At 45.0% G+C, this 56,801-nt stretch carries 62 protein-coding genes and 2 pseudogenes (1 of these 64 running past the window's edge); 20 read left to right on the top strand and 44 right to left on the bottom strand.

All coding sequences use genetic code 11. From position 1 onward, the window contains the following. Nucleotides 1-267, bottom strand: partial view of a type II toxin-antitoxin system RelE/ParE family toxin gene (locus Q7V21_RS05430; protein ID WP_304916300.1) — the 5' portion only. It extends 18 nt beyond the left edge of the window; 267 of the gene's 285 nt are visible here — the first part of the coding sequence; the start codon lies at nt 265-267; its stop codon lies off the left edge, out of view. Beyond that, nucleotides 260-721 (bottom strand): hypothetical protein, encoded by a 462-nt coding sequence (locus Q7V21_RS05425; RefSeq protein WP_226069681.1) that lies wholly within the window; start codon nt 719-721, stop codon nt 260-262. The genes Q7V21_RS05430 and Q7V21_RS05425 overlap by 8 nt, the downstream gene beginning before the upstream one ends. A gap of 224 nt (nt 722-945) precedes the next feature. Here Q7V21_RS05425 and Q7V21_RS05420 point away from each other — a divergent pair, with 224 nt between their 5' ends. Continuing rightward, entirely contained in the window at nt 946-2,643 is a 1,698-nt protein-coding gene (locus tag Q7V21_RS05420; protein ID WP_304916299.1) for a DUF4942 domain-containing protein, read from the top strand. 298 nt (nt 2,644-2,941) lie between these two features. On the opposite strand, the gene Q7V21_RS05415 is transcribed toward Q7V21_RS05420, so the two are convergent. Beyond that, the gene (locus Q7V21_RS05415; RefSeq protein WP_226069704.1) at nt 2,942-3,082 is read right to left on the bottom strand and encodes a hypothetical protein; all 141 of its coding nucleotides are present in this window, start codon (nt 3,080-3,082) and stop codon (nt 2,942-2,944) included. A 261-nt stretch (nt 3,083-3,343) separates the two neighbouring features. Here Q7V21_RS05415 and Q7V21_RS05410 point away from each other — a divergent pair, with 261 nt between their 5' ends. Genes Q7V21_RS05410 through Q7V21_RS05390 form a run of 5 tightly spaced genes read left to right on the top strand, consistent with a single transcriptional unit; the run spans nt 3,344 to nt 6,002 of the window. Continuing rightward, nucleotides 3,344-3,586 carry a hypothetical protein gene (locus tag Q7V21_RS05410; protein WP_304916298.1) on the top strand — a complete coding sequence of 81 codons (243 nt, stop codon included), beginning with the start codon at nt 3,344-3,346 and terminating at the stop codon, nt 3,584-3,586. Then, nucleotides 3,583-3,870, top strand: coding sequence for a DUF6283 family protein (locus Q7V21_RS05405; protein WP_304916297.1), 288 nt, complete (start codon nt 3,583-3,585; stop codon nt 3,868-3,870). Before Q7V21_RS05410 ends, Q7V21_RS05405 begins: the two co-directional genes overlap by 4 nt. Nucleotides 3,871-3,921: 51 nt before the next feature. Continuing rightward, entirely contained in the window at nt 3,922-4,758 is an 837-nt protein-coding gene (locus Q7V21_RS05400) for an HDOD domain-containing protein (protein WP_304916296.1), read from the top strand. A gap of 46 nt (nt 4,759-4,804) precedes the next feature. After that, nucleotides 4,805-5,287, top strand: a complete 483-nt coding sequence (locus Q7V21_RS05395) for a hypothetical protein (RefSeq protein ID WP_304916295.1) — start codon at nt 4,805-4,807, stop codon at nt 5,285-5,287. A 13-nt stretch (nt 5,288-5,300) separates the two neighbouring features. Further along, nucleotides 5,301-6,002 carry a hypothetical protein gene (locus Q7V21_RS05390; RefSeq protein ID WP_304916294.1) on the top strand — a complete coding sequence of 234 codons (702 nt, stop codon included), beginning with the start codon at nt 5,301-5,303 and terminating at the stop codon, nt 6,000-6,002. An 803-nt stretch (nt 6,003-6,805) separates the two neighbouring features. Here Q7V21_RS05390 and Q7V21_RS05385 read toward each other — a convergent pair. The 3 genes from Q7V21_RS05385 to Q7V21_RS05375 all read right to left on the bottom strand — a co-directional run bounded on the left by Q7V21_RS05385 (nt 6,806) and on the right by Q7V21_RS05375 (nt 8,562). Next, entirely contained in the window at nt 6,806-7,099 is a 294-nt protein-coding gene (locus tag Q7V21_RS05385) for a hypothetical protein (RefSeq protein WP_304916293.1), read from the bottom strand. Next, a complete protein-coding gene (locus Q7V21_RS05380) occupies nt 7,099-7,416 on the bottom strand; it encodes a hypothetical protein (protein WP_226069716.1) in 318 nt (105 codons plus the stop codon). Before Q7V21_RS05380 ends, Q7V21_RS05385 begins: the two co-directional genes overlap by 1 nt. Nucleotides 7,417-7,494: 78 nt before the next feature. Beyond that, entirely contained in the window at nt 7,495-8,562 is a 1,068-nt protein-coding gene (locus Q7V21_RS05375) for a site-specific integrase (protein WP_304916292.1), read from the bottom strand. 1,281 nt (nt 8,563-9,843) lie between these two features. Here Q7V21_RS05375 and Q7V21_RS05370 point away from each other — a divergent pair. Both Q7V21_RS05370 and Q7V21_RS05365 read left to right on the top strand, forming a co-directional pair. Further along, nucleotides 9,844-10,845: a PRTRC system protein D gene (locus Q7V21_RS05370; protein WP_304916291.1), complete on the top strand. Its 1,002-nt coding sequence runs from the start codon at nt 9,844-9,846 to the stop codon at nt 10,843-10,845. A 35-nt stretch (nt 10,846-10,880) separates the two neighbouring features. Beyond that, nucleotides 10,881-11,099: a hypothetical protein gene (locus Q7V21_RS05365; RefSeq protein ID WP_304916290.1), complete on the top strand. Its 219-nt coding sequence runs from the start codon at nt 10,881-10,883 to the stop codon at nt 11,097-11,099. A gap of 176 nt (nt 11,100-11,275) precedes the next feature. On the opposite strand, the gene Q7V21_RS05360 is transcribed toward Q7V21_RS05365, so the two are convergent. The 3 genes from Q7V21_RS05360 to Q7V21_RS05350 form a co-directional block, all read right to left on the bottom strand. Next, nucleotides 11,276-11,464: a hypothetical protein gene (locus Q7V21_RS05360; protein ID WP_226069712.1), complete on the bottom strand. Its 189-nt coding sequence runs from the start codon at nt 11,462-11,464 to the stop codon at nt 11,276-11,278. Nucleotides 11,465-11,675: 211 nt separating this feature from the next. Then, on the bottom strand, nt 11,676-13,001 hold the full coding sequence (locus tag Q7V21_RS05355; RefSeq protein ID WP_304916289.1) for a TraI domain-containing protein: 1,326 nt from the start codon (nt 12,999-13,001) through the stop codon (nt 11,676-11,678). A gap of 60 nt (nt 13,002-13,061) precedes the next feature. After that, entirely contained in the window at nt 13,062-13,490 is a 429-nt protein-coding gene (locus Q7V21_RS05350) for a hypothetical protein (RefSeq protein ID WP_304916288.1), read from the bottom strand. Nucleotides 13,491-13,961: 471 nt separating this feature from the next. Here Q7V21_RS05350 and Q7V21_RS05345 point away from each other — a divergent pair, with 471 nt between their 5' ends. Then, nucleotides 13,962-14,504 (top strand): hypothetical protein, encoded by a 543-nt coding sequence (locus Q7V21_RS05345; protein ID WP_304916287.1) that lies wholly within the window; start codon nt 13,962-13,964, stop codon nt 14,502-14,504. Nucleotides 14,505-14,556: 52 nt separating this feature from the next. Here Q7V21_RS05345 and Q7V21_RS05340 read toward each other — a convergent pair whose 3' ends face one another. The 23 genes from Q7V21_RS05340 to Q7V21_RS05230 form a co-directional block, all read right to left on the bottom strand. Next, on the bottom strand, nt 14,557-16,161 hold the full coding sequence (locus tag Q7V21_RS05340; protein WP_304916286.1) for a conjugal transfer protein TraG N-terminal domain-containing protein: 1,605 nt from the start codon (nt 16,159-16,161) through the stop codon (nt 14,557-14,559). Nucleotides 16,162-16,167: 6 nt separating this feature from the next. Beyond that, nucleotides 16,168-16,530 (bottom strand): hypothetical protein, encoded by a 363-nt coding sequence (locus Q7V21_RS05335; RefSeq protein ID WP_304916285.1) that lies wholly within the window; start codon nt 16,528-16,530, stop codon nt 16,168-16,170. Beyond that, nucleotides 16,530-17,825, bottom strand: a complete 1,296-nt coding sequence (locus tag Q7V21_RS05330; RefSeq protein WP_304916284.1) for an integrating conjugative element protein — start codon at nt 17,823-17,825, stop codon at nt 16,530-16,532. Before Q7V21_RS05330 ends, Q7V21_RS05335 begins: the two co-directional genes overlap by 1 nt. 70 nt (nt 17,826-17,895) lie before the next feature. Beyond that, a complete protein-coding gene (locus Q7V21_RS05325) occupies nt 17,896-18,879 on the bottom strand; it encodes a TIGR03756 family integrating conjugative element protein (protein ID WP_304916283.1) in 984 nt (327 codons plus the stop codon). Then, nucleotides 18,876-19,298 (bottom strand): TIGR03757 family integrating conjugative element protein, encoded by a 423-nt coding sequence (locus tag Q7V21_RS05320; protein WP_304916282.1) that lies wholly within the window; start codon nt 19,296-19,298, stop codon nt 18,876-18,878. The genes Q7V21_RS05325 and Q7V21_RS05320 overlap by 4 nt, the downstream gene beginning before the upstream one ends. After that, entirely contained in the window at nt 19,291-22,017 is a 2,727-nt protein-coding gene (locus tag Q7V21_RS05315; RefSeq protein WP_304916281.1) for a conjugative transfer ATPase, read from the bottom strand. Before Q7V21_RS05315 ends, Q7V21_RS05320 begins: the two co-directional genes overlap by 8 nt. After that, nucleotides 22,017-22,418: a TIGR03751 family conjugal transfer lipoprotein gene (locus Q7V21_RS05310; RefSeq protein WP_226069856.1), complete on the bottom strand. Its 402-nt coding sequence runs from the start codon at nt 22,416-22,418 to the stop codon at nt 22,017-22,019. The genes Q7V21_RS05315 and Q7V21_RS05310 overlap by 1 nt, the downstream gene beginning before the upstream one ends. After that, nucleotides 22,375-23,703 (bottom strand): TIGR03752 family integrating conjugative element protein, encoded by a 1,329-nt coding sequence (locus Q7V21_RS05305; RefSeq protein WP_304916280.1) that lies wholly within the window; start codon nt 23,701-23,703, stop codon nt 22,375-22,377. The genes Q7V21_RS05310 and Q7V21_RS05305 overlap by 44 nt, the downstream gene beginning before the upstream one ends. Next, on the bottom strand, nt 23,703-24,482 hold the full coding sequence (locus Q7V21_RS05300) for a TIGR03749 family integrating conjugative element protein (RefSeq protein WP_304916279.1): 780 nt from the start codon (nt 24,480-24,482) through the stop codon (nt 23,703-23,705). The genes Q7V21_RS05305 and Q7V21_RS05300 overlap by 1 nt, the downstream gene beginning before the upstream one ends. Next, nucleotides 24,482-25,114, bottom strand: a complete 633-nt coding sequence (locus Q7V21_RS05295) for a PFL_4703 family integrating conjugative element protein (protein ID WP_304916278.1) — start codon at nt 25,112-25,114, stop codon at nt 24,482-24,484. The genes Q7V21_RS05300 and Q7V21_RS05295 overlap by 1 nt, the downstream gene beginning before the upstream one ends. After that, nucleotides 25,104-25,475 (bottom strand): TIGR03750 family conjugal transfer protein, encoded by a 372-nt coding sequence (locus Q7V21_RS05290; RefSeq protein WP_226069860.1) that lies wholly within the window; start codon nt 25,473-25,475, stop codon nt 25,104-25,106. The genes Q7V21_RS05295 and Q7V21_RS05290 overlap by 11 nt, the downstream gene beginning before the upstream one ends. Beyond that, on the bottom strand, nt 25,472-25,810 hold the full coding sequence (locus Q7V21_RS05285) for a TIGR03745 family integrating conjugative element membrane protein (RefSeq protein WP_304916277.1): 339 nt from the start codon (nt 25,808-25,810) through the stop codon (nt 25,472-25,474). The genes Q7V21_RS05290 and Q7V21_RS05285 overlap by 4 nt, the downstream gene beginning before the upstream one ends. Nucleotides 25,811-25,823: 13 nt before the next feature. After that, nucleotides 25,824-26,066 (bottom strand): TIGR03758 family integrating conjugative element protein, encoded by a 243-nt coding sequence (locus Q7V21_RS05280; RefSeq protein WP_304916276.1) that lies wholly within the window; start codon nt 26,064-26,066, stop codon nt 25,824-25,826. A gap of 3 nt (nt 26,067-26,069) precedes the next feature. Then, on the bottom strand, nt 26,070-26,360 hold the full coding sequence (locus Q7V21_RS05275) for an RAQPRD family integrative conjugative element protein (protein WP_304916275.1): 291 nt from the start codon (nt 26,358-26,360) through the stop codon (nt 26,070-26,072). Between the two features lie 99 nt (nt 26,361-26,459). After that, complete coding sequence (locus Q7V21_RS05270; RefSeq protein ID WP_304916274.1) at nt 26,460-27,158, bottom strand: TIGR03747 family integrating conjugative element membrane protein; 699 nt, start codon at nt 27,156-27,158, stop codon at nt 26,460-26,462. Beyond that, on the bottom strand, nt 27,159-29,216 hold the full coding sequence (gene traD, locus Q7V21_RS05265) for a type IV conjugative transfer system coupling protein TraD (RefSeq protein WP_304916273.1): 2,058 nt from the start codon (nt 29,214-29,216) through the stop codon (nt 27,159-27,161). Beyond that, nucleotides 29,213-29,695, bottom strand: coding sequence for an integrating conjugative element protein (locus Q7V21_RS05260; RefSeq protein ID WP_304916272.1), 483 nt, complete (start codon nt 29,693-29,695; stop codon nt 29,213-29,215). Before Q7V21_RS05260 ends, traD begins: the two co-directional genes overlap by 4 nt. Continuing rightward, nucleotides 29,692-30,306, bottom strand: coding sequence for a transglycosylase SLT domain-containing protein (locus Q7V21_RS05255; RefSeq protein ID WP_304916302.1), 615 nt, complete (start codon nt 30,304-30,306; stop codon nt 29,692-29,694). The genes Q7V21_RS05260 and Q7V21_RS05255 overlap by 4 nt, the downstream gene beginning before the upstream one ends. Next, a complete protein-coding gene (locus Q7V21_RS05250; RefSeq protein WP_304916271.1) occupies nt 30,197-30,673 on the bottom strand; it encodes a hypothetical protein in 477 nt (158 codons plus the stop codon). Before Q7V21_RS05250 ends, Q7V21_RS05255 begins: the two co-directional genes overlap by 110 nt. A 28-nt stretch (nt 30,674-30,701) precedes the next feature. After that, nucleotides 30,702-31,478, bottom strand: coding sequence for a TIGR03759 family integrating conjugative element protein (locus tag Q7V21_RS05245; RefSeq protein ID WP_304916270.1), 777 nt, complete (start codon nt 31,476-31,478; stop codon nt 30,702-30,704). After that, on the bottom strand, nt 31,462-32,346 hold the full coding sequence (locus tag Q7V21_RS05240) for a hypothetical protein (RefSeq protein ID WP_304916269.1): 885 nt from the start codon (nt 32,344-32,346) through the stop codon (nt 31,462-31,464). Before Q7V21_RS05240 ends, Q7V21_RS05245 begins: the two co-directional genes overlap by 17 nt. Next, nucleotides 32,346-32,777 (bottom strand): pili assembly chaperone, encoded by a 432-nt coding sequence (locus Q7V21_RS05235; RefSeq protein ID WP_304916268.1) that lies wholly within the window; start codon nt 32,775-32,777, stop codon nt 32,346-32,348. The genes Q7V21_RS05240 and Q7V21_RS05235 overlap by 1 nt, the downstream gene beginning before the upstream one ends. Before the next feature lie 161 nt (nt 32,778-32,938). Beyond that, the gene (locus tag Q7V21_RS05230) at nt 32,939-33,763 is read right to left on the bottom strand and encodes an STY4526/YPO1902 family pathogenicity island replication protein (RefSeq protein ID WP_304916267.1); all 825 of its coding nucleotides are present in this window, start codon (nt 33,761-33,763) and stop codon (nt 32,939-32,941) included. Between the two features lie 794 nt (nt 33,764-34,557). On the opposite strand from Q7V21_RS05230, the gene Q7V21_RS05225 reads away from it, so the two are divergent. The 3 genes from Q7V21_RS05225 to Q7V21_RS05215 all read left to right on the top strand — a co-directional run bounded on the left by Q7V21_RS05225 (nt 34,558) and on the right by Q7V21_RS05215 (nt 36,010). After that, nucleotides 34,558-35,253 carry a ParA family protein gene (locus Q7V21_RS05225; protein ID WP_304916266.1) on the top strand — a complete coding sequence of 232 codons (696 nt, stop codon included), beginning with the start codon at nt 34,558-34,560 and terminating at the stop codon, nt 35,251-35,253. Continuing rightward, on the top strand, nt 35,246-35,605 hold the full coding sequence (locus Q7V21_RS05220; protein ID WP_304916265.1) for a hypothetical protein: 360 nt from the start codon (nt 35,246-35,248) through the stop codon (nt 35,603-35,605). Before Q7V21_RS05225 ends, Q7V21_RS05220 begins: the two co-directional genes overlap by 8 nt. 156 nt (nt 35,606-35,761) lie before the next feature. Continuing rightward, on the top strand, nt 35,762-36,010 hold the full coding sequence (locus Q7V21_RS05215; RefSeq protein ID WP_304916264.1) for a hypothetical protein: 249 nt from the start codon (nt 35,762-35,764) through the stop codon (nt 36,008-36,010). On the opposite strand, the pseudogene Q7V21_RS17895 reads toward Q7V21_RS05215, so the two are convergent. From Q7V21_RS17895 to Q7V21_RS05200, 4 genes and pseudogenes are all read right to left on the bottom strand, one after another. Then, nucleotides 35,983-36,087: pseudogene (locus Q7V21_RS17895) on the bottom strand (IS3 family transposase); the annotation flags it as partial. The gene Q7V21_RS05215 and the pseudogene Q7V21_RS17895 sit on opposite strands and share 28 nt — an antisense overlap. Beyond that, nucleotides 36,086-37,237 (bottom strand): annotated as a pseudogene (locus tag Q7V21_RS05210) (ISL3-like element ISPpu12 family transposase); the annotation flags it as partial. The pseudogenes Q7V21_RS05210 and Q7V21_RS17895, both read right to left, overlap by 2 nt. A 21-nt stretch (nt 37,238-37,258) precedes the next feature. Then, on the bottom strand, nt 37,259-37,771 hold the full coding sequence (gene lspA / locus Q7V21_RS05205; RefSeq protein WP_004863699.1) for a signal peptidase II: 513 nt from the start codon (nt 37,769-37,771) through the stop codon (nt 37,259-37,261). Nucleotides 37,772-37,774: 3 nt separating this feature from the next. Continuing rightward, entirely contained in the window at nt 37,775-38,671 is an 897-nt protein-coding gene (locus Q7V21_RS05200) for a cation transporter (RefSeq protein WP_072676343.1), read from the bottom strand. Between the two features lie 95 nt (nt 38,672-38,766). Here Q7V21_RS05200 and cadR (Q7V21_RS05195) point away from each other — a divergent pair, with 95 nt between their 5' ends. The 7 genes from cadR (Q7V21_RS05195) (at nt 38,767) to Q7V21_RS05165 (ending at nt 47,153) form a co-directional block, all read left to right on the top strand. Then, nucleotides 38,767-39,174 carry a Cd(II)/Pb(II)-responsive transcriptional regulator gene (cadR, locus tag Q7V21_RS05195; protein ID WP_091702096.1) on the top strand — a complete coding sequence of 136 codons (408 nt, stop codon included), beginning with the start codon at nt 38,767-38,769 and terminating at the stop codon, nt 39,172-39,174. 262 nt (nt 39,175-39,436) lie between these two features. Further along, a complete protein-coding gene (locus tag Q7V21_RS05190) occupies nt 39,437-39,889 on the top strand; it encodes a plastocyanin/azurin family copper-binding protein (protein ID WP_304916263.1) in 453 nt (150 codons plus the stop codon). Nucleotides 39,890-40,200: 311 nt separating this feature from the next. Next, nucleotides 40,201-40,524: a hypothetical protein gene (locus tag Q7V21_RS05185; protein ID WP_304916262.1), complete on the top strand. Its 324-nt coding sequence runs from the start codon at nt 40,201-40,203 to the stop codon at nt 40,522-40,524. 64 nt (nt 40,525-40,588) lie between these two features. Further along, nucleotides 40,589-41,887 carry a TolC family protein gene (locus Q7V21_RS05180; RefSeq protein WP_304916261.1) on the top strand — a complete coding sequence of 433 codons (1,299 nt, stop codon included), beginning with the start codon at nt 40,589-40,591 and terminating at the stop codon, nt 41,885-41,887. Between the two features lie 5 nt (nt 41,888-41,892). Next, a complete protein-coding gene (locus tag Q7V21_RS05175) occupies nt 41,893-43,041 on the top strand; it encodes an efflux RND transporter periplasmic adaptor subunit (RefSeq protein WP_304916260.1) in 1,149 nt (382 codons plus the stop codon). A gap of 13 nt (nt 43,042-43,054) precedes the next feature. Then, nucleotides 43,055-46,168: an efflux RND transporter permease subunit gene (locus Q7V21_RS05170; protein WP_304916259.1), complete on the top strand. Its 3,114-nt coding sequence runs from the start codon at nt 43,055-43,057 to the stop codon at nt 46,166-46,168. Between the two features lie 97 nt (nt 46,169-46,265). Then, a complete protein-coding gene (locus Q7V21_RS05165) occupies nt 46,266-47,153 on the top strand; it encodes a cation diffusion facilitator family transporter (RefSeq protein ID WP_304916258.1) in 888 nt (295 codons plus the stop codon). Nucleotides 47,154-47,167: 14 nt separating this feature from the next. Here Q7V21_RS05165 and Q7V21_RS05160 read toward each other — a convergent pair whose 3' ends face one another. Both Q7V21_RS05160 and Q7V21_RS05155 read right to left on the bottom strand, forming a co-directional pair. Next, the gene (locus tag Q7V21_RS05160) at nt 47,168-48,001 is read right to left on the bottom strand and encodes a cation transporter (RefSeq protein ID WP_304916257.1); all 834 of its coding nucleotides are present in this window, start codon (nt 47,999-48,001) and stop codon (nt 47,168-47,170) included. A gap of 201 nt (nt 48,002-48,202) precedes the next feature. Next, nucleotides 48,203-48,817, bottom strand: coding sequence for an SHOCT domain-containing protein (locus Q7V21_RS05155; protein ID WP_304916256.1), 615 nt, complete (start codon nt 48,815-48,817; stop codon nt 48,203-48,205). A 158-nt stretch (nt 48,818-48,975) separates the two neighbouring features. On the opposite strand from Q7V21_RS05155, the gene cadR (Q7V21_RS05150) reads away from it, so the two are divergent. Then, the gene (gene cadR / locus Q7V21_RS05150) at nt 48,976-49,383 is read left to right on the top strand and encodes a Cd(II)/Pb(II)-responsive transcriptional regulator (RefSeq protein WP_304916255.1); all 408 of its coding nucleotides are present in this window, start codon (nt 48,976-48,978) and stop codon (nt 49,381-49,383) included. A gap of 720 nt (nt 49,384-50,103) precedes the next feature. Here the strand turns inward: cadR (Q7V21_RS05150) and Q7V21_RS05145 are convergent. From Q7V21_RS05145 to Q7V21_RS05120, 6 genes are all read right to left on the bottom strand, one after another. Beyond that, nucleotides 50,104-50,457 carry an antitoxin Xre/MbcA/ParS toxin-binding domain-containing protein gene (locus Q7V21_RS05145; protein WP_304916254.1) on the bottom strand — a complete coding sequence of 118 codons (354 nt, stop codon included), beginning with the start codon at nt 50,455-50,457 and terminating at the stop codon, nt 50,104-50,106. A 650-nt stretch (nt 50,458-51,107) separates the two neighbouring features. Beyond that, entirely contained in the window at nt 51,108-52,148 is a 1,041-nt protein-coding gene (locus Q7V21_RS05140; protein ID WP_304916253.1) for a site-specific integrase, read from the bottom strand. Between the two features lie 8 nt (nt 52,149-52,156). Further along, nucleotides 52,157-53,704 (bottom strand): hypothetical protein, encoded by a 1,548-nt coding sequence (locus Q7V21_RS05135; protein WP_304916252.1) that lies wholly within the window; start codon nt 53,702-53,704, stop codon nt 52,157-52,159. Nucleotides 53,705-53,713: 9 nt separating this feature from the next. Then, a complete protein-coding gene (locus tag Q7V21_RS05130; protein ID WP_304916251.1) occupies nt 53,714-54,673 on the bottom strand; it encodes an ATP-binding protein in 960 nt (319 codons plus the stop codon). 8 nt (nt 54,674-54,681) lie between these two features. After that, nucleotides 54,682-56,532, bottom strand: coding sequence for a DDE-type integrase/transposase/recombinase (locus Q7V21_RS05125; protein ID WP_014707134.1), 1,851 nt, complete (start codon nt 56,530-56,532; stop codon nt 54,682-54,684). A gap of 82 nt (nt 56,533-56,614) precedes the next feature. Continuing rightward, nucleotides 56,615-56,801, bottom strand: a 187-nt coding sequence (locus Q7V21_RS05120) for an IS3 family transposase (RefSeq protein ID WP_304916250.1), incomplete at its 5' end; no start/stop codon positions are given.

Raw genomic sequence — 56,801 nt, 5'->3', positions numbered from 1 at the left:
CTGAGAACCATGCAAAACTCTCAGGATATTAATATCGTCTTGTTTGGATTTCTGCTGATAAACCACGATATAAGGTGTACCTGTCACCACCAGCTCGCGAGTCCCTTTTACTCTACCTTCTCGTCCAATCTGTGGGTTGTCGGTCAACTTTAAGGTGGAAAACCAGATTTTATCGGCTGTTTCTATGGCCGCAATAGGATTATCCAAAGCGATGTAGTCTTCTATGGCCATCAAATCATCTTCAGCATGTCCTAACCATCTAATCATTCACAGCGTCCAGTCGAGACTTAGCTCTCTGTTTCATTCTTGTGCGAACGTCTTCTGCCTTAATCCATTTGGCATCCGGTGAATCAGCTTCGGCTAAGGCTGTATTAACCTGTTCACGAAACCATAAATCATGCTTTGCTGCTTCATGCGTTTGTCGCATTGCCTCGGCGCGATCGGGACGTTTGCGAGATGTTTTAACTCCGGCTGTATAGTCAGTTAAATCAGTTTCCAGCTTAGTAATTCCTAGCTTGGCAATGTACTCAATCAGCGTATCCATCTTAGACCAGGTTCTTACTTTGTTGCCAGGTGTTGTGGCGAGCACTCTACTTACTTGGCCATAATTCACCACCAATTCCCAGTGGTCGTTGTTAGGTACCGCTGTTGCCGAATGTACAAGCCCATCATCCACCAGCTGCTGCAGTGTTCTTTGGTTAATTGCCTGTAAGCTCATCATAGTCACCAATCAGAATTTAATTGTTTACAGTTTATTATTAACTGTTTAAACATTCAATTATTAATAACTCCCTTTATAGTTTGGCGAATACACAGCTAAAAGCTCAGTTCCAGAGGGATGTAGGTGTTTATGCAAAGAGTTGCGTGATCTGAACTCCATGAGAGAGTGGTTATGCGGGTCAGGAAATGTTTCTGACCCTCAGAATTACACTTTGAGGAGTCAAAATGATGCAACAAAATCTATCACTATCACACCAAGCAGCACCCAAGAGCACGGCCGCTATGGTGGCTCGTTTGAAACAGACAGATAGCGATTTTGAGTGGTATCCAACCACTACGGAAATCCTGAATATAATCAAAAACGATATCGATCACTTGATTGATGAGCGTTATCTGGAAAGCCAACCGTCTATTTTGGATTGTGGTGCTGGTGATGGACGTAGCTTGATGTATCTCACTGCTGGAAAAAAATACGCGATTGAGAAAGCAAAGCCCTTGATTTCTGCAATGGACCGGGAAATATTTGTCATTGGTGCTGATTTCCACCAGCAAGTCTTAATGGATAAGCGTCAAGAAATTATTTTCTCTAATCCACCGTATGAACAGTTTGAAAGCTGGTCTACCAAAATCATTCGTGAATCACGCTCAGCTATCATTTATCTCGTCATCCCCTCTCGATGGAAAGATAATGCGCCTATTAATGATGCTCTGTGTCTGCGAAATGCAGAAACTGAAGTCTTGGGTAGCTTTGACTTTTTGAATGCAGAGCGCAAAGCACGAGCAAAAGTAGATGTGATCCGAATCACAATGACTAAGCTTGCTCGCTTCAACCGCAACAGCGAGGCCGATACCGATCCATTTGATATCTGGTTTGCCGAGAATTTCAAAGTAGCCGCTCCTGGTAAGGCTAAAACCTCTGCTATGGAAACCAAAGAGGTTCGGCAGGATGAGATTAAAAATGAGTTAGTGCAAGGCCGAGATATTATTGATGTTTTAACGTCCTTGTATGACAGAGATTTAGCTAAGCTGATGTTGAATTACAAAGCCTTCGAGTCACTTGATGCAACACTGTTAGAAGAGCTGGGCGTGAGCTTTAGTGGTGTCCGAGAAGGACTTAAAACCAAAATTTCTGGACTCAAGAACCTCTACTGGAACGAGCTGTTTAACAATCTCAACAAAATTACTGACAAACTGACTCAAAAATCACGCGAAGCCATGCTCAGCAAGCTGACCTCTCGTACCGATGTCGATTTTAATTCAGATAATGTTTATGCCGTTGTCATTTGGGTAATCAAAAATGCCAATCACTATTTCGATCACCAGGTGATTGACCTTGTAGAGCGAATGGTCGAACAGGCAAATGTGCTCCTATACAAATCAAACGCCAAAACTTTCGGGCGGGATAGCTGGCGGTACTGCGCGAGGCCAGAAGGTCTGGATCGCTTCTCATTAGAAACTCGTGTCGTTTTGCAACGTGCTGGCGGCCTGGCAAATACCGAATGGGCTTATGACCGTGAGCGTTTTAATGGTCTGTCTGAGAGGGCTTATTACCTCATTATGGACATCCTCACCGTCGCAACCAATCTTGGATTTGATACCACTGATATGACCCGGCCTATGGATTTCCAATGGGTTTCTAATAAATCCTGTGACTTTGAGTATTACGATTATCGAACCGGTGAAAGAGGCATACTGATGAGCGTTAAGGCGTTTAAAAATCACAATACACACATCAAGTTTAATTCTAATTTTATGAGTCGATTGAATATTGAATTTGGTCGGCTGCAGGGCTGGCTCAAATCAGCTCAAGAGGCTGCGTCCGAGTTGGACATTCCAGTTGATCAAGCTGTACAGAGTTTTGATAGTAATCTTAAGTTAACCGGAAATAGTCTGGTGCAACTAGGATTTAGTCAGGCTGCATAATCGAATGGGGCTTCGGCCCCTTTCCTATATCTGATCCTCTGTCTGAAAATATGCATCAGCTTTTTGGTGAATGATGTCAAGTTAGCAAAGGCAACTTCAGGCGATACACCAATCTGCTCAATGAATTCAGCCTCTCTTGCTCGCTTCATGATTTCATACTGTCTTTTGAGTTTATTTACATCATTGTAGTGTTCTGACAATGTGGCTTCATCAATTTCGATTTGTTTCTGACATAAAAAAAGCCCCTACCAGAAGGTAGAGGCTTTACTAAATCCCAGTAGGAAGTAGTTCTTTGTGATTAGTGGCTATGATTGTTCTGGTCGTTTTCGCGTTTATTATCAACAACTATCGCAATCGCTCCCAAGAGGGCGCAGCCGATAACCAAGACACCTAAACCAATTAACAATTCTGGTCTAATAAGCTCAATATAAGCCATCATTTTATCCTCCCGTCACGCACATAGACACCCATTAAGACAATAAGCAGTCCGACTAATGTAGCAATTATACCACTAACAACAGTCAGGCCATCTTCAAAAAAAGATGACAGCTGCAGCACCAAGAGAAGACACATTCGTACCAACTTTGATGAGGGACTCTCCTACAACCTTTCTCACAGCCTCCCCTGCATACTTGCGCGATCACAAAGATGGGATAACCTTAAATCTGGTATTTAGTCATAGTGAGTTAGTGGAGGATGAATGAAAGAACTTAAAGAACAATTTACCTTTACACCCGCCAGCACGTCCCCTTTGGACACGGATAAATATGTGTTGATCAGTAACCCGTCTATCCTGATTCATGACTCTACTCGGTTCGGTGGTGGTTACGCTCCAGGTGTCGATAATGGTGATGGGACGTTTACCGCTTACTATGCTCGTGAAAGTCTCATTGAGGCTATGCAGAAGTGTATTGAAATTGATGCTGCTGGTGGTACAAAGTGAAGTTACCGTATGCAAAATCACCTTGCAGCCAGTGCCCGTTTCGCAAAGACACGCTGAAGGGTTGGTTAGGCCGAGAGCGCATGACAGAAATCACCGAAGCTCACTCATTTGTCTGTCATAAAAAGACTGACATGCAGTGTGCTGGACACATGCTTTTGAACCAGCAAAACAATACCTTTGTTGAGATGGCTGCTCGCTTTAGAATCGAACTTGAACTGCGTGGTCGAGAGCTGCTATTTAATAATGTGTCGGACTGTATCGAGCACCATGCAGACCGTAATTAGGGGTTAGCAGACAAACAGCCTAATATGGCAACAAATATATCGGGATACACTATGGCATTAACACCACAGATACTGGTCAACAAATCATTGAATCTGGTTTCTTCTACAGAAACGTATGCTCAGCTGGACGCACTGATATGCGATCCGGATAGCAGCATTGAAGACATGGCTGTAGTCATCAATACCGATCCGGCATTGGTGTCGCGTCTACTGAAAATCGTCAACAGTTCGTTCTACGGGCTTCCATCAAAAATCGACACCATCTCAAGAGCCATCACCATTGTCGGTGTTCGCGAACTAAGAGCACTTGTACTTGCAACAAGTGTTATCAATTCCTTTCGAGGGATTCCTTCCAGCCTGGTTAATATGGATAAGTTCTGGCGGCACAGCCTGGCCTGCGCAATTGCGGCCAGGCTCATTGCCGAAGAAACAAAACAGCCCGAACCAGAGCAATTCTTTATTGCTGGTTTGTTGCACAATATTGGCAGTTTGGTGCTCTATCAGTCATTACCTGAAATGGCTTTGGAGGCTATGCGAAGCGCGAGTGATAGCAGTGAGTCACTGTATGAAGCTGAAACCCGGATAATCGGATTTCATCATGGCGAGGTAGGTGCTGTGTTGATTGAAAACTGGGGATTACCCGACAAGTTGGCATGTGTTTCCCGTTATCTGCAGTATCCTTTGCATGCTCCGGATCACAAACAGCTCGTTGCTACAGTCTATGTTGCAAGTGCTCTCGTTGATAGCGTCCAACTTGGACTGGGCGTAGCTACAGTCGATGAGTCGGTATTAAACTTGATTAATATAGATGCCTCATTGCTTCCAGTCCTGCTTGAAAGAGTTAATGAACAACAAAATAGCGTGACTGACTTTCTCAGTGAAGGGTAAGTGTGCTCTGATATGGATGGTAAATCTGATGAAAAGGACTTTAACGATGAAGAAACCTTTTGGCACCGGAACGCTCTCACCTTCTGATTTAGCAGAAATTGCTTTTTGGGAGCAGCAAAAATGTGAGATGCCGAGGCTAAATTCACAGGTGATGGCTCTACATAATCAATATAGTTTACGTTGCCACTCAAATCCGGTTCTTCTTACAAAAAGTAATCCAGATTATTCTCACGAGCTACATAATTTAAGACTTTCACTGGTCCGGCTCATTAATACACCCCATCAAGCATTTGCACCATGGCAACTGGCAGGACAGTTTACTTGGCAGGTAGGTTTAAGAGCCACTGGCACCGATGCATTATCGTGGTTGAGAGAGGAAGGTGCAAAGTTCGATCCACAGTTAGCCGAAAAATTTTCCTGGATGTATGAGCGACGATATGAGTTCAATCCGTTCACAAATGAAGTGGTCCCAACGTCGGATGGCGATCCCGTGTATTGGGATTTTAGTGATGAGGATTCCGAGTATTAAATGGTGATATGCAATGTCTAAAAAAGACGACAAACATCTTGAGCTGATTAAAAAGCGAGGCTATTTTGACCGCTCGCCGGAGAGCTTAAAAAAATACCAAACTAAAATAACCAAGCTGGCCAATGCGCTTCGCAAAGACATTCTGGATGACAATGTGCGTGAGTTATTCAGCAAGACTGATTTACAGGCAATTGAGCAGGCCGTTGTCGCCCTCACCGGTTTTAAGAACACAGTTGCTCATGCCAGGGAGCATTCTGAGCGGGAACGTAAGCGTAAAGATGCAGTATACGAAGCCACAACAAAAGATGCCCTTCGTGCTTTAGATACTCAATACCCTAATGCCAGTAGCACGCCTATTACTAAACTGCGGTTTGTGTTCTCTGTGGAGTACATCACGGGAGCAGATCAATTCGCGTATTTTTGTAACGATATCAAACTTCGCCTCAGTAACAACACGCCATCCTCTATATCTGCCTTCCCCGAATGGATAGACAACAAATTTAATTCTGTGCGAGTCGAATATGCCAGGCTGCTGATCGCCCCTTTTGGTGAGCAGGTAGATCCGAAACGTGTTACCTATTATTTCGAGAAGCTGGATGCGGCTTTGTCCGACATAGACGAGAAAGCGGGACGGCTTCTCAATGATTCCGCATGGTATCTGGCAAAAGCTGCTGGTGGGTTGAGTGGCGATGACAGGGAAAAACTCGGAATTTGACTCAAGGCAACCTGCCCTGATGCGACAACTGATTTTTTCAAATCAGGTACACACATAATCATCTGGAACGTACATTATTTCGATAATGTTCCCGTTAGCTCGAATAATTGCCTTGAAATCTTTTTTACGGAATGGGAATGATCTTAATTTCTTTAGTGCTGTACTGAAGTGATATTTTTCATTGAAAAGAGCGGCGGCAGTGTCTTCATTTAATGAGTTTAAACAATGTATTTGGTAGACCCATTGAATATCTTCTGGCCAGCGTTTGAAAACACTTTTTGGTGGGAGTTTTTTACAGACTTCAAAGGGGTGGCCTTTGTTGTCTTAACCCAGCTCATCAACTATAAACTCAGCACAGCTGCGACAATCATAGTAGACCTTTGCCCTTTCTGGAGATAGCATCAAAGCATTGGACCCTTGCAAGTTGACCAAGATATAGTCATCACCCACGTAAGCCTCTCTGAGAAAGCCCATATCAAGCCGCTTTGTGTTTTTGTAACTAACCTCAACTCGTGCTGGAAAAACTATCCGGGAGTCAAGGTTGCTTTTCTTTTCAAGCAGAGTTTTCGATGGGGGGCGAATAGGTCTTTTCATATGCATTCAGGTCACTAATCTTTGTCTTTGTTGGACTTCCCTCAAAAAAGAGAGGGATCGAGTCAACGTGGTTTGGTGTAACCGCTAACGCGCCTGCGGCTTGTTGGATATAAAAAAACCATTAAGGAGGCCTTAACGGTTTTTTTATATCTTCAGTTGATTCGTTTCTGGTATGCCACTCGCGTTACGATCGCAATACGTTTACTACATTAATATGTGTGTGTAGATTGAGCGCCAATCCAGTTTTCAATCGACTGACCAGTGGTTTGGCAGGTGTAATCTGTTGGAACCAGTTCGATTGGTTTGTTGCATCTTTTGGCCGCTTCTTGGTACCGCTTTGAAATCTTAATTGCTTCATCCACCGTGCCTGGTGTTTCCAGCACAAAGTTGCCCAGGATAATGTGCACCTCGCCTGAATAAGAAGGTGAGAAATACAAAATAGTCTCGGTTGTGTTTGTCTGACCATTCATACTCAATGGTGATTGTGTAGCGGCTCGCATCATTACGCCTCTGGGTGAACTGAAGAATGTGAGAGGCTTGTCAGTCTTGGATGGACCATGAATAGACCTTGTTCGATTGTGATAACAGGCTTAATGATTTCAGCCTTCACCAACTCGGTTAGCTCTTTTCGGATTTCCTCTATGGAGCGTTTCGCATCTCGTGCCAACTCATCTGGCCGAGTGATGGCGAACCCGGTGTTTGGGTTCGCTCTATCACTGAGTCTATTTAAGACTTCAATGGTATTGGTGTTTAGCTTGTCAGCTTCACCGGTTGCTGAAATGAGAGGTAATGCAATATCCCAAGGGTTTTCGTAATTCATGGTCGTTTCCTTTGTGGCGTGAAGGTTAACAATTAAAAAAATAAGGGCAATCAATAACCGGATATTGGTCTGTGCCGGTTAGTCATGACTGCCAATATAGGCACTCGAAATGGATTCACGGCTATGGCCAAGATTTTCTGAAACCAACAGCCTGGCAATCCGCTCTTCTATCTTGTCGATGTCACGAGCGAGTTGTGGTACATCTTTGACGGCAGCAGGGTGACCGGTAGTACGTTCATACAATCGCTGTGCGTAACCATGTCTCAGTCCATGCGGTGTAATGCCCGTTTCCCGTGAAATTCCATTTCTTTTTGTGATTCGGTAGTAATGCTTCAACCAACCAGCCAACTCGAAACGTCTTGGCACCATGGAGTCATTATCATCGTGAGTGTAGCTAAGCAGCTCTTCAAGGTATTCGCGCTGCTCATCCGTTTCGACATGCACCAGTCGTGTGCGACCACCTTTGGTACCACGTCTGACATTGATATATTTTTTTTCAGCGTCATAGTCCAACCGCGGACGGAATAACATAGATTCTTTGGTTCGCAAACCAAATAGATGTGAGAGCTTCAGCTGTCTGCCAGTGTGTTTACAGTCAGCCGTAACTTTTTCAATCAAAGCGTTTACATCAAACTTGTCATCCCAGCTTTTATCTATCTTGGCCACATACTCACGCTTCATGGCCTCCGGGTTTTCAAACATATCTTTGTCCGACATGAATTCCATCACGCCCTGTTTGCCCATCCACCCCAAAAAGGTTCTCAGAATAGATACTTTTTGGACTACAGAGGCGGGCTTCAGGTCTTCTCTGGATTCCCAGAAACGTGTCAGTGCTTTAACGTGCTTTTGACGGATTTGTGTTGGCAACGTGATCCGATAGCCCAAATTATGTAGGTCATGCGCCATCGCCCGGCATTCTATAAACCGAGTAGATTTGGTTTTTTCGCTGACCGGCTTATCCCGTTTGGCATGTTTTCTATTGTGTTTGTAAAGCACTTGCTCCACGTTATAGAGAAAGATGGTTCTCACCGTCCAAGGTTTACCGTGTCTATTGAATCTGCCTCGCATCTCCGGTGCAGCGAATACAAACTCCCCCTCCGTTACGGTCAACGGCGGTGTATAGGGTTTATGTAATTGTGTACCCATTTTTTTATCTCCAGTTTTAATCAATTTTCATAAGCAGCTTTCCTCTCTAATTCACTCATTCAAATCATCAGTAGTTATCAATCAATCACCATACGATAGGGAACTCTCATCAGGTGCAGTTCTGAGCTGCGGCTGAATCTTAAACGTGAGGTTGCCTCTTTCATGGAAGGTTTTGTTCAGACCCGACATGACGCTGCTATCACTGCAAAGCATTGGTAGATGTTCGACCTACCCCTTTACAGAACTTTTAACGATAGTCAGCCACCCAGTTCATCTCTGTCACAGATTTACAAGGCGTCCGGTTAGTTTTGATACACACAAAAATACGAACGTGATTGAATTTGTTCCCAGTGCTCCCCGCCAGCAGGAGGCCCGATCACGGTAGTTCCGCCCTAGTAAAACGCTGCTCCGACAACAGACTGTGTTTACATCAGGTTTTAGGAAAATCTTTTTGTGGTTTCGTATGGATTACAGTCGAACCGTGGTCCGCCGTACTTCGATTGATACGTGCCTCCGTAGAGACAGTGAACTACATGGACGATGACCGCCGTGGCAGTCCGGTTGATACCGTGTCCTGGATGATTTTCAGACGCAGAAATCCGTCAACATGCATTTTCAGCATATTTACAGCTCTTTTGTCTTTTCTTTGAGTGGGCAACGTTGCGTGAACGTAGCCTAGAGAGAGCCATTTTTTGTGCAGTTGGCTTGCTGCTCTCTTCAGACCCGGAGGGGCCCGTTTGAAGATTGAGCATATTTTCAGATCAAAGCCCCCCTGTTTGTCAAATTTTTTTGATCCAGTTTTTTCTCATAGTGTGGAATCAGTTTAGCTGATTTTTTCCAATGTCTTGTTTTGACTACAGAAATTGGGTCGGTTTTGCCCCTCAGTCTCCAGCGCGTTTTTTTCCAAAGCAACTTAGGTGCGTTTTTGAGAAAACTGACAGAATTTTGTGATTGAAGTGGCTCAGGTGTCACAGACGTGTCGTGCATGACACCTTTTCACTTGGGAACAGGTCTAACTCTCCGTATTGGAGGATGGATTTGATGATTATGTGTCACAGACGTGTCATGCGTGACACATTCGGCTTGATTTTCCTCATGCGCCCGGTGTAAGCTATTTTCCATCGTCATTTCTGACGCTCCCGCGCACAACTTCCACGGAAGTGTGCATCAAAAAAGGCCTACTTCAGGCCATATTTCAAACTCAATCTATCGCGTGCTTAATCAAAAGCCTTTGATGCTTTTGCGTGCGCGTTTCTTTTGTTTTTCCGTGGAGGAACGTTCGTGAACAATATTAATCCAGTCATTCGTGCTGTAGACGTTGGCTATGGCAACACTAAATTTATTCGTAACATTGTTAATGGTCGTGCTGTGGCCGATCACTTTCCATCAATTGTGAACCGCCCCAGTGTGAATAAGGGCAGCTTTCAGGAAAGCCCAGACATTTATCAGGTAGTGGTGAACGGCAATCGTTATGAAGTGGGTCCAGGTATTGATGCCGCCCTGGAAGGTGGTGTACGCATCATGCACGAGAACTACATCGAGACAGAAGATTATATGGCGCTAATGTATGGCGCACTCTCTCAAATGAATGTCGATACCATTGATTTGCTGGTGGTTGGTTTGCCAGTGGATTTAATGGGCAGCAAGCGTGCGGTCTTAGAAAAACTGCTTGTTGGTACGCACCGTGTCGGCAATCGAGATGTGCATATCAAAAAGGTGAATGCCGTATCACAGCCATTAGGTGGGTTTCTGCACTACGCATCACAAGCGAAATTGCTAGAGGAGTTGAGCAGCACTCGAAACCTGCTGATTGATCCCGGCTTTTTCACTGTGGACTTTCTGGTATCTACAGGCCTTAGAGAAATCAGTGGCAAAAGCGGCAGTCATCCAACCGGAATGAGTGCTTATCTAAAAGCTGTGGCAAAGGGGGTTAGCGAAGACCTTTCAATTAATTACGACAACATCTCCCACATTGATGAAGGGATTCGCAAAGGTCGATTCCGCCTGTATGGTCAGGATGTAGATTTAACGAAATACCATCAGGCCGCACTGACTGAAATCATGCCTGCAGTGGATGCCATTTCAAACAAGGTCGGTGACGGTCGGAGTATCGATCAGATTATTCTGGTCGGCGGTGGCGCCCGAATCTTTTTAGATCCGATTAAGAAGCTGTTGCCTAAACATCACGTTCATTGTGATGAGCATTCAGTTGTCGCCAATGTGTTGGGATTTCAAAAAATCGGTGAAGCCTGGTATGCACGGAATCATCGTGAGGTAGCGTGATGACTGACTCAATCAGAATGAATCAGATAATCAGCATGGATGAAGATCCTGAGCTGTTTGAATTTCTTAGTCGTTTTTCAAAAGGCAAGCCATATCAAGCACGAAAGTTAATGCTTTTGGGTTTGGTTCAACTTGGGAAGTTAAACGGTGGTGAGGTGGATATCATGCCTGCCCCTTCTGGCCAGAAAGATATCACTGCCGAAAAGGATGAGTTTGATCTCATCTCGGATGCCGGCGTTGGAGATCTGTTTTGACAGGCTCAAACAAAAAAGCCCCGACCTTTTTGCAAAGGTCGGGGCTTTTAATTATCTCCGTGGAAATAATCTCTTGAGTTAGCGTTTTTTATGCTTTTTCGAGTGGTTACGTTCTTGATAAGCTGCAATTGCATACAGACCAAGACCAAATACACCAATTAAAAGTGCAATTTCCATCACTCACCCTCCTGTGTAGCCTTTTCGACTAACCCTAAGATCCAAAAGATTAAACCAACAAAAGTTATTATAGCCGATTTAAATAAGCTAACGCTTTCGATTATAAATCCTGCTAGCCCGGCAATCATTAAGGCGATTGCTATCTTTCTCAGATCTTCCTTAATATTATTAAAATTAACCTTTATCATAGGCATTCTCCAAATAAAAAAGGGAGAACGCCACCCCTGAAAGGAGAAACATTCTCCCTTCAGGGTTGAGGTTAACTGCGTCCGTAGAAGCAGCAACATTTTTTAAGATACCAACCGTAGTCAGCATCCGTTGAGCACAGCGTTAAAGCAGCCGTGACACTTCAGGTACTTGAATACTCAAGTACGCAGAATCTGTAGTTAAACATTACGCTTAACCGGAAATGATGGCAATTTCCCCCTTGAGTACTATCACTCTATCAGCAGATATGCCTTTAATCGGCCCCTCATCTTGTATGGCCCCTATTAGACGCAGCTCGTTTAGAAGGTCTGAAGGACTGTCCGTATAGCTTCTGAATGTAGTGGGGTATTTCACTTTTATGGTATTGCCTTCCTGCTTGGCATATTCGGTCGTGATACGTTTCTTTTGAATATCCACTTTGAGTCTGGCCACAAAGTTTTTCGCTGTGATTTCGTCATCATGCTCTGGCGGATAATCATCAATATTCTGTGGTGGTTCTTCCATCTCAGGTGGCATGGAGTCTATTGGATTTGACGGTTTAGGCTCTACTGGAGCGTGACTGCTTTGTTTCGGAGCTGGTTCTGTTGCTGCTTGTTGTAGTTTAACAGGCGTGGTTTTAATGACTTCACCAGTCTCTTTGTCGATGTGCTCACTTGTTGAGGCCGGTGCCTCTTTAGTATTAACTTCATTTTCTGCTTGTAGTAATGCTGCTTCAAATGAGATTTCATCACGCAAAGTCGATGTGGCTCTTACAATGATGGAATACAGCGGATTGTCAGGAATTTTATGGCCACCAGCGAGGATGTCCAGCATGCAGTCCATCAGCTCTGGGTCACCGTATATCCACTCAACGCCTTCAGCGGGGATGATGTCTCTGATGTGCAGTACGGTTGTTGTATAGGACAGTGAGCGGGTGATACCGGCTACCTTTCTCATGCGGTAATGATTGTATTCGTCGATTCGATGTTTCCAGCAGTGCCATTCACCAGCTGGCTTATCGTTTTTGGCAAAGCCAATGATTTTCACCCCAAGCATTTGCCCGCCGAAGTCTCGTAAGAGTGCGGCAATAAACAAGCCATAAGTCCAACACTCACCTCGATGAGATATTTCCTCTGGCTTGCATTTCAGTGGGAGCAATGTTCCCAGGCGAAGTTTTAAGGTTAACGCTACGCGCTTAATAGCCACTTCAATTGCACCGCCTTTTTTTGCGTACTCCCCTTCATGGCCAAATGGACGAAGCTGAAGCATCTCTGCCAGGCGCTCTATTGCTGGCAGATAATAAGTATCAAAATATTCGCGTGTGCAACCAGCATCATTGCGGATCTTTTTTATCAGCTGCGAATGTGGGGCAAGCAGGTCTTTAGCGGTAAGAAATGGGATGCCATCAGCAGGAATGGATGTTGATGGTGCAGGTACTGTGGTTTTTCGTCGGCCAAACATGATTTTCTCCGGAGAGTAGTTCGGCAAATTTAGAGTGTTGTGGGAGAAATGTGTAGCTTTAACCGGATATTGGCCCAAGACGGTTATATTTCTATAAGGCAAAAAAAAGCCCCACTCCGTAGAATGGGGCTGGCTTGTCTACACGTACTGTAGCTTTTTAACATCAAACGGTACTGTTGCAGGTTCAAACTTAGGTGAATCTGTGGGCACGCCTCGATGGTTAATTTTTTCAATCTTGTACCAGGCATGCTGGTTATCATCGAAAAAATACGATAAGCGTACCTTCCTGTTTAGTCTGTTCATGCAAACAGTTGAATCGTAACTGAACTGGCTTAGGTCACCGGTTGGGATCAGCTCAGGGGATTCTGTTTTGGCTGAATCGGGACTGGTAGACGGGAAAAGATGCTTAAATAAGAGCACAAACGGCCCCATAAAAACAACAGACATTATTGAGCGATATGTCTTGGGGTCGTACTTTCCTTGTCGCTGTAGAGTCGCAAGTACCTGCTGGTCTACCCAGTACACAACAAAGCCAATCACGAATAATATTGGTATTAAATTTTGCATCGATCTATCTCCTCAAAGTTGAAATATACAACCCAAAAAGAGAGATCGCCGCCCCATAAGGAGAGAAAATCCCCTTATGGGTTGGTGCTATCCATATATCCGTGGACATATGGCTTTTTAGTTTGCAATCGGTCAGTGAGCGACTGCTATTGAGCACAACATATAGTGGTTGTGGCACTTCCTGTAACTAAATTCATAGTTACCAAGATAGTTGAATCTTATCGGCTAAGTCTTAACTATTCAATAACATGGCCCGGAACAACACCTAGAAAATGATGAACTGGTAGACATTTCTCGCAATGATGCAGAACAAATTGAATTCAGTAGACTTGCGCTATCCAGAATCCGTTATAGACTGAAATTGACTACATCCGAATCCGCTACGGAATCAAGGTTGCATCATCATCGGCATAACCGCCCTTTTTTGTTGCTCCAATCTCGGGTGAGAACAACAATAAAGGACGTTTATTTATGATTGTGTTACCTACCTTTTTCGAGTTTATCGTTATTGTGGCTGCAATGGCTGTCATAACGGGCATTTCATACTGGCTAAAGCGGTACTACCTGAGAATAACGCAAGATTCTGCAGAGCATACAATTCCGCACAAGATGCGTCAGATAGTGAAACACCCACCCCTATGGGTTTTCATTATTCTCAGCGTGATCGTAATGCTGTCCATTTTCAGAGGCTATCTTCCAAACTTTGTCGAAACAGTAATAGCCAGTTCGCTTTTGGTCGTTCTCGCTTTTCAGGTGTCAACAATAGTTCTGGCACTTATTAGTGAACAGTCTCGCGCTGTTGCGTCAGCCTCATTTGAAGGTAAGGCAGCTAAGATGTTGGTGACTGGGTTATTTTTCTTGGTTGTGCTGTCCTTTAAATTGAGTTTTATTTTCTGGAAGGTGGTGTTGGGCGTTGCAGGCAAGGAAGGCGGTGCGCATATGTATAACCCCTCTATTTATGGCTGGAGCTATACCAAAAACAGGGAGCGCCAAAGTGATGCTGATTTACCATAAAAAACAAAAGCTGCCTTATTAAGGCAGCTTTAAATTCATTATTTGGTCAACATTACTTTGATTTACCTTTAGTAGCAGCCATCTTGGCAGTACTGGCTGCGATGCCGCTACCACTAGCACCAGCTTGCTGTCCTTGTGTCCCCATACTATTACCCATAGTGGATGAGGCGTTCGCTCGACTTTCACCACCCCAACCAAGTATTGATAAGAAGTAGGCTGGCGCGCCGATGTATAAAGCCAAAGTGATAAGTGCTGCGATAGAACCCATCATTCTATTTTCATATGATATCCCGCTCGACCCTGATGCAGATAGAATGGTTTTGAATAGCTGATTATCCAGCAATTCCGTCACAGCCCAGATGGCTGTCCAGAACTTGATGGCGAATATCGTCGTTGTCGCTGTTCGTATGGTGCTCCATTCATAATTCCCAACCAGCAATACCCATGGCAGTAAAAAGTAGGTCATCATCAGCAGGGTCGCTTGAATATAAGGCGCAAACTGCTTAACAGCATAGATGGTTGGACCTGATAGCAACGACGCGACACCCACCCCCAGCCCGGCGAGACTGCCTTCAACAGACTCGACCGCATCTTCTGGAAAGAAAGCAGCCGCCGCAAAAGGGTTTGCAATGGCGACAGCAAGCTTTAGGTAGCTATAGTCGTCACCGCTGCCAACATCGAGTCCCTTGTAGACGGATGGTCCCTCATTGGCGAGCATTTTCCGAATTGCAATATCTTCTTGCTCTTGTTTTGTAGCACTTGATGAGAGCAGTGTGCTTGCCCAATTCATCAAATCCCTCGGAAACTCATCAACCAAGCGTGTACGCAGTCCAGCAGTTGAGTCCCCCCACCATTCCTGGCAGCTTGGATAGCCGTTCTCAGGCACAGCACTGCCTTCATTGCTGGTTTTGTACGCCATGTCGCTTTGACGCGACTCGTCGAAGGCAAACCCAGGAGTGGGATGCTTCGCAAACTCATTTACATAGAAATTATTGTTGAAGTATTTAGAGCCCGGCCAATCAATATCATTCATCTCTAAATCATCTGGAAATACTCTTCTGTTGTTGTAGAAGTCGGCAATGGCTGGTTGGTGGCATTCGGTGATGAACCGCTGCACATCACGCTTAAGGTGCGGATCGCTAATATTGAGCGTGGACATTTCATATTCTGCTTGTCGCATGCTCATTTCACACGGCAGCCTGCTGATAACAGCATCATTGATACCGCCTGATACGGACATGACAATGTAGAACCAAGGCGGAGCTTTAGCTTCTTGATTGTTTAGTAGGTTTGGTCTAAAGATTTCGTCAAATTTAGTGCCAGAATTACCAGCATTTACTGTCTGTCCTGCAACGCCAGTGTCTCCCTGGCACGCTTTGGTAAATGATATGGCTCCATAGGAAATAGTCATGTATGGAGACACGGCAAGCATCATCATTATGATGAGACGGATAATGTCTATCTCTAAACGCCGTAATGAAATTACGGCCGCTTCTTTTGCTTCCTGGCTTTCTAACGGTTTAATTACATTATCGATAATCACCGCAAAGAATGGCAGGTATGCTAGCCCTGTACTGGAAATAACGCCCCATACAATTTCGTACAAATGCCACCCGAAAGTGGTCATAAACATCTCGATAAAGCTTCCGGTAGACATATACTCTTATCCCAGCAGTTGAGCGGGAACCGCTTCTACAACAATAAACTCGAAAGCGACAATCATCGCCGCAATACGCCATCGCATAGATTTGGCATATATAAGTTGATCTACTTCAAGGCCTTTGGCCTTTCCGGCGTACTCAACAATCTGATCCCAAAACATAATGATTGCCCCCAGTACGCCCCATCTAATGAAACGAGCGACAGCTTCAAAGCTACCGATTGCCTGGACAATAGAGGCCACCTGATTGTGTGTTTGGCCTGCGATACTCAGAATGATTAGAACGGCTATCAGGCCAAGTGTGATGCCCAAAAGCCACAGGAGTGATTTTTTTAGGTAATAACTTTTCCTTTTTATAAAAGCCATTACTCTCTCTCCGTGCTGATCGTTTCGTCAGGTGAGAGTTGTCTCGGCCTTGGAGTTGATGTCGATGTGCCAGTACGCGTTTTCAGTGCCTCAACATCTTTAATTGTCTGTGAAGTAGCTGACGCCAGACGTTTGTTCATTTCATGCTCAAACAGAGTGTCATCTATAGATTGCTGCAGACGCGCTGAGTACTTTTGAGCCGCTTCCTGAGCAGGTCCATTTTGAGATACGTTGGGCTCTTGCGCCCCGGAAAATAAAAGACGTAGGAGCATCAATGCCATTTCTATGATCCGGGCTGTCGCGACTTCCTGAATTAATCGCCCTTTAAGAATGTTCCTCTCAGAAACAGAAAGCTTACGCAAAGCCTGAATAGTTCCAGAAGTGATAACCACGCTTGGAGTGGAGATAGAAAGCAGGTTGTCACCGCTCATTTCGATAGAGCCATCAATAAGGCCGTCAAAAATGGGAGTCAGACGTTCCACTTCTTTATTGATTTCAAACGACATGCCCCGTGCTGGCATGGTCTCAGTTGGACGGTCTGAATAAGTGCGCACTTTTTCTTCGCCAAGCAATGAACGACTAAAGCTCATTAGTTCTTCTGGCGTCTCCCAAAGCTCACTGACTCGACTGCCGTTTTGCGGTGCAGGAGCATCAGTGTTTGCAGCACGGTTTAATGATTGGTTGTAGCCTGCTTTAATGATGTCGGATGGAATGTCGATAGGTTGCTGGCCACGGCCACCCGCTTTGGTGCCTCCCACCCATGTGACGCCATTTTCACCGTTGTTTTTTTCAACATTCTGTTGAGCCTGGACAACATCTACAGAAGCACTTCTGTATCCACCCGTCCCCATCTGGTCTTGCCAGTCGTGGGTGCGGGATATGTCTATCCAGCCTTCTAAAGGATTACCACCACGAGAGATGGTTTGTTGCATTTGCTGGCAGCTCTGAGTGGAGACTCGAACCCCTTGTTCTGCTCTTGCCATGCTGTTCATGAGAAGTTCGTACAGGCCTGGATTCGCCCGTTGCAGCATCAGTAATGGCAGTGAGGCTATTGCACCGGTGGCTGCATCCGTTACTTGTTGCTGAATGGCATCGGCACCACTCTTCACCTGATTTAAGGTATTTGCAATACCCAGTGTTGGATCGAATGCACTACAGTTAAAGCCACTACCCCAATCAAGAGAGCCACCCAGGATGATGCTGTTTGTTATTGGTGAGGCAGGCGCTGTTAAAGGGCGCTGGCCGCCTACTCCGTAGTACCATGCTGAATCTGAGTCAGGTATTTGCAGGTTCACAGCGGACGCGTTCCCAGAAAGGATGAAGGCAGTAGTAATGGCAAGATATTTTAGTTTCACAATGCAGTCCTTATGGGTATGACTTGAAATTTACGCTGTGCAAGAAAAATTGACCCTCTCGCTTGCAGCACTGATAAGGACGCCATAGCGTCCATGCATAATTACCGGTTGAGGCGTTGTTGCCATTGCCATCCCAGCCAGCAATGGAGGTTGTGTCGTTGTCACCAAAAACAGTGCAACTATTAGATTTTTTCGGCACAAGCATCTGCCACTTGCCATTTTTGCCTGTGTTTTCTTCTAAAGCACCGGGAGGCCAGATTCGACCGTTATAGCTTGGTGTGCCCGTTAACGGCTGATATACATGAGGCTGGCCAGTTCGCGTCACAATATCGCCAACACGTTGAGCTATAACCGCACCAGCTTTGGCATCTGATGGTTGAGCGATGAATCCGCTACGTGGGTAAACAGATCCCCATGTGTTGCTTGGGAAATTACCAATCTCTCTTCTTCCAGGAATCAGTGCGTTTGGATATGCGGTTTCTGGAATCCCAAGCCGCCACGCTATAGAGTCCGTTCCTGAGACAAAGTAAGGATTGAACGAGGTGGCTTGTGATGGACAGCTCAGGCCCATTGAAATAGATGCAACAGGGTGTCCAATTGCATCACTTGACTTGAATTTGAGCGTATTCAGGTCTGAACCTTTCGTGGTTTGGTTGCTACCAGCTGAAATAGAAGCGGCTTTGTTAATGAGTGAGCCAACAGCTGATTGAGAAACGCTGCCCACGATGCCATTTGCTTCTTGCCATGGATTATTACCAATTCCGTTATGTGCGCTAACGACTAAATCAGGATTGTGATGGCCGATTTTGGGGGAGGTTTTGACTCTGCATTTCTTGCCACATTTTAGCCAGAAGCACACTCCGACTAATTGGTAGTCAATACAGGATGCGCTCATTGCAGAAGCCACAATCTCTGCCGTGTTAATAGTTTTGGTTTCTGCAAATGCAGATACTGAAAACAAGGATGCAAAAGTAAAGGCAAAGATGGTTTTCATTGCTGTGCCACCTGCTCTTTGTAGATGCTGATAGCTTTATTCACATCATGAACACCAAAGATGACATGCTGGCCGCCGTTAAAGACAATGGCTGGTATTTTGTCGATCTCGTATTGCATGGCTTTTAACCCACCTTCATAGGCCGCCATAAGCTGTTGCTGAATGGCATTACCGCGCTGTTCAATTCGCTGTTTGGCTTGTTGTTGAGCAACGGCGGGATCATCAGAAAGTCCTTCACTTAACATATCCTCAAAGCTTTCAGGAGCACTTAGATCATAAGTTTTAACGGTAGCTACCCTCTCCGCCATCTGAACATTTACAAGCCGCGTATCTTTATCGTAGAAAGCTTCTACGAGAAGCTGGTTCGCGCTTAAAGAGCTTGAGAAAAGAGTTAAGGCAAAAAGAGTGAACTTATGCATGGCTAGCCTCCAAGCTATGTTTGCGTCGTGCTTCTTTGATTTTCTCAGCGACTATTTCAGCTGCCCCAACCCGGTCACACCCAGTCTCTTGCATGATTTCTCGCCGTTCTGCTTTTTCGTGTTGCTCGGTCATGGCTAGTGATAAGGCGATTGCAGGTGGAATTGCTCTGAAAAGCGGATCGAGTGTATCGGTGAGAATGACGCCTTCGGTGTATTGACCTGGAGATTTACGTGCCGCCAGCAGCTTTGCTTCCTGCTCTTTGGTGAGGTCTTTGAAGCGTGCAATCTGAGTAACTTCATCGCGTGGCATAACAAGGCAAATCCACCACTCAAGCATAGCCAGCATTCTGCGGCTGTCGTCCGGGAAATCCTCAAGGTTTTGCGTAGCAATCCAAAACCAAGCGCCCAGTTTCCGCCACATTTTCACGATCTTGATGATGTATGGGGCCAAGATGGCGTTTTTGGTGATGATGTGGCCTTCGTCCGTTAGCATCAGCGTTGGACGGCCTTCATGCTGTTCACGCTCAACGAGTGCATGTACATGGTTCATCAGGCTCATGTAAGCAACCGTTAGTTTATCTTCATAGCCTTCACGGGCAAGAATCCCCATATCGAAAATAGTAATATCAACGTCTGGCCACTCTGTACCTGGTCTGTTGAAAAGTTTCCCTTCTACGCCGCCACAATACAGCTCCATTGCATCGGCCATTTCAATGGCACGAGCCGTTCTGTTGTGGTCTAAGTCTTCCGTGTGCCGCATGGCCTTAACGACATCTTCTGTCAGCACATGGTCGCGGCCAGCATCTTTGACAGTCTGTGCAGCACGATAAATGGCTTTTCTGATAACCAGCCTGTCAGCACGATGTAGTAAATCGTCTTCTTTTTTCTCACCGCCGGTAATCATGACGCGAGCGGCCAGTTCCATTTCACCTAAGTAGTCACGGTCTTCGTCTTCATCATCCAGGCTCACCTCTTCGCCATATTCATCTGTCACAATTTCATCTTCTGTCAGATCGAGAAGCTTCATGGCATTAGTGAATGGGGGCAATGAAATGTCCGCGCTAGGCGTTACTGACATCTGATTGACCGTCAAGCCGTGCTTTGCCATGTATTCACCAAGCAGGCCGAAGGAGTCACCGGCTTCGACGATGAATATTCTTGGTCGATGAACAGCAGCGATTTTCATTACAGCGTCCACCAAGGACGCGGATTTACCTGCCCCTGTTGGACCGATAATTAAGGCATGGGCATTCTTTTTACGATCCTGATTATTAAATGGATCGACAAGAAGTGGTTCACCACCACGATTGAAGTACATCAGTCCAGGATGGTCTGTGCCTTTTGAGCGACCATAAACCGGTAGCATAGATGCAATATGTCTTGAGAAAACCAGTCTTGAGCGGCGCTGTTTCTTTTGCACCATTAAGCTATCAAACTTCATGGGCAATGAGCGGATATACATATCTTGCTTAAGCAAGTCTTGGTTTTCTGCAATAGGTTGCAGGTTATTACTAAGTAATAGAGATTCGATTACAGAAACCGCATCATCAAGTTTTTCAATATTGTCTGCACGAGTCAGAAAGCTGATGTAAACAGGATAAAGCGTGTTGTTCTTCGCTAATTCATGTTGTGCTGTTTTGGCTTCTTGTTGAGCAATTTCAGCTTCAGCATTGTCACCTACAGCAGATCGCATAATCCGACCAAGATGGTTAAGCACTTGATCACGAGGCTTTATTTCAATGCTCATTGACATGACAGTGCCTTCCGGCATCCGATCAAACATAGCAAAGGTATGTTCACCGGCACTTCGCTCTGCAGTGAATACGCCGTTTTTAGGTACGCGACGTAGAGCTTGAACGCTTATGGCTGTATGAGGCATACCATCGAAATACCAGATCCCTTTATCAGCATCGGAGCTTGGGCGTGACAGTGATAATTGTTCGGCAAGATCGTATCCGTAAGCGAGATCATCATCGCCCGGATATGGAGCGGCTTTGAGTAATTCCTCACAATCACCTTTGGTTAATACAGGTTTGGGATTTAACCATCGCAGCATCCATTCATATAACTCTTTACCACCAGCGACTCTGGTTTTTACGCCAATGCCCGTAAACTGTGTCATAAGGCGTTTGCGAATTCTGCCAAGCTCACGCACATCTCTGTCGTAGTCGGACTTGTAGTTTTCTGGGAAATACCGATAAAGGCACATACGCACTTTGCGTCTTTTACCCTGCCAGCGACCACCAGTAACCACTTCATCATGAAACAAGCCGTTTGGCTGGCCTACTTGGCGTAAATGCTCATCCATAACGTTCAGGAAGTGCTTTGTGTAAGGTGTGCCTACAGCCCGTGGGTGTGCATACTCTCTAATTTGATCAGTAAGGGTGCGAACGCTTAGTTCATCCTGAACAAAAAACTGTAATGTCCATGGTGCAATGTTGTCTTCAGGAATCGTTTCAGTGATTGTCGCTTGAAGCTTGTCCTGAATTTCGAGAATGTAATCTTCTGTTTTTGCTTCGACACCTACAGGTTCAATCTCGAAAAGCGCACCTATCCCCTTTCCATCTTCAAGAAGAAAGACTTGGTTCTCGCTGTCATACTCTCTCCACGGAAGAAGGTTCGTAAACGATGGTTGCTCACTGTAATCCTTGCGAACAGCCTCTTTAGTAAGCGGTGGGATAGTAGGTGTTTGGCTCTTAGCAAATAAAGTCTTTAGCATTACATTTCACCAGGCATTGCATATTCAGTACGTTCGTATAAAGGAAAGGCTGTCGAATAGCCGGGAACTGGCAATCGTGAAGCTGTTGAGAGATGTGGATACACGAACATCACCAGTGTAGGATTCGGCAGTCTCGGAAACTGTTGTTGGATTTCATGGTTTGCGTCCCGTGTGTATCCCTCCAGATCGGCATCATGGTTTCCAGCCTGTCTTTCTCGAATACCTGCAAAGGCAGACTGTCCGGTTGATGTGCCGGCAGATAAATTGTTTTCGTGATTGCGATAGACCTCTTCCATTGTTGGACCTGTCTGAGGCAGCAAGTCATCTTTCGTTTGAGATGCACAAGCTGACAACAGACTAATCAAGGTAACGGTGACTGTCTTGGCTACTGTTACGCGCATGTCTTAATTTCCTGCCATTTGGTTTGTAATTAATTGGTAGTTCAGCGTCGATGTGGATAGCGACATTTGAGCCGGTATCGACGTAGATCACATCGAATGTCTGTTGTTGACGTTTCTCTAGCCATTCACTAATTGCTGAGCCACCCCCAGATAATGTTTCGTATCCCGCATTACGCACTGCATCACCTGTCACGGATTCAGTGGTGTCGCCCTGAGAAGAAACAATACGTGTGGTTTCAGCGTCAGCTACGGCTTTCGCCCCGGCTTCAATGCCTTTGGCAAAAATAGAGCTAGCCAGGAAAGTGGCAGCATTGGAGATTCTGCGTCCTGAAACGCATGGAATACCGCGATTATCAGAAATCCATGCAAGGCGATTGATAGTGCCAGTGCTGTTATTGTTTTGAAGTTCTTGGTCACCAACGCTCAACGTTTGGATTGTTCCATCATCAAAAACATAGGTAACAGAGGTCATATCGGCCCGCACGCATGAAAGCGTCCAGTCACCAGTTGCGGTACCTGAGAAGATCATGTGGTTCACTTCTGGCAGTTCCATACCATTTGCTGTCAGGTTTTCACGTCCAACAATGACTTTGACAGGATATGGATCTTCAACCGTTCCATTGATTGGTACGCGTCCCATCAAAGCGGTCATTGCTGTTGAGCCGATAAATGTCGAGTTACGTGGAACGGTGTAAACAGGTTCAATAATGATTTGCTGATTTGAACCGCCCGTAATGGTTTGGCCAACGCTGTTGTCCAGTGCGCTGGTATCACCAAGTATGTCTGTGGCAGAGGCGGCTGAGCCTGAAGGAGAGAAGGAGGTATCAAGCATCCCGCCTTCATCCGGTATAGCACTATCAACAGGTTCTACCCATACGTCAGCTGGTGGCTGGATGTCAGGGATTTCAAAATCTGTGTCAAAGTCCAGCTCTGGTGGTGGCGTATCATTCTGTCGTTGAGCTAATGAATCAACACGTTCCATCAAAACATCGAGAGCAGATTTTGTGTCTGGGCTTTCTGAGGGACGCCTTGCCAGCTCTTCTTTTATCTGTGCTTGTTCAGCCAACAACCTGTCGTTTTCTTCACGCATTTCCTGAACCAGGGATGTCAGGGTGCGAAGCGTATCTTCAGTCGTGTCACCATCAGGAACCAGTTGGCCATTAATGGTTTGTTGCATCTCAGTGGCAGCTTCTTTATCAGAATTATTGGCAGCCACGGCCACCACTAGCACCACAAGACCAATCGCAATGATCGGAATCAGTTTGTTTGTCTTTTTTTCAGCCACTAGAAAGACTCCCAGAAAGGTCTATCAGAAATAAGATAAACAGCGGTTGTGTCTGTTATCTCACCTGAAGCACCTAATGTTGCATGTTGAAAGGTGGCTGCTAACCATTTACCCCGAATATCTCGTGGATCAAGGATCACTTTCTCTTTTTGTTTGTTAACCAGTTTTACAGCGGTGATGTAAAGGCCTGCATTAGAGAAAGAGATAACCGGTGTCATTTCCGTGATATGACCACGCATTAGATGCATATCTGATTGTTGAGCTACATTAACTCTGTGCATTCCTTTGGGAACATAAATGAGTCGTTCCGGTGCATAGAGATGCTGTGCGGCTACGCGTGTCAATGTTTCATACCCATGTCGGGTAGGCTCTTGCCTTTCGGTACTTGCAGCAGCAGTAGAGTTTGAATCCGATTGTGTTTCAGGGAAAAGAACAGTTACTTGCTCATCTGTACCTTGCTGTTCGTTTGATGACAGATGAATAACAATTGTTTTCTGTGTGGCAACGTCTTGGACCAAAATTCGTTTGTCCGTAAATTCTTCACTCGCCTCCCAATAGATAACGCCATTGACGGATAGCGTAGTTAGTGAGTTAGCAATTGCTGCAGGGATTTTGGCTCGAACACTCTTTGATGGGAAAACCACCATCTTTTCAGCGTTTGGCTTCAAGATCACTTTAATAGGCGTTTTATCCCAAACCACTTTTTCATCAGCAAAGGATTTAGCCTGGATACAGGCAAGTGCAAACAGAACCGTGAAGATTGTTATTGACCGCTTCATTATTCATTTACCGTTTTGGGAATTCTTGTCGGATTGCCATGAAACCCGTTGAGCATTAGCCCCCAAGGATTAAATTCAAGGCTGATATCGCTTCGTACCACTTTGATTGGATAACGAATATCTACTGTCTTTATGTCAACACCGCGATGCGTTTCTTTGATTCTCAGATCGAGCCAGACAACAAAGTTGTTTTCATTAATGATTTCTACCCTTTTATCGTCGTAGGCCATGTTGTTGATTAACGTGACTGTTCTTGTTCTTCTGTCTAATTCCCCTCGGCTACTACGGCGTAAAATGTCTTCTTTAAGCCACTGAATGTAGCTTGGGGTAATGTATGCAGCCAATTCGTCAACACGAGCTGGGTAATCGATAGAACCATCATCAAGCCAAGTGTTGAGATATTGGAATATGCTTACAGCGAAGCTGTAAGCTGTGGTTGCTGGCACTTGATTTAGCGTAACGGTTGAACCAGAACGTAGATCAGGTGGCAGATATACTCGCTGCACTTCACGCGCCTTATTCGCTGACATCCAAAACAAAACGCAAAACAGAATCAGAACACCGATGACCACACGTAGCGTAATGATGTGTGACTTCTGATTATCTATCTCGCCTCTATATTTACTCCCCATCTGTACGTCCGACTCCCCAGGTACCTGAATATCGAATGATGCGATTGTTCTTCGTGTTCGTTTTCACGCGCAGGAAGACATCACGTAGCATTAGGTAATGTTGATAGTAGTAGTCAGGCCGGCCTCGTTTTATTCGTTGAAACAAAGAGCCGCTGACCAAGATAGTCAATAAGAGCATGAGCATTGCAGCACCCATGCCCATCATGGTTTTGCCCAGAATGGTTGCTATTGTTAAGCAGACAGGAACCCAGAAAAGCGCCCCGACCTTTAAAACCATGCCCAGCTCTGAGTTTGAGAGGCCACGGAAAATCGGTGGCTCGTTATTGAGCCGGTCAGCAAGAATTTCTGCTGAGTCATTCATTGAATAACGCCAGCTGCTTGGGCAAGCATGTAAGAAACAAACAGGAATACCGCTGCGCCGCCGATTACGGTTACACCAACCTCACCCCATTCTTTTCTACCGGAACGTGCTTGGTTAATGTCTGCCAGTGCTATCCAAGAAAGCCATAAAAAGCCACAAACCGATATCCCTAATCCAACGATTAGTGTTCCATCTTTCAGATAGCCTTTAATGATTTCCAACCAGTTGTTACTGTCAGGGTTATTTGATGGTGGCGCTGCCGTTGGAAGTCCCGCATAAGCTTTTTGGCAAAGCAGAAGATAAAGGGCTGATGCTGTAGAAAGATAGTTTTTCATTGGTATGTCCTCGCTAAGAAACGATATAAAGGATGAGTGATAAAAGGACAGCGGCGCGAACGGCACTGGTGATTACGTCGTAGAAGGTGACATCGTTTTTTTTGGATGCCCATTGTTCGTAATAGGAAAGCGTGACCCAGGCACTCCAAAGCATGATTGATACTACAACAAGGCCGCCAAGCAAAAGAGCCATGTCAGTCATAGAAACGCCAGTGGCATTCAGGAAGCTTTGAGCTTGTTTTGAATTCGCTTCCATGACTTAACGCCGGTAATCGCCAGATAACGGTGCATAGCTTCGTGGTTCGATGTTTGGGCCATCCAGATGTTCTTGTATACCAAGACGCATCATTAAGAGATCTTTACGAAGCTGGTTGTATTGGAAGCGGATACGGCTATCGGGATTTGCACGTCCTTGAGCTTCATCAACGAGTGCGCTTAGTCCGTCTAATTCATGAACCAACTTTGCCAGGCTTTCTCGCTCTGCATAGTTGCTGGCACTGGCAGTTGTAGAAACAACGAAGGTAGCAATTAGTAAAAGGGGCTTTAGCATTTTGGTCATTTCTCACGACATTAATTTTGTGTGTGAGAAAGTCTGCCCAAGCCCCTCGTTCGAGACAATGAATAACCGGATATTGGTCCAAGCCGGTTATCAAATATATTTCTTGAATAGGTAGGTAACCATGAAAATACCAATGCCAAAAAGCAAGGCAAATGGCAGTATTACGGCGTTTGGGTGAATAGATACGGGGAAAGCAAGATACACAACCCAGGGGGCGATGAAGCATATTGGTATCCAGCGTTTTACGTGATGGTACAAGCTTGCGTGCTCACGACCTACTGACCATTTTCGTATATCGCGCTGAACCAGACCCTCAACCGAGCCAACAACAGCAAATATAAAAAACGCCGGTAAAGCAAGCGTTAGGATGGCTAACCGGATAGCAAATACTTGTGTCACATAAATAGCCGCCAAAACATGCTCTGCGATGGTTTTGGTCACTTTCCCTGCACCGGTGTCCTGAAATATTTTCGTAATAGCTCCCATGATTCCGGTTTTGACATACATGAGATTGTGCATTTTGGCTGCAATTCCCTCTGCATATTCAACTGGCCGCTGCACCAGCAGGCTTTGCTGGAAGTCTTTGTTTAGGTAGGAAAGCTCAGTCTTGACCATATTACGGCTATGGTTGATACCCTCATCTCGCCATGTTGTGTTCATGCCTACCCATTCAATGATGATTGACATAAGCAATGCCAGTAAAAGCCAGACAATCATGGTCATAATTCGCGAGATCCATGTGCTGATAAAGCCTTTATTGGAACGAGGATGATTATCTTTTTGGGCCATTTATTCCATCCACCATGACTCGCCAGTACGGTAAGAGGCAGACATGTCCTCTGCCATCTCATCAAAGTTTGAAGTCATATACAGATCGTTTTTGGAATCCGCCAGCGGAACCCTGATTTTCCAGAGCTGCCCGCCACCTGTGAGAATGAACGCCTGCCCTTTCGGCAGAGCCATAATCGTGGCAGGAGACAAAAGCGGTGCTTCAGTGAAGGTGATACGGTCTTGGGCGCTGGATGTGAAATCAATATCCGTATCAATGTCCACATTGTCAGATGACCCTGTTACTTCTGTGGCCGCTGCCACTTCAACCATGGGCAGCTGCTCCGTAAATAACTCTGCTGTAGCCAGCTCTTTTACGCGAAAGGTGACAATGGTTCCAAAGTTACCCAATGCCTGACCTGCTTTGGCCTGATCGCCAAGTTTTACAATCACGTCTGACATCGTTTGGGTATAAGCGGTTATCTGTAAGCCTGCACCACCACCCTTGTTGAGCATAGGCAGGAATTCATCCCCCATAAGCTCATTCACTTCATCAGCATGAATGTTTATCGGTGTTTTGCTACCAGATGAGGTGTCCTGGTTATGAAAGCCGAGTTCAGTGCCGTGCTTATAGATTTCACCTGCAGTCGAAACCAAATCGGCAAACATGGTGTTACCTACTGTGCCAGCGATAGCCATGTCCTGTAGCGCGTCCAGGCCTATGTAAACGACTTTCTTCTGTCTGATGACCTGTCCCCAGCTAAATACTGGGCGATTGTCATCAGAGTCGTTATAGGCAGGCGAAATAAGCTCCGCAATCCGCCCAGAGATGAGTTTTTCAAGTAATGGCAGACCACTGGCCACTATTTTATCGAAATAGGTCTTATCGTATTCAAAGGTAGAGCGAAGTCCCATTGCGACGGCATCGAATAGCTTTCTATCCTGTGCATACTTGATCATGGCATTGGCCCTTTTGTTTTTGCCACGCAAGCTCATTGGTAACATTTTGTCGTTCAGGTTTTCTGCAATTTCCTGAACATGTTTCTGCCAGTCCGGATCGCCAACGCTACTCAGCCAGACTTCGTAATAATCAATGAGTAGGTCATCAATGCTTTGTATGTGCTGTGCTAATTGGGCATAGTCTGGTCTGCGGCCTAGTGCCACCAAAGCCTGAGCAATGATGTTGGTAAAACGCCAGAAGAACTCTCTAAACACATTAGAACTGCCGCCACTATCGAGCTGGTTTGCGGTTCTGGTTGCCACTTCCGTCACACGACTGAAATGGCCAATACCATTGTAACGAGCTGAAATGTCAGGAAAGCCCAAGTGAAAAACGATTAAATCATCCTCACGCCCCGCTGCTTTACATTCAGCGATAACTCTTCGCATAAGCTCTGCATCGCCCTTCGGATCGAACACAACGGTAATGTCACCACGGCGAATATCCTGCGTAATCAGTATTTCAGCAAGACGGGTCTTACCAACGCGGGTGGTGCCGAGCACAAGTGTATGCGCGTTTCTTTCAGATAAAAGCGATACAACAGGCTCTTCATGCCCGCCTACACCATGGATCTGAGGTTCACCTCCGATAGGGGGTAATGGTCTAACAGGATTATATTTGGAGTCACGATTGAGTAATTCTGCCACTTTGGAAAGACGTGGAGACGACTCCCACTCTAATTCTTTTCGCCTTGCCAAATTGTAGAGAGAACCGGGGTTGATGTATTTGCTGGCGGCTGGATCGCGAGTGTCTTTTAGCCGCTGGGCATGTTTTTGCCCCCATCTAAAGCCTAGACCATAGAACAGATACTTTCTGCTGACAGGGATATCGCCTGGCGCCATTTTGAAGAGCACCTGACGGCGTAGCCCTTTCTGATATCTTGCAAGTTGCACGAAGTCTCTGAAGTTACGGTAAGCGTTGTAGGTAAGGATACCTCCTACCCCGTAGGCTACTGATGGTGTCATCATGAGTGACCACGGCGCTAAAAACGCCATCACTGCACCGGTGGCAGAAATGGTGGCTGACCAGATCTCAACCTTTGGTCTGAGAAGGATTTCCAGCGTATGTTTTTGCTTCATTGGGCAATCTGCGTTCGAGTGATGAGGACGGGGTAATGTTTTAGGTTAAATTGTTTAGCCAGGTCACTACCCGAAGCAGGAGAAACTTGAAGTCCTTCTGCAGCACGAATGACCGCCTGAAGGTCTGAGGCGGACGCTGAGTTGACTATCAATCCAACTGCTCCAGCCTTAATTAATGCTTGCCTGTGTTTGCTTAGCCACTGGATCGATACATTGTCAGCACCAATCAGGAATAAAGGGCTTGGCAAATAAGGAAGCGATACAGTGCGCTTTGTTACCCTGCCTACAGTCATTTCTGGCGTGCTTGGCGTGGCCAGTTTTGCAATGTTTGGTTTTTGTTTCGGGGCAGGTTCAGATTGAAGTGATGAAATATACTTGTCTGAACTAATGGTTCGTCCCGAGTCAAACAGGACTTTTGGTTGTGCATAAATGGCAGTACTGCATAAAAGCAGAAGTGATAATGCGGGTAGTCTGCTCATTTTGTTGCCTCTAAATAAGCAAGAACATTTTTCTGATATCGTTTGGCACGAGCTGCCCGTTCAGGTGTGTTGCTTCTAGTGTGGTATTCACCTGCACAATAGATCCAGTCTGATTTCCGGTCATAACACTCGCGCAGGATTCTCGCTCCCGTCTGAATGTTGTATTGAGGATCTAATGCTCTCCAGGGATCAATCAGCTTATCTTTATGCCAATACCAATTCGTCTGCATCAACCCGATATCGACTAAAGTAATGTCGTTTGCCAGCAACAGCATAATGGCTGCATAGGCTTTTTCACGAGTTGGGAAGTAATAGCCTTTACCACGAACATTTATCGTCCATGGCCAGACACGTTGAATTTTGGGGTTAGTGCTTTCTGCGCGAGAGATGGCATAAAGCAGGTTGGCCGGAACGCCCTCCTCTCTCGCAATCTTTACATAAAGTGCCGGTATTTTCGATGTGGACTTTGTGTTCGCTTCAGCCTGATAAGAGAATGCGAGGCTAGACGTTAGAGCCAGACATGCGATTAATGATTTCTGGAATATCTTCGCTAAGAATGTGCATGTGAACCCAGATCCGGTTCTTGTACTGATGCTGCATTGGGGAAGCAATAATGAATGAATCTTCTTTGATACCAAGGAAGATACATTTGTCATGCAGGCTTGCCACCAAAATGGCGTGCTCTGATGAAAAGTCAGGATACTTAGATTGCAAATAGTTGAATATTTGCTGTTGTAAATAGATTTTCTCGCCATCGGATTTTTTGGCAAGAGCAGAAATTTGAAACTTCCAGACATAGAAAGAGCCTGAAAGTTGTTCGACTATCCTTCCCCAGGAAAAACTGTATGCACCGACATTGGCAGCATCAACAATACTGGTTCCATTGTTGATTTTAGTGTCTGACAATTGCTGCTCGACTTCACCATCGAGAAATCTCTGATAAGCATTCAAGTCAATTGGCGTCGCATCTGATGTCATATAGATCGGTTGAGGAGAAAGTCATATATCATTCTACTCTGTTTACCCCTCCCGTGTTGTCAACTTTAAATGTGGCTGGCAATTGACCTTCATCAAGCTGGTACTGCTTCATGAGAGACTGTCCATGATTTAGCGTAATGCGACGGCTTCTTAACAGTTCAGCATCTATTCTGTTCTGCATCGCCCATTGACGAATGACACTGTTTTCTTTGTCGCTTGAGTCACTAAAGAAAACATCCAGCTGAATGCTTCTATCCACCAGCATGGTGGTGAGTAGTTGTTGGATCTTTTTATCGCATGAATCACAGCCGGATAGTTTGGTAGCAAGAATCATCTTCTTTGTTGAGGAACTTATTGATGGCTGTGATGACTGCTGAGGCGTTACCGGTAATTGAGACTGAATTTGAGCAATATCAATTAACGCTTTATCACCTTTATCTCTCCATGCCTGATCATAAGCACGCTGAAACGCAAGGACCCGCTCTGTATCTTGCTCCATCATGTCAGCCCACATACGGGCGTACTTTTTACGCTCTGCTTCATTTTGAGCGTGAATGCCAAGTACTTCCAAGGGTGATATGGTGTCTGGGCTGATACTGCCTCTAATGCCTTCCATTAGATCTTCATATCGAGCGTACTCAGCTGCAGATAGCCCCCATTGAATATGTTTTTGCTCGGTCTGAGTTGTTGATGACTCAGTTACGGCTGAGCGCGTTTCGGTGGTCGATGCAATGTTACCGGCGAATACCGTGCTACTGCCCATTAAAAGCACTAACAGTGCTGTGTTATTAAATGCTAAGTTCAAAGCTCTCCCCTTCTTGGTTTTTGACCACGATGCTGTCTTTGCTGATGCTTTCTAATCTCCAGCTACCAATTTCCTCGTTTGATGCGAGCAAATGTATTTCACCTGCATACTCAATTTGTGCAAAACGTTGGCCACCCCATGAATCAATACCGATCAGGTTGAGTTCATCCGTTTTACGATTGACCGCAGGTTTGGCTTGTGCGTTAGGCGCAGCTTGTTGAGTGGCTGGTTTATTGTTTGAAGGCTTGGGTGCGCTGTTGGTGGTAGGTGCTGCTTTTAATGCTGCCAGCTCCTTTTTTAGGCCATCTAATGAACGCACTAGGTCATTGAGCTTTTCAACGCTCTGAGCATGGAGCTCTATTCCGCTTTTCACTACAGTGATTCGCTCAGACTCATTTGCTTCAATTTCTTGAAGCCTGGATGCTATCTGACTAACTTCATCTTGCAGATCGGCGTTTACCGTTTCTGAGTTTGAGATGGGTGGCTGCAGATTTGTTTGTGCTGGTGGCGTGATGACGATCGCGTTGTCGTCATTCTCCATTGCAATCAAGTCAACATCGGTTAGTGAGTCTTGGTCTACAGATGGTATTTCATCCTGGACCGGGGCTTGATCCACTGACTCATCAATCGCTATTTGGATTTCGGCGTTCTCAGGCTCGGTCATGACTGGGATTGAGTCGGTAATATCAATTCCCGGTTCAACGGTAAATTCGCTGTCTTGCTCTAGCATCAAGGCAGCGGTACCGAGAACACCGACTAACGCTACAAGGCCAACGGCTTTGAGCCATATCGGCGCAGATTTCTTTTTACCAAGATCGCTTGGGATATCACCTTCAAAAATGTCATGAGGTTGAGTATTTTCAGTCATTATTTAAACTCTTCAACAGTATCGAATGCGATTAAACGGTGTACAGGATCGACTTTCATCCAATAGGCCTTACCAACGAGCATCATCAATGCATCTTTAAGCATCACTGGTCCGATTTTGCGATGTGAATGGGGCAATGGTTTGCTCATAAGTTGTTTGACGTGCATGCCCTGCTTGCTGGGGGCCGCCAATGAAAATCCACTACGCATGAGTAGAAACTCCATTGCTTCTCCAACGGTTTTAGCTCGTGAGGGGATTTCTGTGTCTATGACTACTTCAAGCAGGTTTTCTTGCTGTCTGGTATTTACTGCGTCGGCGTTTGAATAGCGACCCACTCGTATTTGAGTGGCTGACGGTGGTTCGTAGTCATAGCGTTCGATAAAGATATCGGTCGCCGGCAATGGTGCTTCGGCAACTTCAACAGGTTTCACCTGTTGGTTAGTAGTTGGGAGGGTTATGCAGCCAGTTATAAAGACTGGCAATAAAGTAATAAGTAATTTTGTACGCAAGATGCTTCTCCATCAAATTTGCGTACATATTGTTAATCTGTGAAATTAAAAACAACGAATAACCGGATATTGGTCCAAGCCGGTTACCAAGTTGTCACTCTTTCAAACTGTGGGATCTCGTTTTTAATCATCTTGGAGAGGTAAGGCCAAATATGTCTCAAGGCGATGTCATCTATGGCTTTGCTGACAGCTAGACACCTTTTGGGAAGTGGCTCACCTTCTGTCTCGTTCCATGCGTAATAGAGTGCTTCGTGCTCTTCATCGGTTAGTCTGCGTGGCGGTCCGCCTTTCGTAACCGGAACACCCATTGCTTTTCGCATATCGATGAAAACTGCCTTACCCATCCCGGTAAGTGCATTTATCATAGGGAAAGAGGCATCACGTTTGATGAGCGTTCTTAAAAGCTCTGTTTCTAATTGTGCTTCTTCAACCTGGCTAAGTGCCATTTCGAGTTTGAGTGAGTTAGCTGTTATCTCGTACCAGATAATGCCGGTCTTAACGACCGCAAGGATATCTAGCAAGCTATAAGAGGCAAGAATGGGTATGAATTTTGGACTGAGATTTAAGTTCTGGAAAAGGAATCGATACTCATCAGGATCGGATGCGTGCGTAGCGAGGTTACTTAATAAAGTGTTCGTGATATTCATGTCCGGAATGTCACCAAAACGCCTCTGTTGCTTACTTCCACGCTCTATTGCAATAGACAGCAGTTCCTCATCTATTGTGATGTCAATGATGTTTTGGAAACTACAGAGTTTCAGAAGATAGGCGTGTGGCAACCTTGAAATGCGGTCAGCCTGTTCAGGCGATAACCCCATATCCGTAAGTTGTTCAATATCGACATTATTTGACGCATTCGTTAGCTTGGTCAGGAAGCTATACGTCATTGTCTCGTAAAGGCTTTTCACCGCCCTACTCCTCAAAAAACTCTAATTCCTGCCTACATCCTTGGACCCAGGCTCATTATTTCACCGGGCTATTTAACAAAGTTATGTGCATGTTTTCAATGGTTAATATTTCAAACCTTGTTTAGTGTGAACTGGTTCTCACAAAAGGTCTTTCACACGTTCTCCACACATATATAAGTTAGGCATGTTGTACCTTTACGACATTCTAACTCCCTCATATTCATGTGGCATGACCAGAATGCGCAAATCTGGTTATGGAAATATAGTAGTAATTCATATATTTAAGTACCTATATCACTATGGTCTTGGTTAGTCTAATACCCCAGACCTACTCTGGTCATCCATATTCACCATCCATAACAATCAACGGGTTTGCCTTTCCCATTATCATTAATAGATAGCTATCCGATAGCATGTAGATAGATAGAAGATAGCAATGAGATAGCGAACAGATATTAGATAGATAGCTAACAGATATTTAATACGCTATCTATAATGACTTATAGTAGATATCCAGTAGCTAGCTAGATAGCTATCAGATAGATAGCTAGCAGATATTTAATACGCTATCTATAATGACTTATAGTAGATATCCAGTAGCTAGCTAGATAGCTATCAGATATTAAATATTGGCTTAGTATAGGATAGCTATTAGATATCTAATAAGTATTAGATAGCTATCCGGATATTTAGTAGATATCTATTTTAAGATGATTTACAATCTGACGTATGGATAGCTATCTGTTATCTGGATAGCTATCCGATATCTGATTAATATAATGAGGAAATTGCTTATGCCTACAATTGTAATGGCGAGTTCCAAGGGGGGAGCAGGTAAGACTACTGCTGCCGTTACTCTGGCCGGTGAATTAGCGCGTCAAGGTTTAGATAAAGGGGTCAACATTGCATTAGTTGATGCAGATCCAAATAAACATAGTGCTAAGTGGGCTAAGAAAAGTGGTTGTCCAGAGAATCTGACTTTGTATGAATCAGATGAAGCCAGCATTATTGACGATATTGAAAAGGCTGAACAAGAAAACGCTTTTGTTATTGTTGACCTTGAGGGTACTGCAAGTATCGCAGTGGCAAATGCAGTGAGTAGGGCAGACCTTGTTATTATTTTATGTCAGGGTTCACAGAATGATGCTGATGAAGCTGTAAAAACAATTAAGTTATTACGGCAACAAGGTAAAGCTTTCAGAAGAGATATCCCATATTCAGTCCTATTTACACGAACAAGCACGGCGATTGTGCCTCGTACCTTGAAATTCATTGTCAGTCAGTTTACAGAATCAGGTGTGGATGTATTCAAGGTATCCTTAATAGAAAAGGATGCATACAAAGCTGTTCATTCATTTGGGGGGATAGTTAACAATCTTGATCCTAAAGATGTGTCAGGTATTGAGGTTACTGCTGCTAACGCTAAGGCTTACGCTGAAGAAGTTAAACGTAAGCTCAAAGAGATAATGTCAGGAGGTAGTGATGGCTGAGCGAGCTGGATTAGATTTAGATGATATCAATGAGGATGAAGTTGATATCGCATCATTAACGGGACCGAAGAATCCAAAACCAAAAGTTGATCGTAAAGAGTTAAATAAAGTCTCTGAAGAGGCTGGGTTTGTGAGTCGTCAGGCTCCAAGAGTCAGGAGAAGGGGAGGGCGTACTGCATATACTCAACAGAAGAACTTCAAGATGCGGCCGGATATGCCAGAGCTATTTGCTGATGTCGCTGATGGACTCGGTGTAAAGGACTATGAGTTATTAGAAATGGCTATCCAGGCATTCTTAACTAAGCAGAAAATGAAGGAAGAGCTTGAAAGGTTTAAGAAGATCACCTCGTAGATCTTGAATCGATGAAAAGGGAAGGGATAATTATCACCGACAATTAGAACCAATTCGCTTCAATAAGTAAATTAATCGTATAGCATTTTATTGTGGCCTTTAGAGATTACCTACTCAACAAAGGTAATAAGGGAATTAATACAGAAGGAATATATAATGAGTAAAAAAGCACACGGAGTAACAAACGTCAGGGGTGGCGATCTAATAAAGATGGATGTACGTGGTCAGTTCGACGTAATCACAGATATGAATGATGGTTACGTTACTTTTAGGTCTATCATGCTTGAGTCTGGACGTATAATTAAGGGCTTAATATTAGATTCTGATTTAGCTGCACTAGTTAATTCTAAGGGCGGCAGTTTGGGTTTCCCACAAATTCACGGACACATAGTTAAGCCCGTATAGCCTTTTTCAAATTCTACTGGACTAATTCCGCCTAATGTCGAATGACGACGTTTCGGGTTATAAAAACGTTCAATGTGCCCGCATCACCTCGAAGGAGTAACCGCGCCCTTCACGGTTCTTGTCCTTGGCCAGTCGGTTGATGGACTCCGTGTAAGCGTTGGTGACGGGCATGCCCGTCTCGAAGTAGGTCATGGTCTCTTCGCGCCAGTTTCCCACTGCCCTGACCAGATCGCTCCAGACTTCCTTTTGGCCCTTCGGGATGGTGGCTATCCACTCGTCCAGGGCGGCTTCTGCCTGGAGCCGTGTGGTGGCGTCCCAGATGCCGTAGAAGCGCTCCTAGTGCTCGTAGGCGGCCAGCAGTTGCGGGAACGCGCCTGTCGAGGTCTCCATGATGAGGCGCTCCCGGTCTGAGACTTCGTGAGCGCGTTTCAGCAGGATTTTCCGGTCTCCCTTGAGAGTCCGGCTCTGGGACGGTTTCAGCTCCTTTCTGAGGCCCTTGCGCACTTTCTCTAGGGCATCGTTGGCCATGCGCACCACATGGAACTTATCGACCACGATACGGGCCTGGGGCAGCACAGCCTTGACCGCTGCCCGGTAGGGGTTCCACATGTCCATGCTGACGATCTCGACCTTCTGCCGGTCTTTCAGCTTCATCAGGTAGTTGGTCACCACGTCCTGGCGGCGGGTGGCCAGCAGGTCGAGCAGGGTTCGCTCCTCAATGTTGGTCAGAATGCAGCGGTAGCGCTTGTTCAGGTATAGCTCGTCAATGCCCAGGATGCGGGGCGTCTCGAAGCGGTGCCAGCGTCCCAGGAACTCGGCGCGGGCGTTGAATATGTCGCGCACCGTCTTCTCGTCCAGGCCGGTCTGTGCCGCCACAAAGGTGTAGGGGTGGTTGAAGGATTCCTTCTCCACGTACTCATGCAGCCGCAGTGTCATACGGAATCCGTCCACCATCTCCGGTAGCTGGGGCCTGAATGTTGTCTTGCAGGCCCGGCAGGTGTATCGGCGGCGGACCACCCAGAGAGTGACCCGCTTGCCGTGGATGGGCAGATCACGATAGGGAACGTCACGCTTGCCGAACCGTACGAACTCACCCTGCACGCCGCATTCCTCGCAGGCGATGGGATCGGGCACGTCCACCTGGAAGTGCATTTCGTCGTCGGTTGATTTGCAGCCCAGTACTTGGTATTGCGGCAGGTGAAGGATGTTGTCGGGAAGTTCGGTCATGGTGTTGTATAGGCGTAGGTGTCAGTCAGATCCATCCGGCTCGGCATTGGTGTTTGCTTTTTTACCCAACAAGCTGCTGGAAACGAAAAGTAAGGCACCGAGGACAATTGCAATATCAGCCAGGTTGAAGGCCGGCCAATGCCAGTCTCGCCAATAGAAATCAAAGGAATCCACAACATAGCCGCGAAAGACCCGGTCAATCAGGTTGCCCATGGCGCCACCGAGGATAAGACTGTAAGCGATGGCTTCTCCTTTATGACGATTTTCAAGGATCAGCTTGATCAGAAAAATCGAGACCACTACCGCGATTCCGATAAAAAAGTAGCGCTGCCAGCCTCCACCATTCGCAAAAAGACTGAATGCGGCACCGGTGTTCCATAGGTGCACCCAGTTAAAGAACGGGGTCACCGAAACATACTCGCCATAGGCCATTGATTGCTGCACCAGCCACTTTACAGCCTGATCAGACGCTGCCAGCAGGCCCGATATGGACAATAGGGCATACGGCGAGAGCTTTTTGCCAATAATGAGCATTATTTAACCCTTCAACGCCAGAATGCGTCTGGCACCGTTAAGTACAATGACCCCCGCGATGGTGCCGATAATCAGATCCGGATAATTGGACCCGGTCCACGCGACCAGGGCGCCGGCGGTGATGACCCCCAGGTTGATCACCACGTCGTTGGCCGAAAATATCCAGCTAGCCTTCATATGAGCTCCGCCCCCTCGATGTTTGGATACCATCAGCAGACAGGCGGTATTGGCAATCAATGCGACGAATGCGATGGCTATCATCACCAGCGATTCAGGCTCACTACCGAATACAAAGCGCCTCACGACCTCTACGAGTACGCCAACAGCCAAAACCAGTTGGACCACACCAGCAACGTGCGCAACACGGACCTGCCTTTTCACGCTATGCCCAACCGCATAAAGAGCGAGTCCGTACACTGCCGCATCAGCAAAATTGTCCAGGGACTCTGCAATGAGGCCAGTTGACTGAGCCATCAGACCGGCAGTCATTTCCACCACGAACAGAAGTGCATTGATGCCGAGCAACCAGCGCAGGGTCCCGGATTCTTGCTTAGCAGAAGCTGCCGAAAACTCGGCGGCCTTGATGGTCTCCGGATTTGCAGCGACGGTTTCCTGAAGCGAGGCGCCTAGCCCCAAGGTCTTCAGTTTCGAGGTGACGGGCTCGACCTCGCCGTCATGCACGACCTTCAGCCGGCGGTTCGACAAGTCGAAGGACAGCGCCCGAATCTCCTCAAAGCCGTTCAGGGCTAGGCGAATCATTCGTTCTTCTGATGGACAGTCCATCTTCGGCACGGCATAAACACTGACCCATCTCCCTGGCGCCTCGGAGGAGGCCTGTATATCGGTATCCGCTGCGGACGTTGCATCACCGCCACAGGCGCCACCACAGGATTTGCTCATGATACGACTCCACTTGAACAATGTTGTGGTACCATTTAAAACTATAAAGCTACTATAAGGTCAATAGAGTAAAGAATCCGTTGGGGAGGAGGCTGATGCGCATTGGTCAGTTGGCGCAGTTGGTAGGGGTCGAAACACAGACGATCCGCTTCTATGAACAGCAGGGCTTGTTGCCGCCGCCTGATCGGCAGGACAACGGTTACCGTGTCTATACCGAGAAGCATGGTGAGGGGCTGGCCTTCATCCGTCGCTGCAGAATGCTGGGCCTGTCACTGGCTGAGATTCACGAACTACAGAGCTATCAGGACGACCCTCATCAGCCTTGTACCGCCGTCAACGCCTTGCTCGATGATCACATCTCTCATGTGCGGTCGCAGATAACCGCTCTGCAAGCGCTTGAGAAACAACTCGTTTCACTGAGAGCGAGTTGCAACGATGACCGGGAAGTTGAGGCGTGTGGGGTTCTTGCTGGAATTAGCGAAGGAAACATGCACCAGCAGTAGGTGAAGCATCAACCAGATAATCCGATGAGATGCCGGTCTGTCTCACTCTCATGCAAAGGTAAGATCAACCATTTAATCCGCTTACCCATTTTCTGAAGAGGGTCTGTAAGAAGTTTTATACATTACGTGCAAAGTTATGTGATGCGAATCACAAATTATCAATATTTAGTGCATTTAATGTATTAGCATTTTTTTATTAATGAGTTCATGTTAGCTTGCGGTTGAGAAATGCTAATGTTCTAGAACTGAGAGGAGGCTTAATATGTTTAAACTATCTAAAGCATCTCACTTCGTTAAAAATAGTGCGATTGCTTTTTCCCTCGCATTGATAATGCCTATGACTGCGCAGTCTGCTGAGGCAGAAACACACACTGTGAAGGCCCAAGGACTTAAGTTCATGCCTTTGGTGGTCACTATCGACAATGGGGATACTGTTTCCTGGCGGAACATGCCTACTCACAATACGAAATCACTTGAAGGCCTGATTCCTGAGGGCGCGGAGCAGTGGGAGTCGGAAATTGGTAAAAATTATGATCGCACTTTTACGCAAGATGGGATCTACTTATACAAATGTGTTCCACACTGGGGTGCCGGAATGGGTGGCGTAATCATTGTTGGTGATCCAGTAAACCTTGAACAAATCAAAAATGCTGATGCCAAAGGTGCTGCCGGTCGGCTTGCCAGAAAGGCAATCAAAGCAGCTGAAAAGCGCTAAGCGGTCACGCAAGTTATGAAGCTTAAAATTCGGTCTTTTATCCCTGTAGGAGTTCAATCAGCACCAACCTGACTCATAACAATGAGTCAGCGGCCATTTTTATTGACGTATAAATGAAATGCAAAGTGTGCCATCAATGCTATTAATCAATTGAAAACAAGTGTACCCGTGAAAACCTTAAACAAGCCGATTAGAGTGCTGAATTGGACTCATGCTTGGAACTGATTCATAATCAGTATATCCTACGGCTTGTTGTCAACATAAATTCTAAACCAATGTCAGTCCATTCTTTCGTCAAAGTGCTTATTCTGATGATTGTCATACAATCAGGCATTGTTGCGGCTGACGTTCGCAGCGTTGTGCCAGAGCATGTTCCAGAGCAACACCTTGACAATAATGATATCAATGACAGCCACCAAGACAAGGTTCAACTCGCTGGAGAACACAATTCACCCTCTTCTGATCCTGCTGAAAGTTGTGTTTTGTGTATGCACTGCCACTGCTCACACTTTATAGCTATAAATACCAGTTCAAGCATCGAAGTTCATCCGATTCCGGATAACTTTTATTATCCCTACCAGCTAGCTTCTGTCACTGACTTTTCAGTCAGTATGTACCGCCCTCCTAAATCCTGATCTGCTGACATTTCACGCGGACCCGATCTGAGTCCGTTGTTCACAGATATACAGGATTTCTTTCATGAAAAAGCAATATGATTGCGTGCAGAGTTCACGTAAGCCCGTTGTGCTTGCTTTAGTTTATTCATTGCTTCTAACAGCGATGGCGCCGCTCACCTATGCTGATGCCGGGCAACAAGAAAAGGCATTGGGTCTGAGGGAAGCGATGCAACAAACGCTACAACAGCATCCTTCGTTGCAAGTTTTTCCTCTAAGACAGCAGCAACTGGAAGCGCAGAAAAAAACTGCTAATCTCAAACCGGCTTATGTTGCAGGTGCAGAAGTCGAAAATGTGGCCGGGACCGGGCAGCTGAGCGGTATCAAGTCCCTTGAAACGCGAGTGACTTTGTCATCCGTATTAGAGTTGGGCGGTAAACGCCTATCGCGTGTTGAATTGGTTGAACAACAAAGTGAAGTTGTTCGTGTTGAGCGCAAAGTCAAAGCGCTCGATTTGTTGGGGCAGGTGACAAGACGGTTCATCAACGTACTCAATAGTCAGGAGCGAGTAAAACTAGCAGAAATAGGGCTGGAACTTGCACAGACAACATTAGCAGAAGTCGACAGGCGAGTGAGCGCTGCGGTGGCGCCTAAGGCCGACCTGGGCCGTGCTGAAGCTGCGGTTCAACAAGCCGAGTTGACCTTGCTTGCAGAGCAGAGACAGCTTGAAGCCAATCGCATGGCGCTGGCTAACTTGTGGGGCAGCTATCAACCTGCTTTTGACACGGTATCAGGTTCACTCTATTCCTTTAACGAAGCGGTGCCATTTGATGCTTTATTTTCTAAGGCACAACAAAATCCACAGATCGAAATGTTTGCCGCAGAGACACGCATTCGTGATGCGGAAGTTCGGCTGGCGCGCACCCAGCAAGTTGCTGACCTGACCTGGTCAGTTGGCATTCGGCGAGATGAAGGCATAGATGACACAGCGTTGGTTGCGGGTATCTCCATGCCATTGTTCAGCCGAGAGCGGGCTCAGGGCAAGATAGAAGAAGCATTAGCCGCCAGAAATGAAGTGACCTATCGCCGACAGGACTTGTTGTTACAGCTTCACACTCAGCTGTATCGCGCCTATTCAGGCCGTAGCCAAGCAATCATCAGTATTCAGAAGCTACAGGAACAAATCATCCCAAAACTGAATACAAGTTTGGAGCAGACCCGCGAGGGTTATCAGCGTGGACTCTATAGTTATCTGGATTTACTCACTGTCAGGCAGGATTTGCTCAACGCCAGACGTGCTGTTATCGAGGCTGCCACAGCAGCACTCAAATACGAAGCTGAAATTGAGCAACTGACAGCAGAGCCACTGGCTGAAATGGAGTAAACAAAATGTATCAGAAAAAAATGTTTGAAAAACGATGGATTAACTTTTCCTTGAACAGCGGTCTATCAATCCTGTCGGCACTGTTGCTGATAACCGCAGCATCACCTGTTATCGCTCAAAACGAGCATGAACATGGTGATAAGCAAACTGAACAACACAAATCAGAAGCTGACCATAAGCATGATTCAGCGTCTGAGACTTCTACGCACAAAGAAGACGAGTCGCACAGTGTCGATCAGCATCAGCATGACGAACAAACGCAGAATTCAACTGAATCTCACAGTGAACATGCTTCACCTGAGACAGGTAATGAGGGTGAGCACGGACAAGGGCATGAAGGTGAGGATGAAAAACATGTAGAAATTAGTGATGACATGGCCCGTCAACAAGGTCTTTCGACCGCGAAAGCCCTTGCTGGAGAGGTGTCACTGACAACTAAGCTTTATGGCAGGCTTGCGCTTTCACCCGATAAGGTGAGTCATGTTAGAGCCCGTTTCCCGGGCAGTATTACCCGCGTTAATGTGAACTTTGGAGATGAGGTCAAAAAAGGGCAATTATTGGCCAGTGTGGAGTCCAATAACAGTTTGCAAAGTTACAATTTGCTTGCCCCAATCTCTGGCACCATTACAGCAAAAGAGGCCAGCACAGGCGAAGTCGCAGCTGAACAAGTTCTGTTCACCATCACCAATACGAGTTCACTCTGGGCTGAGCTTAAAGTTTTCCCTGAACAGGCCTCTGCAGTGAAAGCTGGCCAGAAAGTTTACATGATGAACGGTGAACGAGAGTTTGTGTCCACCATCAAGCAGTTGCTGCCAAGTGATCAGGCTAAACCCTACCGAATCGCCCGTGTCCCCATTGAAAACACAGAAGCTGCACTGTTTCCGGGTTTATTGGTTGAGGCTCAGGTCATTATCCAGCAAGAAACTGTTGACATCAGAATTCCCAACAGTGCCATACAACGTTATGAAGGCTCACAAGTTGCCTTTCACAAAATAGATGGAAAGTATCAGGTCAAACCCCTGAAGTTGGGTATTTCGGATGGCAGATTCAGTGAAGTTATTTCCGGACTCCGGCAAGGCGACGAAATCGTCGTAGAAAACAGCTATCTCATCAAAGCTGATCTGGAAAAAGAAGGCGCGGCACACGCCCATTAATACGGAGTCCAACATGATAAATAACATTCTATCGCTCTCAATAGAGAGACGGGGCCTGATGTTGTCCCTGATATTACTCATCATCGGTCTGGGGTTATGGAGTTATCAGAAACTACCGATTGATGCGGTACCTGACATCACCAATGTACAAGTACAAATCAATACCAATGCACCCGGTTATTCGCCACTGGAGGCAGAACAGCGCATCACTTACCCGGTCGAAAGAGCAATTGCGGGCCTGCCAAATCTTGATTACACCCGCTCAATATCGCGCTACGGTCTATCACAAGTCACCGTGATATTCGAGGAAGGAACGGATCTCTATTTCGCTCGTAATCTTATCAATAATCGTCTCGCGGTCATCAAAGGCTCACTACCAGAAGGGTTAGAACCTGAAATGGGTCCTATTGCGACGGGGCTGGGCGAGATTCTGATGTACACGGTAACAGCCGAGCCAGGTGCCAAGCAGGATGATGGTTCACCTTATAATGCCACCGAGTTGCGGGTCATACAGGACTGGGTAATTAAGCCGCGATTAGAACGTGTTAAAGGTATCACTGAGGTGAATACCAGTGGTGGCTATGACAAGCAATATCATGTTCAGCCAGATCCCACCAAGTTATTAAACTTTGGTGTCAGCCTAAGTGAATTGAAACAGGCATTGATGCAAAACAATGATAACCGGGGGGCCGGTTATATTGAGCGGTTCGGCGAACAAATTCTGGTTCGATCACCTGGACAACTCAAGACCATCGACGATATTCGCCATGTGGTGTTGAAAAATATCAATGATCGCCCGGTATTAGTCAAAGATGTCGCCGAGGTCGTCATCGGCAAACCGCTTCGTAGCGGCGCGGGTACGCGTGATGGTAAAGAAACCGTTGTAGGCACGGTGATGATGCTGGCCGGGGAAAACTCACGCGAGGTTTCTGAAAGGGTCGCAAAGGAACTTGAGTCGATACAGACTACATTACCCGAAGGCGTCGTAGCTGAGGTGGTCTATAACCGCACAACACTGGTCGACAAGGCAATAAAGACCGTGCAGAAAAACCTGCTGGAAGGTGCTTTGCTAGTCATTGTTGTGTTGTTTTTATTCTTGGGTAATATTCGCGCCGCATTAATTACTGCGGCCGTCATACCGCTGACCATGATGGCAACATTTACCGGTATGGAGCAAGCGGGCATTTCTGCTAACTTGATGAGCCTGGGGGCGCTCGACTTTGGTTTGATTGTCGATGGCGCTGTGATTATTGTCGAAAATGCGATTCGAAGGCTTTCTATTGCACAAAAAGAGACTGGGGGAATATTACCCTTAAAAGAACGATTACAGGTTGTTTTTGAAGCCACTAACGAAGTAATACGGCCCAGTCTGTTCGGTGTGACGATCATTACTGTCGTGTACATCCCCCTGTTTGCCCTCACCGGTGTTGAGGGCAAAATGTTTGAACCGATGGCTGCAACCGTTATTATTGCCCTGGTTTCTGCCATGATTTTTACACTCACCATCGTACCGGCCGCACTAGCAACGTTCATGGGAGGCAGAATTAGGGAAAAGGAAAGCCTCATTATCAGTGGGGCAAAATGGCTTTACCGTCCTGTCTTGTTGCTCAGCCTGAAATTGCGCTGGGTGGTTCTCCTCGTTGCGGCTATTTTTGTTGCGGTATCGATCAATATGGCCAGCAAAATGGGCTCTGAGTTTATCCCGCAACTTAACGAGGGGGATATAGCACTGCAGGCACTGCGCAGTATCGGTACCAGTCTTGAGCAATCCATCAAAATGCAGGAACTGCTCGAACAACGGTTAAAGGAATTTCCGCAGGTCGATAAAGTCTTTGCTAAATTAGGCACGCCAGAAGTCGCCACGGATCCAATGCCGCCTAATGTGGCCGATACTTTCCTAATCCTTAAACCAAGAAGTGAATGGCCTGAACCGGAATTACCTAAAAGCGAACTCTTAGCTCAAATTGAAGCTGCGGTTAAACAATTGCCAGGCAATAATTATGAGTTTACCCAACCCATTGAAATGCGCTTTAACGAGCTGATTTCAGGGGTTCGTGCTGATTTGGGCATTAAGGTATACGGTGACGATTTAGACTTGCTTAAGCAAAATGCAGAGGCAGTTCTCGCCGTCGTGCAGCAGATCCCGGGTAACGCGGATGCACGTCTTGAGCAGGTTGATGATATGCCCATGCTGACCGTCGAGCCTAAGCGCATGGCAATGTCACGTTATGGTCTCAATGTTGATGATCTGCAGGATATGGTTTCCACAGCGGTGGGCGGCGGTATGGCTGGTCTCATTTATGATGGCGATCGGCGTTTCAAGCTTATGGTACGTCTACCGGAAAAAATCAGAGAAGATATTGAAGCGCTGTCAGTGCTTCCAGTCAGCCTGCCGGATGGCGATTATGTCCCTCTCTCTGAAGTAGCTAAAGTCGAATTGACCCAGGCTCCCAGTCAGATTTCTAGGGAAAACGCCAAACGACGGGTCGTTGTGACCAGTAATGTCAGAGGACGTGACCTTGGGTCATTCGTTGAGGATGCACAGCAACAGATTGCAGAGCAAGTTGAGCTTCCAGCTGGTTACTGGGTTGAATATGGCGGCACCTATGAACAGCTGCAGTCAGCCAGTCAAAGACTGTCCATCGTCGTTCCTGTAACGCTACTGATTATCATGGGCTTACTGGTGACCGTGTTGGGATCGTTCCGCGATGCAGCCATTATTTTTACCGGTGTGCCACTGGCGCTAACCGGGGGCGTAATGGCACTTCTAATCAGAGATATGCCGCTGTCTATTTCAGCCGGTGTCGGATTTATCGCCTTGTCAGGGATTGCAGTGCTCAATGGCTTGGTGATGCTGGCATTTATCCGCGACTATTGGCATAGCCACGGAGACTTGCATAAAGCGATTGTCGAGGGCGCGATGACGCGGTTGCGCCCCGTATTGATGACCGCTTTAGTGGCAAGTCTGGGGTTTGTTCCTATGGCGCTCAATACCGGTACCGGCGCTGAAGTACAAAGACCGCTGGCGACAGTCGTGATTGGGGGCATTATTTCCTCAACGTTATTGACGCTGGTTGTGTTACCGGCACTTTATAAGTTGATTCATAGTAGAGATAAAAAAAGCTAGCCGGCGATGCTGAGTCCGTTGCTGGTCATGATATGACCAGCAACGGCGTATCTCATCTCAAGAAATCGCTGTGTTGTTGAGTACATTGGAGTGTTTTATGCATAATCACAACAGTCAGGACGAGACGAGTTCACGACGTATTGGCCTGGTGTTTTTGCTGAATTTGGGTTTCACGGTCATTGAGTTTATTGGTGGGCTGCTGACCAACAGTACCGCGATTATGGCCGATGCGGTACATGATCTGGGCGATAGTCTCTCTCTTGGCAGTGCCTGGTTGTTATCACGCTGGGGGCAGAAAACGGCTACTAATGAGTTCACCTACGGTTACCGCCGCTTAACCTTATTTGGTGCCTTTTTAAACAGTATTGTGCTTATTGCCGGTTCCATTTGGGTGCTCACTCAGGCCATACCCCGTCTTTCTGATCCAGTGATGCCAGTCACTGAAGGTATGCTCGCATTAGCCATATTGGGTGTGACCATTAATGGGTTTGCGGCTTATCGTATTAGCAAAGGCAGCACGATGAACGAAAAAGTGCTGAACTGGCATTTACTGGAAGACGTGTTGGGATGGGTTGCTGTGCTGGTTGTGTCGGTGATCTTGCAATTCGTGGACTGGCCAATACTTGATCCATTGCTATCAGTCGGATTTACCTTGTTTATCTTAGTCAATGTGATTCGCAACCTCTGGGAGACCGGCAAGATTTTTCTGCAGGCAGTGCCCGATAAGACCCTGCATAATGAGATCCGACACAAACTCTTAAACACCAATGGTATCAGTGACATTCATCATCAACACCTTTGGTCACTCGATGGTGAACAGCATGTCCTGACGGCTCATCTCGTGATTGAGGGCAGCCTTGAAAACGGGCGATACAACAGCATCAAAGATTCCGTAGCCGAGACTTTAAAACCATTCAGTCTGGCTCATACCACCATCGAGATCGAGTTGAAACAAGAATACTGCCGTGATGAATCCGCTCACTAATTAACGTTGAGGGACTAGTCACGCAGTTGTAATATGCGTCGGGCCCCATTCATCACAATAAGTCCTATCACCAAACCGATGATTAAGTCGGGGTAGTGTGAACCTGTCCATGAAACCAACAAACCTGCCAGGATAACGCCAGAATTGGCTATGACGTCATTGGCGGAGAAAATCCAACTGGCTTTCATATGAGCGCCAGCATGGCGTTTTTTTGCAATAAGAAGTAAGCAGGTCACATTAGCAGCGAGAGCGATTAGTCCCATCATGATCATAATGCTGGATAATGGTTCACTGCCATAGATGAATCGCCGCAGGACTTCAGCCAGGACACCAACGGCAAGTATCAACTGCAACCAACCGGAAAAGTGCGCAGCACGTAGTTTCTTATTAGCGCTATACCCAACGGCATAGAGGGAGACGCCATAAACTGCGGCGTCTGCAAACATATCAAGAGAATCGGCAATCAACCCGGTCGATTCTGCCCACCAACCTACAAATAATTCAGTCACAAATAAGGTGGCATTGATCGCCAGTAACCATTTCAGAATTCCAGCTTCTTGCAGTGATGCTTTAGCGTCTGCATCCAATGCACTAGCAAGAGCCTTATCTGCCACGGGCACAGTTTTTTCAAGTGTGGCGCCCAACCTCAATGATTGCATCTGCGACTCAATCGTTGTTGCATTGTCTCCGTGGAAGATGCGGACTTTGCGATTAGGCGTGTCAAATTGAAGTACAACGCTGGGTTCAATCCCGTCTAATGCCATGCGGATCATCCCCTCTTCAGAAGGGCAGTCCATTTTCGGAACTCTGTATTCACTGACAAAACTATATTCAGTCATATGGCGCATTATTTACCGATGTATAGATAATAGTTTTAAACTCTTGGGATTACTTTTGCTCATTTACACTTCTTTGATTACGATTTTAAATGGCTTTAGAGGCTATACCCAATGAGTAGCAATTCAGTATGAATCGTAGGATGAACTCTGAAGGCCTTATTTCACACTCAGCAGAATAGCAATATTGCTCACGAAAATACCGGCCCTCATCTAACGTTTATTCAAATCTTCGAGCATGCGTAAGTATTCCTTGCGGTCGATTTCTCCTCGTGCATAACGATCCTGAAGAATTTCGATAGCTGATTTTCCTGGGACAAGGGGCTCTTGTGGTCCTTGCGTATTTGCATTCGATGGCTGTGCAGCATGCTTTTGCAGGTAGGCTGTGATTGTGCGCAGCTCGTTTTCTGTAGGCGCCTTGATATTCATTGCTTTATTATTGCTGCTCATCCATTGCATACGCGTATTCATGCGAGCCACGATGTTTGGCCAAGCGGAAGCAGTATGCTGTTTAGGGGTTGGTGATGCATGGCACTGCATGCAGTACTGCTTAATCAGCCTCGCCCCGGTAGAGTTCAGTTCAGGTAATTCCACCGTATCGGAGGCATTAGGCATCATGCCGCCCCTCATGCCTCCGTAGCGTCCTTCCCAATTTCCACCACAGTTACCACACATAGCTTGGGCGATTTTTTGACCATTATCGGCAGGGCGTTGAATCTCACGTGCTTCAAAGGGGGTCTTATCAGCTGACATGACAGGTAATGCAGTTAGTGAAGTAACCATTACGGTTACCGTACCGCCAAGTAACATACGATTGCGCTTATTCATGAGTGTTTACCCCAGTAATGTTGGACTCTGTAGCACATGAAATCTATTTTGGCCTTCGTTCCAATATGACTTCAGTAAATGAAGCTTGATGAAAAATATTAAAAACCATATAGTCGCTATAAGGTCAATAGAGCAAAATAAATGTTGGGGGCGGGAGGATGCGTATTGGACAATTGGCTCAGTTGGCAGGGGTCGAAACACAGACAATCCGCTTCTATGAACAGCAGGGATTGTTGTCACCGCCTGATCGACAAGAGAACGGTTACCGCAGCTATACGAAGATGCATGGAGAGCAGCTCACCTTTATACGGCGCTGCCGAAAACTGGATCTGTCACTGGTAGAAATTCACAAACTTCTGAGCTACCAGCAACATCCGCATCAACCTTGTGCCGCGATTAATAGCTTGCTCGATGATCACATATCTCATGTGCGGTCTCAGATAACCGCTATGCAAGCGCTTGAGAAACAACTTGTTTCACTAAGAGCGAGTTGCAGCAATGAGCGGGAAATTGAGACGTGTGGGGTACTTGCTGAAATTAGCGATCCAAAGATACATTCCTACTAGTTATCGTAATTCAGTGCCCAGCTGACAGACAGAGATTTGTCAGATCAGGCTCGATTCACGATTTTTTCGTAATAGAGCGGCTTTTTATCACTGAGCGTTAACTATAGTGGTGTATTTTTAGCATACTGCTGTACTTCCTACTAAAAGTAAGCCTTTCTATCATTCTTAACTTTTTGATTTTACGATGTTGATAACTCAATAGGAACTAAAAGTACGACTATTTCTTCAAAGTAAAAATCAGGTCTTACCATTATCCCTAAGAACCTGCTTCTCGGCGTTCCCTTACGACAGAGTCCAAATAATGAACGTGAGTTTTCTCTGGTAGCAGGAGAGTCCACCCGGGATCTGCTCGAACTGACGAATAAGAGGTAATGTTGTCAGCTTTACTAGAGAGCTACCTTGTACATAAATCTAACCCTTATCTCTTTTGGGCCTTCTGTTTTATTTTTTCTCGCACATCTGCTGGTGTAACCCAAGTAGCGTAACTTGAATTGGCCTCACTCAAGGCGTTAACGACCCGTGCACGAAACCGTTGAACATATCTAGTTGTATCTTGAGGTGAACGTCTAGAGGTCTGTCTGACATTGTTTCTATTCATTTTTCATTTACTCATCAATATCTAGTAAGCTTCCTTAACTGAGGTTTGATGTTAAATTTGGGGGTATAGTTTGTTGTTCATTTACACCTCTACCGATCGTCATTTTTAATAATTAAGTGGAGTTAGGAAAACACACCATATTCAACTCTTCCCAGTAAATTTATTACTTCCTGATAACCTGGTGATGTGTCACAAAACTGATATGGCGTTTCTCCATTTAATGCTTTTTTAAGTGTTCGCAGCCAAATCTGAGCATGCTCTTTGCTTTCAAGAGCGTGTTTTGCCAAGTTAAGCAAGTAACAAAAGCGGTAAAGTCGTTCTGATTCTCTTTTACTCATATGGCCTGTAGATTTTCTTAAGTGATATGTCCGAATTGAAATTCCAAGCAAGTTAGCCAGCTCACTTTCAGTTAGCCCGAGTCGGGCTCTTATTTCTGCAACGAGAGTAATTGGATAACCGCGCTTGATCTCACGCACATGATCCAATGACGAAAGATTACTATTGTAATCGTCAAAAATTACCACTGGTTATCGTTTTCGTGGGGGAGGAGGTCACTATGATTTAAGACCAGAGGAAGATATGAGGGAAGCTGCAACGATGCTGCACTTACCATATCAAAGTAAATTCCCAAGTTAACGAATTCACGCGAGCATAAGACATACTTTTAGTCACGCGTCTGAGCATTGGACATACTTTTAGTGCTAAGTCCGCAGCATTGGACACACATTTAGTGCCAGGAGACATACTTTTAGTCCTGAAAAGGACATGCTTTTAGTAAGAATCACAATAATAATCAGGCAAGTGATGACAAGGCTGATACTTAATTCACATATTTTTGCCTGATACTCCAAATCCGTCAGTTTCTTATAAAACTGCAATTTTTGACAGATAGTCTGATAACTGACATTATCAGACCATTAATTTCTGCAGCCGGTTTTTTTGGCTTAACTCTGTCAAAGAAGGATTTTAGAAGATGGGATCGGTTGTGATTCTTAGTAAAAGCATGTCCTTTTCAGGACTAAAAGTCTGTCTCTTTGTAGTAAAACTATGTCCTAAGCTCTGACCTTTGTACTAAAAGTATGTCCAAAGCTCCGACACGTTACTAAAAGTGTGTCTTATGCTCGCGTTAGTTTTTTGAATTCATGATGCTTTGATAAGGTAAATGCAACATTGTTGCAGCAGTTCTCATATCTTCTTCAGGTCTCAGATCATAACCACTGGTTGTTCGTGGATCACTGTGCCCAGCCATTCTTTGCACAGTTAATAGATCAACACCTTTAGCTAATAAACTTGATATAAACGTTCTCCTGAAATCATGGGGTGTTAATGCCGGTGTCCCGGCCTGTTTCCATCGTTTCGTTAAGACTCCGTATATCGCTTGGTCAGTCATACTCGTATTTTGAATCACTTTGCCACTTTTAAGAATTCGGCAAAATAATGTGCCTGGCCAGTCACCGCGAAGTGTTATCCAATCACCTAATGCAGCTTGTGTTCCAGAATCCATGAAGACTTTACGTTCTTTATTACCTTTCCCAATCAAACGTATTTCTCTGTTTTCGACATTTACATCCTTAAAAGATAAGGCTGCAGCCTCACTTCTTCTCAGGCCACATATATAAAGAATGCCAATTATTGCTATATCTCGTATTCCGGCAGGACCTACATCACTAATACAGGTGTATATCAACGAACTTAGTTCTCCAGCTGGGACAACTCTTCCAGATTTCAATCGTGATCCACGCACCATTTTCACACCACGAATACGTTCAAGATCGTCACCATCAAGTTGATACATATTAAATGCTGCTGTAGCCACACCTCTAACTGCAGCTAAGATGGCGTTGATGGTTTTGGGTGCGTAACCGTCATTTTTCAATTGCCCTAGTAATTCTTGCACATGGTGATATCTCAGACTTCCCCAAGGAGCTGAAAGATAACTGTCATATCCGAATAAAACAGCAATCTTATTCATATGACTTTTGACCATTCGCTTAGTGTGATCGGCTTTACCAGATAGATAGGTATCTACCGGATTTGAACCGGCAGGTAATTTTCCAATTAGAACTGGTAAATCTTGTTTAATGACATCTGGAAAGTCGTCGTGATCTTCACTCAAGTTTGATGCCCTTTTTAACTGCTTATTACTTTTGATAAGAGATATTATCATAAGCTATTTCAACTTGTTTTTACTATTGGTTTTTTTGATAGCATCTCTAAATAATAATGCTTATTAAGTGGTTTATCATTGATTTTGAAAACAGAATGTAATTTTCTGTAATTTGAAAAGCATTGCTGCTTAATTGGGGTAAATCCGTTGAAGCCGGATTTTTGCAAAATAATTAAATCTTTTATCGCCGGGCCCTCCCTCCAGAACCAAATTTTTTTTGTTCCTGGCTCCATTTTGTAAGCCACAACTAATGAAAATAATGGATGGTCTTCCCCCACTCTGTCTATCAATCTTCCCCATATATCTTGTTCAATCCCGATCAGCCCTTTACATAATCGATAGACTTCGTGGCTAAAGAGCTGAACTATAAACCTACGGATCCAGATTTTGCTTAATTGGACAAGCGTCCGCACGTGATTTGCATCATGAATTTCGAAGTACTTGAGTAAAGGGGCAGCAAAATGTGCATACCACATCCCTATTAGCCAATGATGTGAACTGAATACATCACTTAACTCATGAGCTCTTTGATATCTATAATTCATTGCATGACAAAGCTCAACGTAAGCATGTGCCCAGATCGTATAGTTTTCCCCAAAAAATATATTGATGTACGGAGTTAGAAAATATGCTGTCCTGCATTGATTTCTGCTTATATTGAACCTTCTTTCAATTTTTGTGAGCTGATCGTGACTAAACAGCAATAGTTCTTGGCATAAATTATTAAAACTGAGTTGTTTTTGTAAAATCGAATCACTATCAGGTAGTTTTGGTGCTCCTGAGCACAGTTCATATTCAACTTCACCCTTTATAAAAAACACAGTGTCTTGTAGTGATTTCCATACTTGTTCAGGAGGCTTTGAGAGTGTCAAAGCTATGTTCAAATTGCCATAAATATTCATCCAAGCATATTGCGAATATATTTTGTTAAGATCGGTTAACCAAACCTCATAATCTTTTAAAAAGCTCTTTAAATTGTTCTGAAATAATTTTAAATTTTTGGATGAGATATTATTAAAGGTAAGATTTTCATGACCACAAAACTTGCATTTAAAAGCATTGTAAATTTCATTTTTTCTATTGCCCGAATCAATTTCGAAGTATCCAATCTGTTTTGAACAACTTGAACAGGTATCGTGTAATTTGATTTTATGTATAGGGCAGAAACCGAATAATTTGATTTGGTGAAGAAATAGATGTTTACCCAGCTTTGCGCATTCTGGGCATATAGTTATATTTTGTTGGCACAATTGTGATTTTTCGAGGCGATCACAGGGAACCCAACTTGGAAAATAAAAACTACAAAAACTTTTTTCATAGTCTCCTTCCGATGAATAGAAGCTGTTTAAAGCAGAAAAATCTATACCGACACATTGAGAAGCATCAAGGGTACTATTTAAAGGAGGGCATGTACCCGGTTTACTTAAAAAAATCAGCTTTATTTCACGCCAGCATAAATAATTATCTACGGCTGTTTTACTCATAATTCCGAGTATCGATTCACCAAGAACTTCCCTTTTAGATAATCCAATTAAGTTATTGGCTTGTAAAAGCATTTATTGAGCCTAGCCCAGGTCTTGAAACTGAATTGCTACTTGAAGCAGTCCTCTTTCAATTAGCCCTTCGGTGAGAGTAAACTCTGGTGAGTCCATTTGTTGAATAGTACGAAATAACCATATGAAATATGCAGTGAAAGGTTGCATTGGAAAGCCGGGCCCAGCTGTAGTAATACCCTGGCTAGCCAGCATCTCATTCAACACTCGCCAAGTTAAGTCAGCATCTTGCTCTACCCTCCATCCTCGCTGATATGCAAGAGGTGCAAAAAACTGTGTGTATGAACAACCGGAACCAATTGGGAATTCAGAGTCATTATCTAAAGAATGCATGATTCTTTTTAAATCATTTAAATTTTGTAATCCATGAAATTCATGACTGTCGGTCATAAATCTCCCCAACAAATGTCGTTCCTTACGGGTGCGAAGATCATTCTTCATCATAAGTAGTTCTGGCTGTCCAACCAGAATTGTAATTAGTCTTATATTGGCAAATTTGAGTTGATTATGGATATCCATTAGATATCGAAGCTGGCTACTGGACAACCATTGAGCTTCATCAATAATTAACAAATACCTATGTTCTTTTTTATCTCGGGTTTTACCAATAATAAAGTCAATAGCCCTCCTCCGTTTAATGGCAGCGGTACCCGAATTAGGAATTGCATACCCTAATGCATAAAGTAACTCGCCAAAGAAACGATTTTCGGTAGTGCTAGTTGCGGTTGGTTCCCATGCACTTAGAATGATAGCTGGGATATCTTCTCCAAGTGATGTTTGTATATTGTTAATGAGATATCTTAATGCTTGAGTTTTTCCTGTTCGTTGATTGCCGTAAACAATACCCCCAGGAAGAAGATTCATTAGCCAATATCGAAGAGTATTGATAAATTCTTCGAGCGCTCTTGTAGGAAAAATAGCATTATCTTGTAACAACGGATGAATTTGATCTTTGTCCTCGAAAGTTGTCATGAGATTGACTACCTTAAGTTAGAAATTTTAGACAAAAATATGGTTTTTTCTGGAATAAAAGCTTTAGTTTTTATCTCTTTTTTCTTCTCTTGAACATCCTTTTTAAGGATACGGCTCACTCTTATATATTCATTACGCTCTTTTCTGCTGATTAAAGAGCGCTCTGCTAGGAAATCTATGTATTTAGTAATAGGTGAATTACCTTCAAATTGGATTTTCTTATCCTTTGCAAGTTTTAGGATAGCTATCCGATCTCTTAATGAATGCTGGTGTTCTGCCCATTGTCGATTTACTGAAACTTCAGCAAGATATTTTCCATTACTTTTAAATAATCTTCCTTTACGTATATCTCTGATATCTGTTTCGAAAATGGCTGATTCACCGATCAACTCTGGACTGGAAGTTAAAGTAGGACTGCTATAACGGGCATTTTTGAATTGAACATATGGAGGATGGCCCTGAGCCTTATTCCCTCTAATTTTCAGTGGAAACTGTCGTTTAAAGAGTTTTTCCAAAGATAAATCGTCTTCACTTAAAGAACGAACTAAATCAGACTTATGCAATAAGGAATTGTTTAAAAATTCTAGTGGACTACTGCCGTTGAGGGACGAATGTGGGCAGTTGTTATACCACTGAATTGTCAGCTTAGCTGCATGTTCGATATCTTCTACATGAATAGCTAAATCATTAGCTGCTTTGAGTGGATTTCTTGTTCTTGGATCTTTTGGAGAACTACCAGTGGTAGTTGGAAATTGATGGAAGGATTCTTCTTCAAGAGTTTGAAAAAATCTCTCTACAATCGCATTTGAACGAGGCCTTGCAGGCCTATTTGTAATAACTTCCTGAACCCCTATTTCTATTAACTTTTCTTGTAACCAAGAAGACGTTTGGGAGAATGCATTATCAAATTTTATGCAATTAAAAAGTCTACCTTTACATTCTTCAATCTCATAATAAGGTAGCCCAGGCAACATTGCTTCGGATGACTGCAAAGAACCAGCGATACAAGTTAAAACATCCTCAGAAGAATAGTTTTGCTTCAGACTTATTGAATATCCCAATACTGCTCGGCTCGCTGTATCGATGAGCGTTAACAGCCAGATCCGAGATAAATTAACCCTCTGAATATCCCCGTATTCATCCATTAGCTTTATGGAAATTTCAGTGTCAACTTTGTGACCATCAAGTTGCACCACATCATATGGTTGTAAAGATGCTGTTGGCGAAATGGAATGAACACTATTGACACACAACCTACCTGACGAGTCACCATAATCAACTTTAGCGGCTTGTGCAAAATGTGAATTCTTCAACCTTACACAATAATTTCTTACAGCTCCCATTCCCATATCATTATTAGTAAATGGGTAATCGAAATTAATATCTACCCCCTCATCCTGACAACATTGTCTGAAAGCTTTATAGATTCTCTTATAAAATCTTCCCCTCACTGCCACGTGACTGGGGCTTGAGCGACCGAGTGCCCAGGCGTCGAGTTTTTGTTTAACATTTGGGAATTTCTCAAGAAAATAATTAAATCTACCAGCCCCAGCCAGCATTAGAGGATTCGAACGTTTATAACCCTTGAGATTCAGATTAGGTATGCAAGCTAAATATCCGAAATATATGCCATTTTCAGAGAGTGTTAGGGCTCGTTTGCGTATACGTTTTATTTCGCTTTGAGATAGCTTTGTTATCACAGCTACTTGTTCTAACGAGTATTGTGTGGAAAGATAAAGATCAAGCGCTTTTTTTCTTTGTTTATACTTCCTTAGCTTACTTGTGCTGAAATTACTTGTATCCACTGGAAACCAGTTTTCCATGTTTACTTGAATATTCTCATTTATTGAAGATTTCATGATAGCTGTTCTCCTGAATTTTCAGATCACAAAAATCCGTTAATCATCATGATTGATCAAGCTGAGTGGGTTTCCCACAAATTCACGGACACATAGTTAAGCCCGTATAGCCTTTTTCAAATTCTACTGGACTAATTCCGCCTAATGTCGAATGACGACGTTTCGGGTTATAAAAACGTTCAATGTAATCGAATACATCCGCCCGAACTTCATTACGGGTTTTATACCGCCTTCTGTTGACTCGCTCTATTTTCAGCGTTGAGAAAAAG

The organism is Methylophaga sp., from assembly GCF_030651745.1.
This window is presented reverse-complemented; position numbering and strand designations above follow the sequence as displayed.

Coding starts and splice junctions, on each gene's coding strand:
- Q7V21_RS05385 (WP_304916293.1), bottom strand. CDS start 7,099: ATGATGCGAGCCGCTACACAATCACCATTGAGTATGAATGGTCAGACA.
- lspA (WP_004863699.1), bottom strand. CDS start 37,771: ATGCTCATTATTGGCAAAAAGCTCTCGCCGTATGCCCTATTGTCCATA.
- Q7V21_RS05295 (WP_304916278.1), bottom strand. CDS start 25,114: ATGGGGAGTAAATATAGAGGCGAGATAGATAATCAGAAGTCACACATC.
- Q7V21_RS05260 (WP_304916272.1), bottom strand. CDS start 29,695: ATGAGCAGACTACCCGCATTATCACTTCTGCTTTTATGCAGTACTGCC.
- Q7V21_RS05240 (WP_304916269.1), bottom strand. CDS start 32,346: ATGACTGAAAATACTCAACCTCATGACATTTTTGAAGGTGATATCCCA.
- Q7V21_RS05365 (WP_304916290.1), top strand. CDS start 10,881: ATGGATGAAGATCCTGAGCTGTTTGAATTTCTTAGTCGTTTTTCAAAA.
- Q7V21_RS05415 (WP_226069704.1), bottom strand. CDS start 3,082: ATGATGGCTTATATTGAGCTTATTAGACCAGAATTGTTAATTGGTTTA.
- Q7V21_RS05200 (WP_072676343.1), bottom strand. CDS start 38,671: ATGAGCAAATCCTGTGGTGGCGCCTGTGGCGGTGATGCAACGTCCGCA.
- Q7V21_RS05130 (WP_304916251.1), bottom strand. CDS start 54,673: ATGACAACTTTCGAGGACAAAGATCAAATTCATCCGTTGTTACAAGAT.
- Q7V21_RS05155 (WP_304916256.1), bottom strand. CDS start 48,817: ATGAATAAGCGCAATCGTATGTTACTTGGCGGTACGGTAACCGTAATG.
- Q7V21_RS05270 (WP_304916274.1), bottom strand. CDS start 27,158: ATGGCCCAAAAAGATAATCATCCTCGTTCCAATAAAGGCTTTATCAGC.
- Q7V21_RS05225 (WP_304916266.1), top strand. CDS start 34,558: ATGCCTACAATTGTAATGGCGAGTTCCAAGGGGGGAGCAGGTAAGACT.
- Q7V21_RS05220 (WP_304916265.1), top strand. CDS start 35,246: ATGGCTGAGCGAGCTGGATTAGATTTAGATGATATCAATGAGGATGAA.
- Q7V21_RS05275 (WP_304916275.1), bottom strand. CDS start 26,360: ATGCTAAAGCCCCTTTTACTAATTGCTACCTTCGTTGTTTCTACAACT.
- Q7V21_RS05140 (WP_304916253.1), bottom strand. CDS start 52,148: ATGATAATATCTCTTATCAAAAGTAATAAGCAGTTAAAAAGGGCATCA.
- Q7V21_RS05280 (WP_304916276.1), bottom strand. CDS start 26,066: ATGGAAGCGAATTCAAAACAAGCTCAAAGCTTCCTGAATGCCACTGGC.
- Q7V21_RS05375 (WP_304916292.1), bottom strand. CDS start 8,562: ATGGGTACACAATTACATAAACCCTATACACCGCCGTTGACCGTAACG.
- Q7V21_RS05335 (WP_304916285.1), bottom strand. CDS start 16,530: ATGGCTTTTATAAAAAGGAAAAGTTATTACCTAAAAAAATCACTCCTG.
- Q7V21_RS05320 (WP_304916282.1), bottom strand. CDS start 19,298: ATGCATAAGTTCACTCTTTTTGCCTTAACTCTTTTCTCAAGCTCTTTA.
- Q7V21_RS05400 (WP_304916296.1), top strand. CDS start 3,922: ATGGCATTAACACCACAGATACTGGTCAACAAATCATTGAATCTGGTT.
- Q7V21_RS05420 (WP_304916299.1), top strand. CDS start 946: ATGATGCAACAAAATCTATCACTATCACACCAAGCAGCACCCAAGAGC.
- Q7V21_RS05160 (WP_304916257.1), bottom strand. CDS start 48,001: ATGCGCCATATGACTGAATATAGTTTTGTCAGTGAATACAGAGTTCCG.
- Q7V21_RS05190 (WP_304916263.1), top strand. CDS start 39,437: ATGTTTAAACTATCTAAAGCATCTCACTTCGTTAAAAATAGTGCGATT.
- Q7V21_RS05350 (WP_304916288.1), bottom strand. CDS start 13,490: ATGCAAAATTTAATACCAATATTATTCGTGATTGGCTTTGTTGTGTAC.
- Q7V21_RS05175 (WP_304916260.1), top strand. CDS start 41,893: ATGTATCAGAAAAAAATGTTTGAAAAACGATGGATTAACTTTTCCTTG.
- Q7V21_RS05185 (WP_304916262.1), top strand. CDS start 40,201: ATGATTGTCATACAATCAGGCATTGTTGCGGCTGACGTTCGCAGCGTT.
- Q7V21_RS05380 (WP_226069716.1), bottom strand. CDS start 7,416: ATGAATTACGAAAACCCTTGGGATATTGCATTACCTCTCATTTCAGCA.
- cadR (WP_304916255.1), top strand. CDS start 48,976: ATGCGTATTGGACAATTGGCTCAGTTGGCAGGGGTCGAAACACAGACA.
- Q7V21_RS05135 (WP_304916252.1), bottom strand. CDS start 53,704: ATGCTTTTACAAGCCAATAACTTAATTGGATTATCTAAAAGGGAAGTT.
- Q7V21_RS05215 (WP_304916264.1), top strand. CDS start 35,762: ATGAGTAAAAAAGCACACGGAGTAACAAACGTCAGGGGTGGCGATCTA.
- Q7V21_RS05290 (WP_226069860.1), bottom strand. CDS start 25,475: ATGAATGACTCAGCAGAAATTCTTGCTGACCGGCTCAATAACGAGCCA.
- Q7V21_RS05125 (WP_014707134.1), bottom strand. CDS start 56,532: ATGAAATCTTCAATAAATGAGAATATTCAAGTAAACATGGAAAACTGG.
- Q7V21_RS05425 (WP_226069681.1), bottom strand. CDS start 721: ATGATGAGCTTACAGGCAATTAACCAAAGAACACTGCAGCAGCTGGTG.
- Q7V21_RS05345 (WP_304916287.1), top strand. CDS start 13,962: ATGATTGTGTTACCTACCTTTTTCGAGTTTATCGTTATTGTGGCTGCA.
- Q7V21_RS05180 (WP_304916261.1), top strand. CDS start 40,589: ATGAAAAAGCAATATGATTGCGTGCAGAGTTCACGTAAGCCCGTTGTG.
- Q7V21_RS05340 (WP_304916286.1), bottom strand. CDS start 16,161: ATGTCTACCGGAAGCTTTATCGAGATGTTTATGACCACTTTCGGGTGG.
- Q7V21_RS05165 (WP_304916258.1), top strand. CDS start 46,266: ATGCATAATCACAACAGTCAGGACGAGACGAGTTCACGACGTATTGGC.
- Q7V21_RS05310 (WP_226069856.1), bottom strand. CDS start 22,418: ATGCGCGTAACAGTAGCCAAGACAGTCACCGTTACCTTGATTAGTCTG.
- Q7V21_RS05360 (WP_226069712.1), bottom strand. CDS start 11,464: ATGATAAAGGTTAATTTTAATAATATTAAGGAAGATCTGAGAAAGATA.
- Q7V21_RS05300 (WP_304916279.1), bottom strand. CDS start 24,482: ATGAAGCGGTCAATAACAATCTTCACGGTTCTGTTTGCACTTGCCTGT.
- Q7V21_RS05410 (WP_304916298.1), top strand. CDS start 3,344: ATGAAAGAACTTAAAGAACAATTTACCTTTACACCCGCCAGCACGTCC.
- Q7V21_RS05395 (WP_304916295.1), top strand. CDS start 4,805: ATGAAGAAACCTTTTGGCACCGGAACGCTCTCACCTTCTGATTTAGCA.
- Q7V21_RS05325 (WP_304916283.1), bottom strand. CDS start 18,879: ATGAAAACCATCTTTGCCTTTACTTTTGCATCCTTGTTTTCAGTATCT.
- cadR (WP_091702096.1), top strand. CDS start 38,767: ATGCGCATTGGTCAGTTGGCGCAGTTGGTAGGGGTCGAAACACAGACG.
- traD (WP_304916273.1), bottom strand. CDS start 29,216: ATGAAGCAAAAACATACGCTGGAAATCCTTCTCAGACCAAAGGTTGAG.
- Q7V21_RS05170 (WP_304916259.1), top strand. CDS start 43,055: ATGATAAATAACATTCTATCGCTCTCAATAGAGAGACGGGGCCTGATG.
- Q7V21_RS05250 (WP_304916271.1), bottom strand. CDS start 30,673: ATGACATCAGATGCGACGCCAATTGACTTGAATGCTTATCAGAGATTT.
- Q7V21_RS05315 (WP_304916281.1), bottom strand. CDS start 22,017: ATGCTAAAGACTTTATTTGCTAAGAGCCAAACACCTACTATCCCACCG.
- Q7V21_RS05390 (WP_304916294.1), top strand. CDS start 5,301: ATGTCTAAAAAAGACGACAAACATCTTGAGCTGATTAAAAAGCGAGGC.
- Q7V21_RS05285 (WP_304916277.1), bottom strand. CDS start 25,810: ATGAAAAACTATCTTTCTACAGCATCAGCCCTTTATCTTCTGCTTTGC.